General features: G+C 57.0%; 48 protein-coding genes, 2 tRNA genes and 1 other RNA gene (1 of these 51 running past the window's edge). 33 read left to right on the plus strand and 18 right to left on the minus strand.

Features of this window, described 5'->3' with window-relative positions; translation table 11 throughout:
- The 7 genes from GYA94_RS05350 to GYA94_RS05380 form a co-directional block, all read left to right on the plus strand.
- Nucleotides 1-903, plus strand: a 903-nt coding sequence (locus GYA94_RS05350; protein ID WP_304363532.1) for a type I restriction-modification enzyme R subunit C-terminal domain-containing protein, incomplete at its 5' end; no start/stop codon positions are given.
- Nucleotides 904-911: 8 nt separating this feature from the next.
- Nucleotides 912-2762, plus strand: a complete 1851-nt coding sequence (locus tag GYA94_RS05355) for a DNA recombination protein RmuC (protein ID WP_161891920.1) — start codon at nt 912-914, stop codon at nt 2760-2762.
- Nucleotides 2762-4345, plus strand: a complete 1584-nt coding sequence (locus GYA94_RS05360) for a type I restriction-modification system subunit M (RefSeq protein WP_161891921.1) — start codon at nt 2762-2764, stop codon at nt 4343-4345. The genes GYA94_RS05355 and GYA94_RS05360 overlap by 1 nt, the downstream gene beginning before the upstream one ends.
- Nucleotides 4342-5463: a restriction endonuclease subunit S gene (locus GYA94_RS05365; protein ID WP_161891922.1), complete on the plus strand. Its 1122-nt coding sequence runs from the start codon at nt 4342-4344 to the stop codon at nt 5461-5463. Before GYA94_RS05360 ends, GYA94_RS05365 begins: the two co-directional genes overlap by 4 nt.
- Before the next feature lie 14 nt (nt 5464-5477).
- Complete coding sequence (locus GYA94_RS05370; RefSeq protein ID WP_255326899.1) at nt 5478-5672, plus strand: AAA family ATPase; 195 nt, start codon at nt 5478-5480, stop codon at nt 5670-5672.
- Between the two features lie 5 nt (nt 5673-5677).
- Nucleotides 5678-7411, plus strand: coding sequence for a DUF3696 domain-containing protein (locus GYA94_RS05375; protein WP_161891923.1), 1734 nt, complete (start codon nt 5678-5680; stop codon nt 7409-7411).
- Nucleotides 7411-8307 (plus strand): hypothetical protein, encoded by an 897-nt coding sequence (locus GYA94_RS05380; protein ID WP_161891924.1) that lies wholly within the window; start codon nt 7411-7413, stop codon nt 8305-8307. Before GYA94_RS05375 ends, GYA94_RS05380 begins: the two co-directional genes overlap by 1 nt.
- 61 nt (nt 8308-8368) lie before the next feature.
- On the opposite strand, the gene GYA94_RS05385 is transcribed toward GYA94_RS05380, so the two are convergent.
- From GYA94_RS05385 to GYA94_RS05400, 3 genes are all read right to left on the minus strand, one after another.
- Nucleotides 8369-8644, minus strand: a complete 276-nt coding sequence (locus GYA94_RS05385; protein ID WP_161891925.1) for a hypothetical protein — start codon at nt 8642-8644, stop codon at nt 8369-8371.
- Complete coding sequence (locus tag GYA94_RS05390) at nt 8641-9621, minus strand: integrase domain-containing protein (RefSeq protein ID WP_161891947.1); 981 nt, start codon at nt 9619-9621, stop codon at nt 8641-8643. The genes GYA94_RS05385 and GYA94_RS05390 overlap by 4 nt, the downstream gene beginning before the upstream one ends.
- A gap of 953 nt (nt 9622-10574) precedes the next feature.
- Complete coding sequence (locus GYA94_RS05400) at nt 10575-11831, minus strand: integrase domain-containing protein (RefSeq protein WP_161891926.1); 1257 nt, start codon at nt 11829-11831, stop codon at nt 10575-10577.
- Between the two features lie 467 nt (nt 11832-12298).
- Between GYA94_RS05400 and GYA94_RS05405 the strand changes: the two genes are divergently transcribed.
- Entirely contained in the window at nt 12299-14242 is a 1944-nt protein-coding gene (locus GYA94_RS05405) for a site-specific DNA-methyltransferase (RefSeq protein WP_161891927.1), read from the plus strand.
- On the plus strand, nt 14235-16607 hold the full coding sequence (locus tag GYA94_RS05410) for a DEAD/DEAH box helicase family protein (RefSeq protein WP_161891928.1): 2373 nt from the start codon (nt 14235-14237) through the stop codon (nt 16605-16607). The genes GYA94_RS05405 and GYA94_RS05410 overlap by 8 nt, the downstream gene beginning before the upstream one ends.
- An 89-nt stretch (nt 16608-16696) precedes the next feature.
- Here GYA94_RS05410 and GYA94_RS05415 read toward each other — a convergent pair whose 3' ends face one another.
- Nucleotides 16697-16942 carry a helix-turn-helix domain-containing protein gene (locus tag GYA94_RS05415; RefSeq protein WP_161891929.1) on the minus strand — a complete coding sequence of 82 codons (246 nt, stop codon included), beginning with the start codon at nt 16940-16942 and terminating at the stop codon, nt 16697-16699.
- Nucleotides 16943-17146: 204 nt separating this feature from the next.
- On the opposite strand from GYA94_RS05415, the gene GYA94_RS05420 reads away from it, so the two are divergent.
- Nucleotides 17147-18052 (plus strand): hypothetical protein, encoded by a 906-nt coding sequence (locus GYA94_RS05420; protein ID WP_161891930.1) that lies wholly within the window; start codon nt 17147-17149, stop codon nt 18050-18052.
- Between the two features lie 487 nt (nt 18053-18539).
- Nucleotides 18540-19139, plus strand: a complete 600-nt coding sequence (locus GYA94_RS05425) for a hypothetical protein (RefSeq protein WP_161891931.1) — start codon at nt 18540-18542, stop codon at nt 19137-19139.
- A gap of 39 nt (nt 19140-19178) precedes the next feature.
- On the opposite strand, the gene GYA94_RS05430 is transcribed toward GYA94_RS05425, so the two are convergent.
- The 3 genes from GYA94_RS05430 to GYA94_RS05440 are packed head-to-tail and all read right to left on the minus strand — an operon-like array spanning nt 19179 to nt 21293.
- Complete coding sequence (locus tag GYA94_RS05430) at nt 19179-19427, minus strand: hypothetical protein (protein ID WP_161891932.1); 249 nt, start codon at nt 19425-19427, stop codon at nt 19179-19181.
- Nucleotides 19428-19461: 34 nt separating this feature from the next.
- The gene (locus tag GYA94_RS05435) at nt 19462-20919 is read right to left on the minus strand and encodes a relaxase family protein (protein ID WP_161891933.1); all 1458 of its coding nucleotides are present in this window, start codon (nt 20917-20919) and stop codon (nt 19462-19464) included.
- Nucleotides 20919-21293, minus strand: a complete 375-nt coding sequence (locus GYA94_RS05440; RefSeq protein ID WP_161891934.1) for a hypothetical protein — start codon at nt 21291-21293, stop codon at nt 20919-20921. The genes GYA94_RS05435 and GYA94_RS05440 overlap by 1 nt, the downstream gene beginning before the upstream one ends.
- A 472-nt stretch (nt 21294-21765) precedes the next feature.
- On the opposite strand from GYA94_RS05440, the gene GYA94_RS05445 reads away from it, so the two are divergent.
- On the plus strand, nt 21766-22401 hold the full coding sequence (locus tag GYA94_RS05445) for a hypothetical protein (RefSeq protein WP_161891935.1): 636 nt from the start codon (nt 21766-21768) through the stop codon (nt 22399-22401).
- Nucleotides 22402-22939: 538 nt separating this feature from the next.
- Here the strand turns inward: GYA94_RS05445 and GYA94_RS05450 are convergent.
- The 7 genes from GYA94_RS05450 to GYA94_RS05480 all read right to left on the minus strand — a co-directional run bounded on the left by GYA94_RS05450 (nt 22940) and on the right by GYA94_RS05480 (nt 33742).
- Complete coding sequence (locus GYA94_RS05450; protein ID WP_161891936.1) at nt 22940-24763, minus strand: replication endonuclease; 1824 nt, start codon at nt 24761-24763, stop codon at nt 22940-22942.
- Nucleotides 24764-24887: 124 nt separating this feature from the next.
- The gene (locus GYA94_RS05455) at nt 24888-26783 is read right to left on the minus strand and encodes a site-specific integrase (protein ID WP_161891937.1); all 1896 of its coding nucleotides are present in this window, start codon (nt 26781-26783) and stop codon (nt 24888-24890) included.
- Nucleotides 26784-26912: 129 nt separating this feature from the next.
- Nucleotides 26913-27311: a transfer-messenger RNA gene (gene ssrA, locus GYA94_RS05460) on the minus strand.
- A gap of 99 nt (nt 27312-27410) precedes the next feature.
- On the minus strand, nt 27411-27701 hold the full coding sequence (locus GYA94_RS05465; RefSeq protein ID WP_009685320.1) for a PA2433 domain-containing protein: 291 nt from the start codon (nt 27699-27701) through the stop codon (nt 27411-27413).
- Between the two features lie 275 nt (nt 27702-27976).
- Nucleotides 27977-30787, minus strand: coding sequence for an FAD-binding and (Fe-S)-binding domain-containing protein (locus GYA94_RS05470; protein WP_161891938.1), 2811 nt, complete (start codon nt 30785-30787; stop codon nt 27977-27979).
- 75 nt (nt 30788-30862) lie between these two features.
- On the minus strand, nt 30863-32008 hold the full coding sequence (gene lldD, locus GYA94_RS05475; RefSeq protein ID WP_009685323.1) for an FMN-dependent L-lactate dehydrogenase LldD: 1146 nt from the start codon (nt 32006-32008) through the stop codon (nt 30863-30865).
- A gap of 63 nt (nt 32009-32071) precedes the next feature.
- On the minus strand, nt 32072-33742 hold the full coding sequence (locus GYA94_RS05480; protein ID WP_009685324.1) for a lactate permease LctP family transporter: 1671 nt from the start codon (nt 33740-33742) through the stop codon (nt 32072-32074).
- 256 nt (nt 33743-33998) lie between these two features.
- Between GYA94_RS05480 and GYA94_RS05485 the strand changes: the two genes are divergently transcribed.
- Nucleotides 33999-34766 (plus strand): GntR family transcriptional regulator, encoded by a 768-nt coding sequence (locus GYA94_RS05485; protein WP_054881451.1) that lies wholly within the window; start codon nt 33999-34001, stop codon nt 34764-34766.
- A gap of 169 nt (nt 34767-34935) precedes the next feature.
- Here GYA94_RS05485 and smpB read toward each other — a convergent pair whose 3' ends face one another.
- Nucleotides 34936-35418 (minus strand): SsrA-binding protein SmpB, encoded by a 483-nt coding sequence (gene smpB, locus GYA94_RS05490; protein WP_029887491.1) that lies wholly within the window; start codon nt 35416-35418, stop codon nt 34936-34938.
- Between the two features lie 163 nt (nt 35419-35581).
- Here smpB and GYA94_RS05495 point away from each other — a divergent pair, with 163 nt between their 5' ends.
- Nucleotides 35582-36016: a type II toxin-antitoxin system RatA family toxin gene (locus tag GYA94_RS05495; protein ID WP_161891939.1), complete on the plus strand. Its 435-nt coding sequence runs from the start codon at nt 35582-35584 to the stop codon at nt 36014-36016.
- Between the two features lie 58 nt (nt 36017-36074).
- Here GYA94_RS05495 and GYA94_RS05500 read toward each other — a convergent pair whose 3' ends face one another.
- Entirely contained in the window at nt 36075-36611 is a 537-nt protein-coding gene (locus GYA94_RS05500; protein ID WP_009685330.1) for an outer membrane protein assembly factor BamE, read from the minus strand.
- Nucleotides 36612-36708: 97 nt separating this feature from the next.
- Here GYA94_RS05500 and fur point away from each other — a divergent pair, with 97 nt between their 5' ends.
- A complete protein-coding gene (gene fur / locus GYA94_RS05505) occupies nt 36709-37113 on the plus strand; it encodes a ferric iron uptake transcriptional regulator (protein WP_009685331.1) in 405 nt (134 codons plus the stop codon).
- A 158-nt stretch (nt 37114-37271) separates the two neighbouring features.
- Here fur and recN read toward each other — a convergent pair whose 3' ends face one another.
- Nucleotides 37272-38945 carry a DNA repair protein RecN gene (gene recN, locus GYA94_RS05510; protein WP_029887492.1) on the minus strand — a complete coding sequence of 558 codons (1674 nt, stop codon included), beginning with the start codon at nt 38943-38945 and terminating at the stop codon, nt 37272-37274.
- A 192-nt stretch (nt 38946-39137) separates the two neighbouring features.
- Between recN and grpE the strand changes: the two genes are divergently transcribed.
- From grpE to GYA94_RS05550, 8 genes are all read left to right on the plus strand, one after another.
- Nucleotides 39138-39695: a nucleotide exchange factor GrpE gene (grpE, locus tag GYA94_RS05515; protein ID WP_009685333.1), complete on the plus strand. Its 558-nt coding sequence runs from the start codon at nt 39138-39140 to the stop codon at nt 39693-39695.
- Nucleotides 39696-39796: 101 nt separating this feature from the next.
- The gene (dnaK, locus tag GYA94_RS05520; protein WP_054912825.1) at nt 39797-41722 is read left to right on the plus strand and encodes a molecular chaperone DnaK; all 1926 of its coding nucleotides are present in this window, start codon (nt 39797-39799) and stop codon (nt 41720-41722) included.
- Nucleotides 41723-41918: 196 nt separating this feature from the next.
- Nucleotides 41919-43043, plus strand: a complete 1125-nt coding sequence (gene dnaJ, locus GYA94_RS05525) for a molecular chaperone DnaJ (RefSeq protein WP_009685335.1) — start codon at nt 41919-41921, stop codon at nt 43041-43043.
- 13 nt (nt 43044-43056) lie between these two features.
- Nucleotides 43057-43860 carry a 4-hydroxy-tetrahydrodipicolinate reductase gene (gene dapB, locus GYA94_RS05530; RefSeq protein WP_009685336.1) on the plus strand — a complete coding sequence of 268 codons (804 nt, stop codon included), beginning with the start codon at nt 43057-43059 and terminating at the stop codon, nt 43858-43860.
- 316 nt (nt 43861-44176) lie between these two features.
- The gene (gene carA, locus GYA94_RS05535) at nt 44177-45313 is read left to right on the plus strand and encodes a glutamine-hydrolyzing carbamoyl-phosphate synthase small subunit (protein WP_003249935.1); all 1137 of its coding nucleotides are present in this window, start codon (nt 44177-44179) and stop codon (nt 45311-45313) included.
- A gap of 105 nt (nt 45314-45418) precedes the next feature.
- Nucleotides 45419-48640, plus strand: a complete 3222-nt coding sequence (gene carB, locus GYA94_RS05540) for a carbamoyl-phosphate synthase large subunit (protein ID WP_029885745.1) — start codon at nt 45419-45421, stop codon at nt 48638-48640.
- Complete coding sequence (gene greA / locus GYA94_RS05545) at nt 48637-49119, plus strand: transcription elongation factor GreA (protein ID WP_029885744.1); 483 nt, start codon at nt 48637-48639, stop codon at nt 49117-49119. Before carB ends, greA begins: the two co-directional genes overlap by 4 nt.
- A complete protein-coding gene (locus tag GYA94_RS05550; protein WP_080709202.1) occupies nt 49097-49537 on the plus strand; it encodes an MFS transporter in 441 nt (146 codons plus the stop codon). Before greA ends, GYA94_RS05550 begins: the two co-directional genes overlap by 23 nt.
- 159 nt (nt 49538-49696) lie before the next feature.
- Here GYA94_RS05550 and yhbY read toward each other — a convergent pair whose 3' ends face one another.
- Nucleotides 49697-50005 carry a ribosome assembly RNA-binding protein YhbY gene (gene yhbY / locus GYA94_RS05555; protein WP_009685341.1) on the minus strand — a complete coding sequence of 103 codons (309 nt, stop codon included), beginning with the start codon at nt 50003-50005 and terminating at the stop codon, nt 49697-49699.
- A gap of 102 nt (nt 50006-50107) precedes the next feature.
- On the opposite strand from yhbY, the gene rlmE reads away from it, so the two are divergent.
- The 10 genes from rlmE to nusA form a co-directional block, all read left to right on the plus strand.
- Nucleotides 50108-50734: a 23S rRNA (uridine(2552)-2'-O)-methyltransferase RlmE gene (rlmE, locus tag GYA94_RS05560; RefSeq protein WP_009685342.1), complete on the plus strand. Its 627-nt coding sequence runs from the start codon at nt 50108-50110 to the stop codon at nt 50732-50734.
- 203 nt (nt 50735-50937) lie between these two features.
- Entirely contained in the window at nt 50938-52842 is a 1905-nt protein-coding gene (gene ftsH / locus GYA94_RS05565; RefSeq protein ID WP_009685343.1) for an ATP-dependent zinc metalloprotease FtsH, read from the plus strand.
- Nucleotides 52843-52850: 8 nt separating this feature from the next.
- Nucleotides 52851-53702: a dihydropteroate synthase gene (folP, locus tag GYA94_RS05570; protein WP_029885742.1), complete on the plus strand. Its 852-nt coding sequence runs from the start codon at nt 52851-52853 to the stop codon at nt 53700-53702.
- 16 nt (nt 53703-53718) lie between these two features.
- Entirely contained in the window at nt 53719-55059 is a 1341-nt protein-coding gene (gene glmM / locus GYA94_RS05575) for a phosphoglucosamine mutase (RefSeq protein WP_009685345.1), read from the plus strand.
- A 65-nt stretch (nt 55060-55124) separates the two neighbouring features.
- On the plus strand, nt 55125-55880 hold the full coding sequence (tpiA, locus tag GYA94_RS05580; RefSeq protein WP_086977100.1) for a triose-phosphate isomerase: 756 nt from the start codon (nt 55125-55127) through the stop codon (nt 55878-55880).
- A 4-nt stretch (nt 55881-55884) separates the two neighbouring features.
- Nucleotides 55885-56286, plus strand: coding sequence for a preprotein translocase subunit SecG (secG, locus tag GYA94_RS05585; protein WP_009685347.1), 402 nt, complete (start codon nt 55885-55887; stop codon nt 56284-56286).
- A gap of 21 nt (nt 56287-56307) precedes the next feature.
- Nucleotides 56308-56393, plus strand: a tRNA-Leu gene (locus GYA94_RS05590).
- A gap of 100 nt (nt 56394-56493) precedes the next feature.
- A tRNA-Met gene (locus GYA94_RS05595) sits at nt 56494-56570 on the plus strand.
- A gap of 129 nt (nt 56571-56699) precedes the next feature.
- Nucleotides 56700-57158 (plus strand): ribosome maturation factor RimP, encoded by a 459-nt coding sequence (gene rimP / locus GYA94_RS05600; protein ID WP_009685348.1) that lies wholly within the window; start codon nt 56700-56702, stop codon nt 57156-57158.
- Nucleotides 57159-57217: 59 nt separating this feature from the next.
- A protein-coding gene (gene nusA / locus GYA94_RS05605) for a transcription termination factor NusA (RefSeq protein WP_009685349.1) crosses the window boundary here: on the plus strand, nt 57218-57671 show its 5' end (the start). 1028 nt of this gene lie beyond the right edge of the window; only the first 454 of its 1482 coding nucleotides appear in the window; its start codon is at nt 57218-57220; its stop codon lies off the right edge, out of view.

The following is a 57671-nucleotide window of genomic DNA, read 5'->3' on the forward strand; positions in this document are numbered from 1 at the left end:
ACTATCCTGACGCGGCGGGATACCATTGCCCCGCTGATGTCAGCTCGTGTGCTGCGCGACAAGCATGCCACAGCGCTCGACAAGCTGATCGCCGTTATCGAGCGCTGTCTGGTGGAAAACGCCAGTTGTTTCGAGGATGGCAAGATCACCTTGTTGGAAGAGATCGACAAGCTCGCCATCAATATTCAGGCCGTGCGCCAGAAGGATGCCTTGATTGCGGAGGTGCGTAGCGCGGACTTCTGGCTCAACGCCAATGTGGGCAAGCTGGAACGAGCTCGGCAGGAGCTGCGTGGCATCATGAAATATCGCAAGTCCGGTGAGGGAGTGCTCTACAGCACGCCGGGCACTCGCACCGCCGATGGCGGCGTGCAGGTGGCTGAACGTCAGATCAAGATTCCAGGGGCCAACGAGGCCATGATCTACCGGCACCGCCTCAAGGACATCCTCGATGGCATGCTGGCTGCCAACCCGACCCTGCAGAAAATCCACAAGGGCGAGCCTATTGCCGAGCAGGAGCTGAACACGCTCACCTCGACCATCCTCACCACTCACCCAGGCATCAGCCTGCAAGTGCTGAACGAGTTCTATGGCCGCACTGCCAGCGAGCTGCAATTGACTGTGCGCGAGCTGATAGGCCTGGATGTACAGGCCATTGAGCAGCATTTTGCCCAGTTCCTGCATACCCATCCCAGCCTCACGGCCCAGCAGGTGCGCTTCATGAACCTGCTGAAAAGCTACATTGCCCAGCACGGCAGCATCGTCATCGAAAAGCTCTACGACGCACCGTTTTCCAGCATTTCCCACGAAGGCATCGACGGTGTGTTTGCCCCCGCTGATGTGGGCGTGCTAGTGGCCGTGCTCAAGCCCTTCTTGCGCGGGGACAACTCGCCTACCAGTCACTAGGAGTGCACATGCAAGCCAGTCAATGGACCACCGATATCATCGTCATCACAGTTGTACTCGCACTGGCTTGCGCGTTGCTGGGTTACTTCGCGGCAGCATTGCGTCAGGGCCGGCAACTCAGTCAGTTGGCGGCCGAGCTTGAGCATGCCCAACTGGCTCGAACGACAGCATTGGCCGACAGCGTTGCGTTGAGTGAGCGGCTCAAGGCCGCAGAAGCACGAGGGCATGAGCTCCAGGTCGCCGAGAGCACACTGAATACCAAGCTGCAGGGCGCGTTGGACAGCGTGACGCGGCTGACTCAGGAACAGCAGGAAGCCAAGGGTCGTTATGCCAACCTGGAGGCCAAGCTGGAGCAGTCTGCCAAACAACATCATGAAGCGGTCATTCAGCACGAAACGGCGTTGACTGAAATCCGGAGCCTTAAAGCGAAAGTTGAGGACTACCAGGGTCGTCTGGAGCAGGCTAATACCTTACTTCTACAAGAGCGAGAATCGGTCAGTGGTCTCAAGTCAGCACTGGCCGAAGAGGGCAAAAAAGCCAAAGGCTTTGAGGCTGCCAACACGGATGCTCGGGCACAGCTGGCAGAGCTGAAGGAGCAGATGAAGACCGCAGGCGATAAGGTTGAAACACTGCAAGGCCACCTGTCAGAGATCAAGCGCCAAGAAACCAAGCTTAGGGCCGAACTGGATGAGCGCGAGGCCAGCCATGCCCGTGAGCTCGCCAACTTCGAACGGCAGAAAGCCAGCTTAAGCGAGCAATTCAAGCTGCTGTCTAACGAGATTCTCGAGGCGAAAACCCAGTCGCTGCAGGAAAGCAGCAAGCTCAGCCTGAGTGCCGTGATGACGCCGTTTCAGCAGTCCATCGACACCTTCAAGCGTGAAGTGCAGGAGATCCACCACCGCGAAACCACCCAGCAAGGTGAGCTGCGTAAAGAGCTAGAGCAGCTGAAAACGCTGAATCAGCAGATCACCACCGAAGCCCATGAGCTGTCCACCGCGCTGCGTGGCCAAAAGAAGCTGCAGGGTAACTGGGGCGAACTGGTGTTGGAGAACGTACTCGACCGCTCAGGCCTGCAGTTGGGCAAGGACTATCTGCGCGAAGTCAGCATCACTACGGAGGAGGGGCGCCAGCGCCCCGACGCCGTGGTGTACCTGCCTCAGAGCAGGCACCTGATCATCGACGCAAAGGTTTCGCTTAACGCCTATACCCGCTATGTGAACGCAGAAGACGATTTAGAGCGTAAGCAGGCCCTAAAAGAGCATGTGCAGGCCGTGGCCAGCCGCATCAAGGAACTGGCTGACCGCGACTATTACAAGCTGCCGGGGCTTAATTCTCCGGACATGGTATTCATGTTCATCCCCATTGAATCGGCCTTCGTCGAAGCGCTTAAGGCAGACGGAACCCTGTTCCAGCAGGCCATCGAGAACAACGTGCTGGTGGCCACACCTACCACGCTGCTCACCAGCCTTAACATCGTGCGCCAGCTCTGGCGCTATGAGGACCAGAACAAGCACACCGCTGCGCTGGCCAGTCGGGCAGAGGGCGTGTTCAAAAAGCTCAACACCTTCCTGGCCAGCTTTGAGAAAATCAAAAAGGGCTTGGAAAACGCCACCGAAGCTTATGTTAGGGCCGAAGGCCAACTGGTCAGCGGCAAGGGCAATCTGGTCAAACAGGTGGGCGAATTCAAGAACCTGGCGCCTGCCATTAAAGCCCAGTTACCTGCCTATTTCTCCGACAAAGCTGCGCTGGAAATCGACTTTATCCCTGTCGAGCAGAACATTGAGGCGCTCACTGACAGCACCGAAGATCAAGACCTGCTCGCTGAATCCGACACTGAAACCGACTACGAGAACGCCTGATGCTCACCGGCAAAATTCGCACCGATATCGACAAACTCTGGGAAAAATTCTGGACTGGCGGTATCACCAACCCGCTAACTGTAATCGAACAGATCAGCTACCTGATGTTCGCCCGCATGCTCGACATGCAGGAAGAAGTGGCCGAGCGCAAGGCTAACCGTACCGGCAAGGTCTTCGACCGTCTGTTTCCCAATACACCGGAAGGCCAACTGCTGCGCTGGAAGAACTTTCGCAACCTGAGCGGGAAGGAACTACACAGCCACCTCAAGAAAAAGGTCTATCCGTTCTTCGCCCAACTCGGCAGCGCCGAAGGCGAGGGCGGTGAGCGCGAAGGCTTGGGCCATATCAGCGAGTACATGCAGGACGCCGATCTGGAGATCAAGAACGAGTCTGTACTCACCTCTGCCGTGGAGATGGTAAACGACCTGCCGCTGACCCAGAGCGACGTGAAGGGCGATATCTACGAATACCTGCTGAGTAAGCTCACCACCGCCGGCATCAACGGCCAATTCCGTACGCCGCGCCATATCATCGACGCGATGATCGAGCTAATTGCCCCGCAGCCGACCGAGGTGATCTGCGACCCGGCCTGCGGCACCGCCGGCTTCCTGGCCCGCACCATGGAATACCTCAACCGCGTGTATTCCAGCTCGGAAGGCACCTTCACCGATGAAGACGGCAACATTCATTATTCCGGTGACTTGCTCGAACCCTACCGCCAGCACCTCAACAGTCAGATGTTCTGGGGATTCGATTTCGACACCACCATGCTGCGCGTCTCCAGCATGAACATGATGCTGCATGGCGTGAACGGCGCGAACATCCGCTACCAGGACTCCCTGAGCAAATCCATCAAGGAGCACTACCCGCGTCAAGAGCAGGACTTCTTCGACGTGGTGCTGGCCAACCCGCCGTTCAAAGGCAGCCTGGACGAAACCAACACCAACCCCGACGTACTCGGCCTGGTGAAAACCAAGAAGACCGAGCTGCTGTTCGTCGCACATATTCTGCGCTCGCTCAAGCTCGGTGGTCGTGCTGCGGTGATCGTGCCGGACGGCGTGCTATTCGGTGCATCCAAGGCCCACCAGCAACTGCGCCAGGAACTGCTCGACAAAAACCAACTGGAAGGCATCCTCAGTCTGCCCGGCGGGGTGTTCAAACCATACGCCGGCGTCAGCACCGCCATCCTTATTTTCACCAAAGGCGGCACCACCGAACGCGTTTGGTTCTATGACCTGCAGGCTGACGGCTACTCGCTGGACGACAAGCGCACTGAGCTGAAGGGCGAGGACAGCAACGACCTGCCCGATGCTATTGCCCAATGGCACAAATACCGGCAGATGATCGAAGGCAACGTCAGTGCCAATACCATCAATACTCTGTTTGGTGACAAGCGCAAAAAAGCTTTTGTTGTCCTCGCGGAAGAAGTCGCCGCCAACAAGTACGATCTTTCCATCAACCGCTACAAGGAAGTTGAGTACCAGCAAGAGCGGTACGAAGATCCTAAAGTGATATTGCAACGGCTGAAAGGGTTGGAACGGGAGATCCTTACGGATCTGGATGAGTTGGAGGAGATGCTGTGAGTTTTTTCCAAAATCACTCTGGTTGGCCTTTGGTGCCGCTGAAAAATGTGGCGACTTTAAAGCGTGGATATGACCTTCCAGTTGGTGCAAGAAACGAAGGTACAGTGCCTATTTATGCAGCCAATGGACGAAGTGGTGTCCATGACGAGCTGAAAATTAAGGGGCCAGGGGTAATCACGGGCAGGTCGGGGACAATTGGTAAGGTTCACTATTGCGAAGAAGGTTTTTGGCCGCTTAACACAGCCTTATATGTGATGGATTTCCATGGTAACCATCCGCGCTGGGTCTATTATATGCTCTCAAGCTTTAAGCTAGAGCGGTTTTCTGAGGGGGCTGGTGTACCGACTCTAAATAGGAATCTGGTTCATGACGAGATGATCCCGCTTCCGCCCTTACACGAACAAAAGCGCATCGCTGACATCCTCGACAAGGCGGACGCCATCCGCCGCAAACGCCGGCAAGCCACCCAGCTCGCCGACGACTTCCTTCGCGCCGTGTTTCTGGACATGTTCGGCGACCCGGCGACTAATCCGAAGGGGTGGGAGGCTTTCACCCTGGCAGATGTAGTCAGAAAAGGTTCAATCATTACTTACGGTATAGTCCAAGCTGGTGAGCATGTGGATGGAGGCGTGCCATATATTAGGACAGGTGATTTCAAGGGTGGAAAGCTGGCTCGGTCAGGCTATGCATGCACGTCTGCTGACATAGCAAATAAATTTAAACGCTCTGAAGTTGGTCTGGGTGATATTGTCTACTGTATTAGGGCGAGTGTTGGCTCTGCTGATGTTGTTCCGGATTTTCTTGTTGGCGCAAATTTAACACAGGGGACAGCAAAGATATCGCCGGCCCACGACATGAAGGCTGAATTTTTGGTGGAACTGCTCAGAAGCGCTGCGTTCCGCTCGTGGATTGACAAGAACTCCAAAGGTGCAACCTTTAAAGAAATCACTCTGGCAAGATTAAGAGAGGCTCCAGTTTTTAAACCACCCATGTTCGAGCAGGAGGCATTCATTAGCATTAAAAAAATCGTAATGGAGCGGTTGGCGGTGAAGTTTCAAGAGGCAGATGTTCCGCTTTTTGAGTCGCTTAGCCAAAAAGCTTTTTCCGGTCAGCTGTAGATAAGGAAATCTCCATGCGCCTCCAGTCCGTCAAACTCATGTATTTCCGTGGGTACCGAGCCACCACTCTTGTCACCATCGACGAAGCCGTGACCGGCATCGTTGGTCGCAATGACTACGGCAAATCGACCATCCTCGAAGCCCTGGCCATCTTCTTCGAGAACGGCGACCTCAATCCATCTGCCGGGACCTGCGGAGCTGGAGCATAAAAGCCATGCGCATTACGGAAATTGCCCTAACTAACTTTCGTGCATTTCAGGCTACCCAATCCATCGCGCTGGCGCCTGTGACCTTGATATTCGGCCCTAATAGCGTCGGCAAAAGCTCGGTTCTGCAGGCGCTGTTTTATCTCCAGCAGATCCTCGCAAAAGGCCACTGCGACCCACAGCGCATTGATATGTTGGGAGAAAAACACATCGGCGGCTTTGCCAGCTTGGTGAATGGCGGTGATCTGAATAAGCGCATTGTCATTAAGCTTCATGTCGCAAAAAACGACAGCATCGGGGCTAGTTACAACCAGCTGTATGAGCTGATCAATGAGGATTTTGGCCTAACTGTCGATAGCCCAACCGCAGATGCCGCACACTTTGCTGTGGAGTTGCATCTCGCCTGGTCTAAATCAGCCGAAACCGCCTATGTGGCGTGTTACAAGCTGTGGCTGGACGACACACTGATCGCTGAATTGAACAGTGATTCGGGGATGAAGCAGCCAGTGCTAGCCTGGCTCAATTACCAGCATCCCGCTTTGTTGGCTGAACTGGATTTGGACGAAGCTCCGGAGCGCGAAGCCGAAGGCTTTGTGAGCTACTTGCATGAGCTGTTAAACGCTCAGCGCCCCAGTCAGCGGGTCAGTCGCCGCGAATCCTTGCATATGCCTGAAATGATCTTTGCCCATGCCGAGCTGGGTTTTGAAGGCTTTGCTGGCGCCTTACCCCTGCTAGGCAAGCGATTGGAAACCACCGTCGAACACGACGACCCGCGCATCACCACACGACTGCATGAAATTCTCTCGGATGTATTGGTAGCTCCATTAGATAACTTGCTGACACTGCTAAATCAGAGTTTGTGCATCGGCCCGCTCCGCATGGTGCCTGATGCCATGCGCCAGCCCAATCCTTACCCCGAGCAGAAAGACTGGTACAGCGGCGCGGCTGCCTGGGATGTAGTTAGTGCGCTCAGTCGGCAGCACAAAGCACCCGCCTTGATGGCCGAGATTAACCAGTGGATGAGGCATCTCGGCCTGGGCTATTCACTGCGTGCAAAGTCGGTGGTGAGCAAGGTGGTGTATTCCGGCGGTGACGACAGTCTGGGTGATTTGCGCGCCATGCTCGATGCACATGGCGATAAGCTTGAAATCAGCTTCAGCGGTGCTGATGAAGAAGGCAATTCGTCAGAGCAGAAAGCACCTATAAACATAAAGAAGTTGAAAGCGCTTCTGCAGGAGCTAGCGCCTGATAGTGTTGCGCCTAAGGGTGCAGTTATTGAGCAGGTGCGCAATCAATGGGCACTCTGGGATGATACGCGGCAGTGCGACGTAGCTTTCTCTGAGGTTGGTGTGGGAATTTCACAGCTGTTTCCGCTGATTGTGGCTGCTGTTGTGGCACGTCAGGGGCTTGTGACCTGTGAGCAGCCAGAGCTGCATGTGCATCCACGAATTCAAGTTGGTATAGGTGATTTGCTCACCCAGGCCAATCGCCAATGCAGCCTCCTTATCGAGACCCATAGCGAACATCTGATTTTGCGGATCTTGCGCCGGATTCGCGAAAGCTGTGAGGGCGATTTGCCCAATGGCCTTAAGCAACTGAAACCTGAGGATGTGTCGATTATCTACCTCGACACGATAGCAGGTGGGGTAAAGGCCACGCGTATAGAAATTGATCGCTATGGAGAGTTCACTAGCCGTTGGCCCAATGGCTTCTTTGCTGAGCGTGGTGAGGAGTTGTTCTGATGCACGCTATATTTGCAATTGAGCCGGATGCTATCAATAACTGGCAAGACTTGAAGTACGCACTGGAGAAATTCAGCTATAGCAAGGGCTTGTTGATTGCACGTTTTCCTAAGCCCTGGCCCCGTTTGGTGATTGAGGCCTGTGAGCGTCGCGGCGTGGGGGATGTGGAGCGGGCGCGTATCGTCGAGAAGCTGCGCCAAGCCCAGAACGACCGACTGGTACGCTTGGGACTGCCGTTTGATGGGGACGATTGGATCGCCAATGCCAAACAAGGTAGTGTGCGCGAGCGCCTGTCGGCAATCTTGGTGCGGGATAACCACGATGCCGAGCGATTTCATTGTCTAGCCGAGGTTGAAGAGACGCTGTTTGAAAATCGTCGTGATGTGCAGGTTAAGCGCAATGCTCAAGCATTGGCCGAGGCTGCGCGGTATGTGTTGCTGAGTTCTGATCGATTTTTTCTAGTCGACCCGTATTTTCAGGCTATGCCCAAGTGCTGCAGGGTGTTGAAGGCGATGTTTGATCTTTGTCGCCAGCAGGAGCATCGACTGGCTGAGCTGATTATCTTTACCGCAAAAAGCACGGACGACCGTCGCCTTGACCTAATTGCTGCCGATTATGAAAGGATGCTTGAAGCTCTACTGGGGCAAGGGGTTTGTATACGTATTCATCTATTATCTGATGCTGCTTTGGATCAGGACTTTCATGCACGTTATATATTCAGCCCGCGTGCTGGTTTGCGCTTTGATCGAGGTTTTGTTGAGCCCCTGGATCATGCACAGCGCGAGCACTTGACCGATGTTGTCTGCTTGGATGAGCGCCGGGTGGCTGAGCTGAGAAGTCGCTATCTGGAGTCTGACGATGGCCTGGCTAACGCAGAGTCTATTGTTCTGTCGTGAAGTGATTCCGATGTCAAGAGGGAGCTGAATTGGGGCTCTGTCCTCAGCACGGCTAATCTTTTTAGCCGTTGAATATCCATGGCTTTTCTAGGCGACGAACGAGTAATCGTGCTGTCAGAACGTAGTAATAGCGCGTTGCCTGACTTTTCGACGTAAGGTGGTATCCGAGAAACCAAGCCAAATGCTTTCTTTGCCAAGTCCAGGGTGTGGTTCGCTTCCAGCGTTTTGCTATTTCGGCTTGGATGATCCTCGCCTGTCGCACATGTCGTTGCCGGGCTGGGTGCGAGCCAGTCAGCACGCCAGCCAGGAACACCTCCATATCGAATGGCTTGCTCATGTTCGTCCTCCAATGTAAGCCGCGACCACGTCGACTCGACCGTGCCCCAACTCATAGCTGATTTGCTTCCGAGCCTCACGATCAAGGTTCCTGTCTACCTGGCAACATTGGCCGCCGTTGATAGACGCGCGGTGTTGGGAAATTTGCTCATAGCGCTCACATCCGTATGCCGCTCGTAGCTCATGGAAGCCTTTGAGATTGTGTGCATGCAGGATGCCCTGCGCAGGACGGATAATTTTTTGCAGAAAAATCAGGTAGCTTTCGTGTGGCGCAATTAGGTTGCGACTACCCGCAGGTGACACCTTCTGTGCAAACCCAAGTGCATCACAAATATGGTCATCCACCGTAATCCAACGGGGAGCAAGGGCACCGGCGCGGCCGCCCTTGGTGCCATCCTGAATGTTAATCCTGCCTAGCTCTTTAGCCTCACGGTGTAGCCGTGGCAGATCAGCCAAGATGGCCTCACGCAAGCGCATGCCGGTAGCTCGCGCCAATAGAACAATCGCGGCGGCCCGTAGCTGATATTGGCTGCAAAGTGCATCGACGATCTGCTTAACCTGTTCGCGGTCTTGGCCTTGCGGCACCGACTGTCGAACCCCGGTGCGCTGCATTCCCAACGCCTTGCTCGGACTGGGCAATTTCACATACTGATCACCGCGAAGCGCCGCCATGGTCCTGTTAACGCTGGAAAGCCTGTTTTGTGCGGTGCTGACGGCGAGGTCACCGCGCCGAACCACATCGCGCAGATACGCTGCATAATCGCCCAACACTTTCCGATCAATCTGCCGCGCATCATTGATACCGGGCCCCTGTTCGGAGCGGCACCACTTGACGAATGCCTGCCATCGATCACTATGCGCCTTGACCGTACCGTAGTGGCCACCGCCGAACATGTCTTTCAGCGCCTGCGGCCCTGCATAGCTCAATTGCCTGCCATAGCCGAAATTGCGGCCATCGCGTCTACTCACCAATCCCATGTCGGTCACCTCATCTGCCTTTCTCCGATCCTTGCCCCACGTCATCCCGCCAAGAATGCTGAGTGTTATCAGGGATCAAGGTCCCTGCGACCTGTGGGGATGTCCTCTAACGCGGGACTGGCGGCTCCTTACGACCGGGAGCAAGGGCATCTCATGATCTGGCCTCCTGAGCACCGTTACCGGTGGGCGGGTGGAGGCTGCATTGGCTGACGAGACCAGTGCCTGAAGATCCTGAGCCGGGTGAACGCAGCGGTGCGATGACCGGGGCGTGCCTGACTGTCAGTCAGGTGCAGTCCATTCCCTGGTCTGCGGCACCATCATCTGCAGCACTGTTGCTGGTGGCTTCGGTGTTTGTCACGCCGATTGTCACGAGGGGAAATGCCGCAAAGCCTTGTACGAATTGGGCTGCAGCAGTGGTAGGAGCGCCCGTCTCTTTCCAGGAGAAAGAGACGGGCGCAGGTTGGCGCAAGATTCGGCCAAGCGGATAGGTTGCTGCAGGGCAGCGAAGTAGGAGGTGTTGTCTGGCGCACGAGGGCCATGATCTGAAGAAGGCATCCATCACCGGGGAGGTGACCGGGCGAGCTGCCGGATGCGAATCGCCATTTGGGGGGAGAACCACCGCGACAGCGGCGTGACCTTCAAGGCTCGGGCCACCTGGGGTGCTGTCATCGACAGCGCTTGCACGGCCAGTTCTACGCCTGTAGATAAACCCGGTCAAGGTTCAAAATTCAGCGCCACTTTGGACTTTAAGAGCGGTTATCCACCGGTGGAATTCCGTGGTAAATCCTGGACAACGTGGTCGCTTTTAGCTCTTCAAAGTGAGGTCCATCCAAACAGGGCGGCTTTGCAGCCCTGTTTGGATGGACCCGTGCTGAGAAGCGAATAAGCGAGGCTGCTAGCCCCGAATCTTGAACGTTCAGTTGTTTCTGCTGCCGTTCTTGCGCCGTATAGCGCTAGCGTATCGGCACCACGTTCTTGTCTCTGACTTGGCCATACGCTGAGGCGAGCAGGCTGCCGGTGGCGGCTTTCTGGATGTACTCACTCCACCACGCCATCATCGGGCGCCGGCGCTCGATGTAGTCAGCTCGGTTGTAGGCGCTCCGCACCTCATCCTTGTCGACATGCGCCAGGGCTACTTCGATGAGCTCAGGATCCCAGCCATGTTCATTCAAGATGGTGCTGGCTATCGAGCGCATACCGTGGCTGACCAATCGATCCTGAAAGCCCATGCGTTTCAATGCCATGTTGGCGGTCTGGCTATTGGCGTGGGTGCGTGGATTTCTATCGGCCGGGAAGACGTATTCGCGATGGCCGCTGTGAGTCTTCAGTGACTCCAACAGTGCGACAGCGTGATCACTCAACGGGATGCTGTGTGGGCGGCGCTTCTTCATCCGCTCCGGTGGAATAGTCCAGACACGCCGTTCAAAGTCGATGTCTGCCCAGCGAGTAGTCGCCGCCTCGGCGGGGCGAGTCATCGTGTGCAACTGCCATTCGATCAGGCAGCGGGTGGTGCGTTTGATGCTGGCGTTCGCGATCTCCAGCATGAGCTCGGGGAGTTCTTCGGGTGGTAGCGCAGCCATGTTCTCTTTCTTGGGCTTCTTGAATACAGCCCTGATACCGGTGAGCGGGTTGGCGAAGATCAGGCCGGAGTTTACGCCGTAGGTCATGATCTCGTTTAGCCGCTGGCTAAGACGTTTGACTGTTTCCAGGCTGCCTTTCGCTTCGATTGGACGAAGCAATGCGATCACCATCGGTGCGGTTATTTTCGTGAGTGGTGTCGTCTTCAAATCGGGGAACACATGCAGCGTGAGCGACCGCCAAATGTCCTCAGCGTAGGCCGGGGTGACCGAGTCTTTCTTGAGCTCGAACCAGGCGGTGGCCACGTTCTCGAAGGTATGTTCCGTTTCTGCGCGCTTGGCCTCATTCAACGTATTGCGCTGCACCTTCGGATCAATGCCCTGAGCGAGCAGCTCACGTGCATCGACTGCCATCTTTCGTGCATTCGCCAGTGACAGTTCGGGGTAGGTCCCGAAGCCGATATTGATGCGCTTCTTGGTCACCGGTTCGCGGTAGTTGAAATTCCACAGCAATGAGCCGTTGCTGCGTACGCGGAGCTGCAAACCGTCACCGTCGGTGAGGACGTAATCCTTGGACGCGGGTTTGACTCCCTTGAGCTGTCGATCGGAGAGGCGGAGGTTTTGAGCAGGCATGAGATTGTCCTCAAGCACTGATTCGGTATTCCAAAGATTAGCACCGGGTGAGGTGGAATACCGCCTGGAATACCCGAACGGCTGGAACTCAAAAACTCTCAAAAGACCGCAAAAGCGCTGGAGGCCGCGTATTTACTGGATTTCAGGCACAAAAAAAGACGTCCGTGGACGTCTTTTTTTGATCATTTGGTGGAGCCGGGGGGAGGTGAACCCAGCCAGTCATTTCAAAAAAACCTTATAAAACAAGGACATGAATTACTGGTGGTGGAGTGTTGCCTCCCACATGCTGCAAAAAATGCCGCCCTTGACGCGGGACGAGGCGAGTATGCCAGCCAACTGCCGTCAGGGCCAGAAACTGATGCAGAGCACCCACTGTCGGCCAAATTAGAGATGGCGTGACAGCTCCCCGAACCTCTAAAATAAGCGATTTTTGTCGCAGCCTTTGCGCAATTTTTCGAGGGGCGTTTATGGATTATGATCAACTGCCTAGAGCTGCGCTGGTGCGCTTGCTTCAAGAGCATGACGAAGCGCTCGCTGATGCCGGGAAAAATGGCATTGTCATGAACTACACGGGGCGAGCTGCTCCCTGGCAGATCATCCGGCAGGTCAAGCCCAAGCTCGCCGCCATCGTCAAAAAACACTCCTACGGGGAAGAGCTGGCTCAGGCTGAGAACGAGATCTGGGACGGCGAAAACCTCTCGGCGATGGTAACGCTCTATAAGTATCGGGGTCAGATCGACCTGGTTGTGACTGACCCTCCATATAACACGGGCGAGGATTTTCGTTACAACGATAAGTGGGACAAAGATCCAAATGACCCGGATTTGGGTGATGTCGTACCTAAGGATGATGGCTCAAAGCACAGCAAGTGGCTGAGGTTCATGACCCCTCGTATATGGATGATGAGGGAGATGCTGAAGCCTGGTGGTGTGATGGCCATATGCATTGACCACCGGGAACTGTTCCGGTTGGGGATGCTGATGGATGAGATCTTCGGTGAAGATAATCGCCTCGCTATTATCAACTGGCAGAAGTCAGCGGCTGCCCGTCCAGATAATCGGCATATATCCACTGCGACTGAATACGTTTTGGTCTATGGCAAAGATGTTGATAGAGTAAAAACTGCATCCATGACGCGAGGGGAGTCGGATAATAAGCGCTACTCCAATCCGGACAACGACCCTGGCAATCTCTGGCGGGAGGGTAACCTCACTGCGAAAAGCTACTCTGCGAAAGATGACTACGGTATTCAGTCACCTTTCACGGGCATCGTACATTATCCAGCGGGGAACGGCGCGTGGCGTCACCCCAAGAAAAATGTCAAGGTCTGGCTGAATGCTTGGGGGCCAGATTACGAAGAACGTGACATTGGTGATGGTCGCGGCAAAGCCTTAATGGTGAAAAAGCAGCAGCCAGGTGTTCTGGCTGAAAGTATCTCCAAGAAATCATATGAAAGACTATCAGAAGATAATTGGCCTTTCCTATGGTTTGGTCGCGATGGACTTGGCCGGCCAAGAGTAAAAACCTATCTTGAACAAATAAAAAAGGGCAAAGTGCCTGTTACTTACTGGTCAGACTCCGATCTTAGCTCTGATTTGGTTACTGATATTGATCTTGGGTCAACATCCTGGGACTACAAAGAATCAGGCAGATCGGCTGACGGAGTTGCGGAACTTACAGCCGTCGTTGGGCAAGGTCATGGTTTTTCAACAGTCAAGCCATTGAAGTTGATGACTAAGATAATTCAGCTTTGGTGCCCTCCTAACGGAATCGTTATGGATCCTTTTGCAGGCTCTGGGACGACGGCACATGCCGTTCTCGAACTTAATCAAGAGGCCGATAGTTCTAGAAGATTTATTCTAATTGAGCAAGGGAACACCGAAAAAGGTGACCATTATGCTCGGACACTTACAGCTGAGCGTGTTAAGCGTGTTATGTCTGGAGCATGGGCAGCGGAAAAGCGTAAGCCAATCCCTAGTGGGTTCCGCTTTATTGAATTGAAGCGTGAAAAGATAGACGCTTCAGCGGTCAACGCTTTAGCCCGTGAAGAGATGATTGACTTGCTTTTAACAAGCTACTGGAATAAGGCTGAAAAAGCAAAGTCGTATCTAAGAAGGCTTCCTGCTCAGGTGAATAGACATCTATTTGCAGTTAATGCAAAGAATGAGGGCTTTTTCCTGATATGGGATTCCCCAGAAAAGCCGTCAGCGTTAACCAAAGCCGCATTTCGAGAAATCGCTGAAGAGGCTAAGAGTGCGGGGCTTGCTGTGCGATATCATGTGTACGCAGCGTTAGCACCCTACACTGGCAGCAGTGTAGAATTTTATAAAATTCCAGATCAGGTCCTTGAGCATATTGGGTTTAATCAGCGTCAGGACTCTTATAATAATGAGGGAGACTTTGATGCCTGATTTCAATCTCAAGGCTTTTCAAGCTGAAGCAGCGAGCACCATAGTACAGCGTTATGCGTTTTTCGCTAATCACCCCTATCGTCCGAGTAAAGGGCCTAAGCCTAGACCTTTCTTTCAAGCACTGTCTGCGTTAACAGGGGCGGGCAAGACACCAATCCTGGCCCAGGCAGTAACCTTGATGCGCTCGCATTTTGCATCTGAGCCAATTGTCTTTTGGATGTCTAAAGCAAAGCCCGTAGTTGCTCAGACGTATGTAAATTTCAGTGCGGGCGGAAAATACTCGGAAATCGTAGAGGGTTTTCGAGTAATTAATATTTCGCAACTAACACCCCATCACATCGAAGACTCAGCCACACCTTTGATGATTATGGCAACCACAGGGCTTTTTAACAACAAAGATCAGTCTGAAGGTGCTCTGAACGTCTATAAAAAAGATGCTGATCTTTTTGGCAACTCATCGCCGTGGGAGCGATTAATTTCGCGAGTATCTAACGGAAAGCGTCGACCGCTGCTCATAGTATATGATGAAGGGCACAATCTTTCTGAGCAGCAGACAGACATTCTCTCCGAGCTGGAACCCGACGCCTACTTACTCGCTAGTGCTACTTTAAAACTGCCCAACAATTTTCACAAAGGAGTCATTCAGCCCATCAAGCTCTGGGTTGAAGAGTCAGGGGACGATCATGAACATTTTGAGAAGCTTAAGTCTATAGACTCCGATGGGCAGCCGAACGCCCAGCTGTTCGTGACGACCGCTGTTAGTAGCGAAAAAGTTGTGAGCGCTGAACTCGTCAAGAAAGCAATTCAGTTTGACGGAACCACTGGTGCGATGGAGAAGTCTTTAGACGACCTCCATAAGCGGCTATCATCAATTGAGGCTGAAATTAACGCCAGAGGGCTGGGTTTTTCTCCAAAAGCTATCTATGTTTGTAAAACAAACATTGCTGATGATGGAGAAAAAGATGACCACTCCAAACCGTTTTTGTTGAGGAAAGCACCGCCGATTAGAATATGGCGTTATCTCGTCGAGGAAAAAGGTATATCTCCTGAGGATATTGCAATTTATGCAAATCTTGCATTTATGGATGGGAATAAACCTGATGAAGTGAATCTCTTTTCAAAGGGCGAAAAAGACTTTGAAGATTTCCAGGCTGGTGATTTCAAGCACATAATATTTAACCTCTCTCTTCAGGAGGGATGGGATGACCCAGGTTGCTACCTTGCCTATATCGATAAAAGTATGGGGTCCTCAATCCAGGTTGAGCAAATCATAGGTCGAGTTTTAAGGCAGTATGGAGCAAAGCACTACGACAACGCACTTCTTAACTCAGCCCATTTCTTTTTGCGTGTTGACAATCAAAGTGTGTTTACCGCTTCGATTAATGCAGTAAAGGAGAAACTGAGGGCAGAAGGTGCTCCAATAGAAATTGTCGATAATTTTGGTGGCGCAGGTGGTGCAGTTGATGATTTGCATCTGAAGGATGGTTTGGAGGTTGCGCTGCATCAGGTGCACGTCGATGCTAGTGAAGCCTGTAGCAGGATCGCTGAAATCGTTGGTGATTTCCCCACCTTCACTGAAAACACTCCGGACACGCAAGGCCAGGCCCATACTGCGACCCAGACAGTTGATCTGGAGTCATTGAATAAGGATTCGAGCCTAGAGTGGATGCAAGGTGGGAATACTAATCCAGTGCGCTTGCGCTGGCTTGTTAATACAGCATTAAGAGCACGCTCTACCCGAGCGCTGGCTGTTACTGATCTGAAACACCCTAAGTTTGATTGCCGAGTACAAATACATAGTGCAGCTGAAAGATATGCTGAAAAACTGGCAGCCGAAATTGTAGATGCGTATTATTCAAACTCGGAATTGGCTTACGAGAGCGGCGCTCCGTTCCAGTTTGGCGCTATTAGGGTACCTCGAAATGGTACGACATACGTCAATTCGATCTATGAAAAATATTCAGGTTTAAATAAGTTTGAGGCGCCTTTTGCAGATTCTTTGGATAAAGCAGGTTTTCCATGGCACCGTAACTCCAGCAGCGGCGGGTTTCATATCCCGCTATTAACGGAGGGCGATGCGGGATCATTCTATCCTGATTTTTTGGTGTGGAAATCTGGGCTTGTCTACTGTCTCGATACTAAAGGCGGGCACCTTCTAAGCGACGCAGTTGCCAGAAAGCTATTCGACATTCAAGAGGATGGTCGCAGTAAGGTCTTGGTGCGCTTCATCACTGAGGGCAAGCAAACTGAGTTGCGCGGAAAGTGTTTGAAAGGCGGCTATACAGTATGGAAAATGAAGTCTGGTACTCCGACTCCAATTCATGTCGCCGACCTTGATAAGGCAGTTAAAGAGTGTCTTAAATAAAAACTATAAGAGAGGCCCTCTTGCCAGGGCCTCTCTTATAGTTTATTCGCAAAAAACATCTAATTTGCGCTAATGCGAAAAGCGCTTTCTCACAATCCCGCATGTTGCATCAGCTCTGATGGCTTACAGCTGAGCGCTGCCGCGATCCTTATGATATTTAAGAATGTAACATTCCGTTCGCCGCGTTCGATTTTGCCCATGTGTGACCTGTCAATTTCAGCGGCATCAGCCAGCGCCTCCTGAGACAAGCCCAACCCTTTTCTGAGGGTACGCACCGACGCTCCTAGCTTTAGGAGATCACCCTGTTTATCTGACTCCGCTGAGATTCTTGCCATGGGGTAAATCTGGCGGGTATGATGGCTTTATGGCCACGGTATTTACGACCCATTTTGATCGTCTCCCTGCTCTGGGGTGGGCTTTGAGCGTGCCGCAGGCCCAAATTTTGGTCAGTACGTGGTGATAGCGCGATCCTTGAAAGTGATCACTTTGTCGAACCACTGCAAAAGTCGCTTTAAATCTCAACTAAAAGGATGTTCTAGATGACTAGCCCTAAACCAAATTTCGCCCGCTCGATTGCACTCGCTTCTGCCATAACTAGCGCGGTTTTGTTAGCTGGCTGTAAAGATGAGAAAGATTTGTCAAGTGAGCCCGAAAAGACGGGTGAGGTAACCGCGACTAAAAGCGAAGAACCTACGTTCGAGAGCTTGAACAACACATTAGTAGCAAAATTTGCTAACCCAGGTGAAGGCCAGCCAGAGGCATATCTAGATATCCTGTACCCCGCCACTGCTTTCCGTCTTTACAATAGCTATCGCACGTGGGACGAGCCTGGCCAGGATATCGCAGAATTCCTCAGAACCTCTGTACCAGCTGACGCCACGACTGCTGAAGTGTTCCAATTGGGGCGGGAATACGGTGACACTACAGATGAATTTAAAAAGCGCGATCTGAGCGAGAAAATTTCAGCGCAGACCAAAGTCGAAGCAGAAAAAATCAATGGCAATCGGCTGGTTAAATTTCTTAGTGTGCCGACTAATCCAGTTTCCTTGGAACTGGGTAAATATAATTTCGATGAAAAAAGCTTCAAGATTGATCATTGCTTGTTCTCAGATAAACTGAAGTACACGAAAGAAGAGGCGCGATTCGCTCAAAGTATGAAAGGAGCGGATCAAGAACGGTGCTATTTCAGAACCACGAATACCGAACTACGAGTTGGATTTGTAGGCGGGTCTGATGTGCGTTTTAAAGTTGAAGATTCAGATCTGGCGAGAAGAATTGAAGGTGAACGCGGCAATCTGAAAATCGAAGTGTTCGGATATGTTAACTCCGTTGAACGTGAGCGCGTCGGTGGAAATCTCGTGAAGGAACGGACGGTACTCATTGCACCCCAGAAGCTTGTGCTAATCGACTCACGCAATCAAGTTTTGTTCGAGACTAAGATTTAACCGGTGAATAGAAATGGAAAAGCTTAAGAAGGGGCTAGTCAGGATTGCTGGTCAGGTGTCTAGCCTTCACGGTAGTGTGCACACCTCAGGCAATGTGAAAACTGGGGCATTTACCGGTAATGTCTCCGGTACGATTACGAGCAGCGACCAGTTTACGTTCAGAGTGGGCACTACCCCCGCGATGTTTAAATACGAAGGCGGCGTTAGTATTCGAGAAGGCGATGAAATCGTAGTCGTGGGGCGTATGAGGAAAGGACAGCTAGAGACATACGCTTTAAAAAATCTCTCTACCGGGGCGACTTACGATCACTTTAACTCTTTCATATATTACAGTCTGTGGGTGCTCCTACCGGTAAGTATCGGCCTCATCATTATGGTTTTCGGTATCTTATTAACGCCTGTTTGTATATTTCTTCTCAATCTTTACCATACGATGAAGTATTCAGCACTTATGGTCGAGTCTTATAGTAGTTGATGGTGGGGAGCTATGGGTAAGCAAAGTTTGAGTTGTCTCAAAATATCAGTCATTGCGTTGGGGATGATACCTGCAATGGCTAGTGCGGACTTTTGCGACGTACTTGCAAAAGGTGCTGCTGAAAGCTGTCGCGTTAATGTCCGAAGCATGGGGGCGACTATTCACGGGAACTGGTTGCGGTTGAAGCCTGAGATCGCCAGTCAGTCAAGTACAGGGACGAAGGGCCGCTTCGTCTCAGGCACAACACCTGCGATCGGTACGCTTGGTGTACCGCACCAAGGTAAGCTCAAGCTCACAATAGATTGCTTCGTCGGTAAGCGCTCTATGAGAATCGATGCTTTGCCTTACATGCTTGGCCTATCAAATGGTGCTAACAAAACATTTGATATAACGTTCAAAATTGATAACAGACCACCGTTCTCCGAGACCTGGCCTCTCGACTGGCAGCATGCGGAGCTAAAAGCCCCTGCCGGCAGTCGGTTGGCAAATGAACTTCAGCGATCCGAAAAACTTGTTGTTACTACCCAGGGAATTGTTGGTCGTAATTCGTCGGTAGGCTATGTTTATAGCACTTCGGGATTCGATGAAATGAATGCCGGGCTCTGTAAGTGAAATTCATGCCTCGTTAGTCGAGGCATTTTGTTCGTCTAGCTAAGGTGAGAACGAATCCGTAGTAGTTGTGTTTTTGTGAATCGTTCTTCCGCTTGTCACACACTTACTATTTACGCCTATTTCTGTAAGGGTCAATTCCGGAAGTTCGTGCTCGGTGAGTATGTTTTCTGTTAAGGCTTTAAACATTTCCATCAGCTTAGCTTGTAGTTCTAACTGTTTTTCTAGTATTTCATAAGACTCGCGAGCCAAATCTATTACATCTTGTTCAAGTGCTGTGCGTTGTTGCATTAGTTTCTCTCCAGTTTATAATTTTGGTCATGATTCATATGCTCAGATCGTCATTAGCTTTCCGTTGATTCCGTAAAGCGTCTTGCTTCGCTCTCGTGGCAGATCGTTGTGCTGATTCGACAGCTTCGTGACGTTTAGCCGTCAAGATTCGATCGCTCTCAGCGTCCCCTGTATCCGCACCTGCAATACCCCCTGCGACATCACTGATGGCGAGCCCAGCCGTGCCGACGCTCGCTAGGGGAGCACTACGTGGAGTTCCATAAGGAGACTTCACAGTTGGGCTTGTAACTCTTGTATGTGCTGATTGAGCAATTTTAGTTCCAGCTTCAAGGACTCGACTTGCTGTAGTAGCTGATTGTTGAGTGTTGTAGATAACTCGCTCTGCTCGTGCAATAACTGAATTAGCTTCTTTTCCAAAACCGTCACTTTTAATTACCTCATTGTTATTAGTAGTAGGTGGGTTGCTAAGCTTATTAGCGAAATTGCTAGAGCGATTTTCATGGATTGTGATGATATCGCCGCGTTTTGTGCTGTTGAATTTTTGTGTTTCCGAATAGCTTTTTCCAGATCTAACAACGCCAAGTGTTTTTTTGAAACGCTTTTCGATAAAGTTTTGACGCTCTCGTACTGCTTGCTTATATCGTTCAGCAACTGCTGGTTTTGCGAGATAAGCTGCTCGTTCTGCACTCTTTGTTTTTGTGTCTGTAAGCTCAGCTGAATTAGTGAATTGTCTGTCATAAATTTCTCCCTTCAGTCTTATAGATTTATCCTCCCCCGGCGGCTTCATCGATACGTAGTTATCGCCAATTCGAGTTATTTCAAATCCCGCTCTTCTTGCTAAATGAATCAATTGGTCCCGGTTGTCAATTGCACCCTCTATAACGGCTTCTTTAAAGAAGTTATTAAGCGTGTCACGTGTCGCTTTTTTATCAGATGTTTCCCAATGAAGTTCTTTCGTCGCTCTAGCACGCAAGGGGTCTCGCGGATCGTCCAGGCCGTACTTCACATTGATGAGGTCGACCAGGGCGTCCATTTGGCGAAATTTTCCTTCGCCGGGAGGCGCAGGATTCCATGCCCTATCCACTTCATAGTTGTGCCTCGGCAGCACGTAATGCAGCTCAAGCCGATCCAAATGACTCTGCTTCACGATTAAGATATGCTGGTGTTCTGGTGCAATCCCGGCAAACAACATTTCTTTAAGCCGACCATTAATGTCCGCAATCGCTTCACTTAGTCCAGATAGCTTGAGCTTTTCAGTGTCAGCATGGGTGAACGACAGCACGCCAGATGTGTATTTATGCTTGTGGTCGAGCGCATCGATCATCTGTACCATCAACGCTGGATCACCCTCGATGACTTCCGGCAGCGGATCGCGAGGCAGCCATATGCCTTCTTCTTTGTCACGATACTGGTCGTCAATGAAGTAATCGACAGGCCCGCTACCGCCGCCTCCACCGCTGCCTGAGTGCCTACTAAAGCCGTGCATGGCCATCAGTCTTCTCCCAGCGTTTCGGCTTTCAGCTCGGCAACAGAGCGCTCGATGTCGATCAAGGCGGTGAGAATTTTGACGCTGTCGCTGTTGGCTTTGAATGTGTTGCAGTGCTTCGCAATCATGTTCAGCTGTGCGCCGAATTTGTTGTAAGCAGCCGTCAATGCCAGCAGCTCTTTCGAGTTTTTCGGCGCATCTATACGCCGAACGGTTATCGTTGAATTCCTCGCAGATTGCAGTAGCAATTGTGACAACGACATAAAATTGTCAGCCGCTTTTTTCTCAAGTTCGGACTTAAGTGCTTTCCTCAACTTTACGTGTATGCGTGTAGTTGACAGTGGTTTGTTAGCACTCGGTGCGTTTTCTTGTTCGCTCATATAATACCCATTCTTATTGTTTTTATGGTCTGGGGTGTGGGGGAACCCCACGGTGTGCAGGGTTCTAGGGTGAAACCCTAGCAAGGATCAGGGTGTACGAAGTACACACCCTGAGTAGCCTTGTTCTTAGTTGGTTTCGTTACGCAGTTTTTTATTGGCACGATACCGTCGCGCCCTTTGAGCGGCAGACATGGGCTGCTCGAATAGAGGTTTACGTCCACGTTTCTGTATTGGATATACAGCGTCAAACATGTCGGGAGTCGTATGGTCTTTTAGATCTTTAGCCATTGCAGTGTCCTTTATTATTGTTATTTTGTTTATTATATCACGTATTTTGTTATTTTAATTTCGCGTAAAAGTTTGTGTTATTGACATAGAAGTTGTCGATTGGTTGTTCTTGAGTCTATAGTTATTATTTATTTTTAGATTTGCAATCTCTCAGTTATGGTAGGCGCAGTCAAGTGGAGGGCGTATGCGTTATAAGGTGCCGGGAATAGCCATAAAACTAACTGGTGACCACCGTGTCTGTATATATTCAGTTGCGGAAGAGTTGTTCTTGCTGGCAGGGAATTTGCTCTGCCTAAAAAAATATTGCGCTACCTTAATGCAGGATTCGGTAAAGTTTGAGCAATGGCCTGGCGGGCTTAAAACAGAAGTCGCGATCTTTTCATGTCAGATTCGAGCGTTAGAAGAGATTTACGCCAGAAGACTGCGTGAATTGCGTCTTGTAGACCAACCGGGCTCGAATGTTGTTTCGCTCAAACCACGCAGCGCAGTCAGCGTCGTTCCGTGCCCACTATCATTAGCACAGCGACGGCAGAAGGCCTTCAAGACCAGGGAGGAGATTTATGTGTTCGTGCTCGGTATGTGCGGCGTAGGCCTCCATCGCTACTGTGAGGCACGTACGGTTGATTTGGACGCTGTCTTCAAGCCCATTGAGGATTGGTGGCGGCAAGTGGTGGTTGCTCAGGAACTCTGTACCCGTCTCCTAGCGCACGTCTCGGCAGGTCCTGGACGGCTGTGGCCAGGTGATTGGGTGTCAGGTCTGGAGGGGCTTAATCGTGAGCTTACACGGGCTGTGTGGCGATACCGGAGCAAGCGGGCTTGAATGAAGCGGAGCAGGTCAAGGCAGGGCAGCCGCTGTTGGCTGCCTTGTCTTGCCCTGCTGATCGGGGGAAAGGGGGGAACCCCCGGCAAGGGGTCAATAGGGCTGGTCAATTGTTTGTGTGATTGACATAGGTATTGACTATCAAATTCAGGTTTTTCGATCCAGATATACAATTGGTGGTTATGAAAATGGTTCGCTAATATGAAGTCATCTAAAGTAGCGAGGCATATTAAGAAAGTGATTGGCCACTAGATCAATTGATCTAAACCTACTGCTGAGTAAGCAGCTTAGAAAACCAATAGTGAATCTATTAATGAGATGTAAATCTGATCATTAAGCGATCGCTTGAGTGAGCCAATCACTTTCTTAATTTTCCTTGCCTGTTAAGCGCAAATCTTCAAAGATTGCGCTTTTTGTGCATGTTTCTCTGATGAACTTAGACACGTCTATCTTGAGCCGCTGTCTAAACCGCCCGCTCCGCTGGGCGAATTCGCCAGCGTAGCAGGCGGTCGAAAGTCAATGGAGCTGACAGTGTTTGTCAGGTTGTCAATAATTCGATGATCTCATTCGCACTTAGGGATGGCCCCGCTTCGGTTTTTGTCTGAATGTCAGTGTATTTGACAAAGAATCGCTTTGGCTGCTGATGTTTGATGAGGTCTATCAGTTCCGACGCGGTCGGTCTTGGATCACTATAAATAACTGTAACTGGCTCTTTAAAAATTTCATCCCATGAGGTATCGAAGTCTGACACCTTATTTGTGATAAACGTATCGCGTTCAACCTTGTCAAGCTCTTCATCAGTTGCCCAGTACTGAACCTCTTCCAGCAAATCCTCAAGGTTTCGGCTGATTTCGTATTCCGGAAGATAGTAAGCGAATCCACAATTGAATAGGATGCCGGTTATTCGTGACGACGGTTCGCCAAAACGGTTTAAGTATGGCTCTTTGATCAGCTCAAATGAATCAGAAAATTTGGTGATGAGGTTTTTGAACCCTATCAGATTTCTGTCGTTCTTATCCTTTTTGCCGTTATTGTACATTCTGCATGCTAAAAGCGACTGGCGTACTGAATCACTAGCGAACTCGTCAACATTTTCTTCGATTTTGTTAATGATGCGATATTTGGTTAGGGTATTGCTGATGCCGAAACATTGAAATTGCCTAATTCGCTGCGCCCGTAGAGCTGCGGTGACTCGATCAATATGTTTTAAAGTTGACTGATCATTATCTAGTCGTTTTTCGTCTTCTTCATTAGGTGCTAATCGGGCATCCTCAAATTTTGAGCTGTTAACTGTTTTGGCGACGTATTTGAAAAGATAGCTACTTGCTTCGCCGCGTGCCCGATCCACTTTCTCGTAGTCCCACTGTCTTCGCGCAGGAAAGTATTCATTTGCCAAACTCTGAAATTGAGCAAAGCGTTCAGGCGTGGTGAAGAATAATAAATGCCAATGGGCGCAGCCGTCTTTATGCGCTTCTACAAAGCGCATGCCGAAAAAAGTGTCAACAGATAACGGGCATTTTAGTTTGGCAAGACGCGCTCTGATTCTTTTCCAGCGGTCTTGAATGTACTCGTGCCCACTCCGCAACCGCTCTTGATCGTAGCTGCGCTTGCCTAGAGCCGGGTTCGGGTGATAATTTCCGGGCGCTGTAAACGTCACAAAATACCCTTCAAAACCTGCATCATCAGCAACCGATTGCAGGTTCTTTGAGATATGGAACAATTGATTGAACCGTCGTTGCTCTTGATCTTTAGCGATATCCGCGAGGGTGATGATTTGGCCTGAACCGACCCTGGAAACATAGACGCCTTCTAGCGTTTTCAGGCTGATTGCTTCCTGAGTTTTTCTAAACGTAAGCGTTTGATCTGAGCAGTAGGGCTGATCAGTCTTTCCGCCTACCTTACGCCTATTGGCTTCAGTATTGATTCGCTCCTCATTAGCAATCTTAACCAGTTGCTTTTTAATCGAGCGGTAATCGCATGCCCTTGCCAAAGATTGCTCTATAGGTAGCTCGAAACTGATGGGTATCCACTTCTCGCTCTCTTCAAGAATGGCCATACTCTCGATGACCTCACGTTGATATGCACCGAGTTCTTCAGTGTTGATATACTCCATCATTTCGAGTACGTTAAGCCGCCTCAATGATAACGAGTGGATGTGGGTCAGATCCTTTGCTATCCCAGAAATTTGTTCTGGTGTTGCGTGTTTCAAGTACACAGCGCGATTGAGAACCACGGGTGGTGGGATTTTTCCCGCAGAAAGCAGTTCAAGCTCGTTATCATCAAAGTATGAAAGAGCTTTCAGGAAGTGTTTGAACTCTGGACTGAGAGTTTTGTGGTAAGTAGTTAGAGTGTTTTTATTCATGGCGTTTATTTTTGTTATTATTATTGTAACGCAATTTGTGGCGATTTTTACTTGACCTGACAAAATAAAAATAGGTGCTATATAAGCACCTATTTAGGTTCGTCATTCGCCAAAAGCGTTCTAGCTATGCAGTCTGAGTCTGCTGCTTGCTGTGTTCTTTAGCGAATGCTCGTTCTGAGCGAGCTAATGCGGCATGGTTAGACGCTTTAAATACCTTGTAGTCGATGTGCGCCAGGTCCAGCTCATAGAAAACGCGGTTGACCTTTTCCGCTTTCTCCTTGAGTTCAGGACCATCGCCGTAGCGGTCAGCTTCGCTGACATTTTCCTTTTCGTGCCCGGTGATGGCTTCGATGTCATAGCCACTGTCCACCCCGCAAGCTCTCATTCGGTCGATGAACGTATGCCGGAAGGCGTGATAGTCCCGTCCATCATGCTTTTCTCGGTGGATACCCACGTCGTACAGGTAGCCCGTGCCAGGAGACGTAGGAGACGGCAACCGAGTAAAGAAGCGCGTGGCGGTGTTGCCCCAGCCATTCTTGTTGTAGTGCAGGCCATCGAACAGCATCTTGGCTTTTTTCTTCCTACGCTCTTCTACATAGTCGATGAAGCCAAGTTCGATCAGGTGCCGGTGTACGGGCACCCGCCGTTTCGACGCTTTGTTTTTTAGCTTCCGATTGAGCGCTGCTTCCTCCTCGATCTTGAAGTGCCAGATTCCCGAGGTGCTGCGCTCCACGGCTCGCGTGGACAGGCCGCAAACTTCATCAATCCGCATGCCGCTGTAGATCCCGATCAGTGGTAGCCAAAACTGGTAGGGATGGATCTCCTTGCGCGGGCTCAGTTTGCTTGGGTGATACAGATAGCCATCGAAAATGGCCTGAAGTTCATCGAGGCGATAGGACTTGGCCTTGGTCTGGTCCAGTGGGGTAGCTTTCTTTTGCTTGTTGGAAATCTTGCTGAAACGAGGCTTTTTGATTTTGTCTGGGTGTACCGCCGTGTACCCTTGTCTGTACGCGAACAGATGCAAGGAATGGAGACGGATTGAGTAGGCACTGGCCGTCTCGACACTGATGGCAGTGTAGTCCGCATCCGTAGGTATCAGATCCCCACGTTTCGCCTTATCGCAGTTCAAACCCCGTACTGCGCCCAGCTTGATTTTTAACACGGTTCTGTGGAGCTGCTCGAAATCGTCCTTGGTGAATTCTTGGATGGGTTTGCGTTCGCTCAGTACGGTCAGCACACGGGAGTGGCGCTTATATTCTGAATGCGTGCTTTTGGTCAGAGGCCCCTCCAGCTCCTCGGCATCCACTTGCTGGAGGTCATGCAGCGCCAGCAGGGTCAATGTCGGAGTGGGGGGAGTAGGGTCGGAAGCTGATGGTGACGGCGCTCGCTCGTCCTGCTCAGGTGCCTTGGTGGTGCCTCGTAGGCTTTCGGACATTTCTTCATGTTTGCTGTAGATCGCGTCTCGGAAGACTCCCTCGGCAATCTCCAATGACGATCGGCTAATGGTGCCGTCCGCTTGCCGGGCGCCATTGATCTCCAGTGCCGTGTTTTCCGCAAAGGTCAGCAAGTCGTTCAGGATTGAGTACTGATCCTGGGCGCTGCCACTTAGGGGGAGCGCAGTGCCTTCGAGTTGCAGCGTGATGTAGCGCATGGCTTCTTCGACCAGGACATTGCGCAGGCGCCGTTCAAGGGCAAGCTTAACCGCATTCGAGCTGTCCGGAAGCCGCGCAGCTTTCTGCAACACCTGGTCAAGCTCGCGGTTTTCAGCTTGAAAGTCCCGCACCATTTCTTCCTTGAGTGCTTGGTACTCGGCGAGAGAGGTGGGGAGGGAGTCAGTCATGGTCGGGCTCAGGCTCAGGTACAGATTGAGACTGCTTATATGCCGACTGGCGCGCTGGATAGCAAGCCGTTTGCTGTGGGTGTGCAGGGATACACGCTTGCCCTGGTTGAAGTGGGCAAGGTGTTTGGGCAATCGAAGGTAATAGAGGCCGTGACGGCTTCGTTCGATGTAGCGAGGCATGGCGCACTCCTGGTGAGTGCGTCAAGGGTGGCATGCCGCCCATTCCTACCGCCTTTTGCCGCCCCAAGATGAAATCTTGGAATACCGCCTTGGAAAAAAGCCTTAAAAATGAACGACTTACAAGAAAATTGGTGGAGCCGGGGGGATTTGAACCCCCGTCCGCCAGTACTCCGCTGTCGGTACTACATGCTTAGCCGTGTCTACTGATTTAATCCGCAGCCGCCCGACGGGCAGGGTGCTTTGGATGAGTTGTGTAAGTTTTAGTCACTTCGCCCACAACGTGCTACGCGACGATCCTGTTCTGTATGACAATCAGTTCGGGTTTACAGGCATCCCCTAGTGATTGCTGGAGCCGAAGCTACCAGAAGCAACGGATCAAGAGGACTGCTTACGCAGCCAGCTTGTACTCCGCGCCGAAGGTTTCGTCATTGGCAACTATAGAAGTTGCAACAGTGGATTTACGAGTTCTGTTACCAACTCGGCATGCACCTAGAGTTTCGCTACCGGCGTCGAATCCTAATCGGCCCCTACACTAGCTCTTGGCTAACGCACCTTACGGCACGTGAGCAGGAGTATACGCCATTGTGCGGGCGACGTCGACAGCTGGTCCTGTCGCCCGCCCAGGGCTTAGGCGCCGCCGCTGCCCGAACCGCTGCCTTTCTCGGTTTTTTCCAGGCGCTCCAGCACTTTGCTGGTGATGGCGATGCATTCCTTGGTGTCACCCGAGGCCTGGGCAGCCTTGGCTTTGTCGACGTGCTCGGTCACGGCTTTGTCCAGGCCTTCGGAGGTGGCGCCGGCGGTGGCCATGCTGTCGTCGATTTTTTGCAGGTTGATGGCGCACAGGTCGTCAGCAGCGAACACCGGCGAAGCCAGCAGGGTAGCGGCCGCGAACAGGGCCGAAAGCGCGGTACCTTTCATGGGAGTCTCCTCTGGGGCCTCGGGAAGGTGGGCCTAAAGGATGGACCTTGGCAGTTTTGCAAGGGTTCAATCTTGTTCGTGCTCCGGGGGCGGGGTTGTTTGCGAGAGGGGGGCTTGCCCGCGAACACCGGCGTAGCAGGTGCCAGCTACCGCGCTGGGGTTTTCGCGGGCACGCCCGCTCCCACACAGGGCGCGTCGCGCTTACGGATTGAGTTCTCTTCGCGACAGCGCAGCCCGTTGGGCTGCGTTATCTCCCACAATGGATCGCGCAGGCTTCAGAGGCTGCGGGGGCGGGTGACGCGGTCCACCAGGTAGACCAGGCCGTGGTAGTCGATGCCGCTGTGGCTGCTCAAGCCGATCTCGCAGGTGCGGCTGGTGGAAATGCCTTCGCTGCAGTACTGCACCGCATCCTTCAGGCTGCGCAGCGAGTGGGCGTTGAGCTCGGGGGTGGTGAAGCCCTTGTCGCCAGCGAACCCGCAACAATGAATGCCTTCCGGGATGACTACCTGCTTGCTGCAGCGCCGGGCCAGGTCGATCAGGGCCTGGCTTTCGCCCAGGTGCTGGGTGCTGCAGGTCACGTGCACGGCCACCGGCTCATCCTGGGGGGTGAACTCCAGGCGTTCGAGCAGGTGCGTGCGTATGAAGCGCACGGGGTCGTACAGGTCCAGCCGGGTGTCGCCCAGGTCTTGTACCAGGCGCAGGGTGCAGGGGCTGGTGTCGCAGTAGATCGGGTCAAGGCCGCCGCGGCTGGCGTGCAGCAGGGCGTTGATCAGCTCTTGGCGCTTGTGTTCGGCCTGCTCGGGGTAACCCTTGGACGCGAACGGCTGGCCGCAGCACAGGCTGTCGGCGTTGTCGGGGAACACGACCTGGTAGCCGGCCTTTTCCAGCAGGGCGCGGGTCTTGTCCAGCAGCGAGCTTTGCTCGCGGTCGGCATAGGCCGGGCCCATTACCCTGGACACGCAAGCCGCCAGGTACACCACCCGTGGGCGGGCGTCGTTGCTGGCCTGGCCGAAGGCGACCGGGCGCAGCGGTTGGGGCATAGCGGGCGTCCACTGCGGCAGGCGGCCGTTGCTGGCTTTGCGCAGGGTGGCGCTCAGGCGGCCCAGGCGTGGGGCGCCGAGCAGCTTGCGCGCGCTGTTGGCTGCGGTCAGGGTCAGGCGGGCGCCGCCCAGTGCGGTGGGGAAGTGCTCGGCCAGCCAGTTGGCGGTGTTGCCGTGGTCGGCAGCCTGGCTGCGCAGTTTTTTCACCAGCTCGCCGGTATTGATGCCCACCGGGCAGCGCTGGGCGCACAGGCCGGTGGCAGCGCAGGTGTCGATGCCTTGGTACTGGTAGGTGCGCATCAGCTCGCGGGTGTCGACGCCGGCGCGCTGCTTGGCCTGGATGTCCCGCCACATCACGATGCGCTGGCGTGGGCTGAGGGTCAGGCCCTTGGACGGGCACACGGGTTCGCAGAAGCCGCACTCGATGCACTTGTCGACGATTTCGTCGGCGGCGGGCAGTGGCTTGAGGTTTTTCAGGTGGATGGCCGGGTCGTCACTCAGCACCACATCGGGGTTGAGGATGCCGTTGGGGTCGAGCAGGCGCTTGAGCTGCCACATCAGTTGGTAGGCGTCGTGGCCCCACTCCAGCGCCACGAACGGTGCCATGTTGCGCCCGGTGCCGTGCTCGGCCTTCAGCGAACCGCCAAACTCCACGGCCACCAGCTGCGCCACGTCGTCCATGAATGCCTGGTAACGGGCAACCTCTTCGGCGCTGTTGAACCCTTGGGTGAAAACGAAGTGCAGGTTGCCTTCCAGGGCGTGGCCGAAAATGATCGCTTCGTCATAACGGTGCTTGTCGAACAGCTGGATCAGGCGGTTCACGCCCTCGGCCAGTTGCTCGACCGGGAAGGTCACGTCTTCGATGATGACGGTGGTGCCGGTCTGGCGCACGGCGCCGACGGCGGGGAAGGTGTCTTTGCGGATTTTCCACAGCTGGTTGTACACCGCCGGGTCTTCGCTGAAGTCCACGCGCTGCTCCAGCGGGAAGTCGGCGATCGAGGCCATTACCTGCTGCAGTTGCTCGTGCAGCAGGCTCTGGCTGGCCGCGCGTGACTCGATCAGCAGGGCGCAGGCGTTGGCCGACAGGCCTTTTACCCACAGCGGCATGCCGGCCATGTCCTGCACCGAGCGCAGGCTGCGGCGGTCGAGCAGTTCCACGGCCGACACCGGCTGGCGCTTGAGTACCGGCACCGCGCGGCAGCAGCTTTCCACGCTGGGGAACACCAGCAGGGCGCTGGCCTTGTGCGGGTGGTCGGGCACGGTGTTGTAGGTAACAGCGCTGATGAAGCCCAGGGTGCCCTCGGAGCCGACCAGCAAGTGCTGCAGAATATCCAACGGCTGGTCGTAGTCCACCAGCGCGTTCAGCGACAGGCCGGTGGTGTTCTTCAGCCGGTACTTGTGTCGGATACGCTCGGCCAATGCCGTGTTGGCGCGGGTTTCGCGGCCCAGGCGGGCCAGCGCTTGCAGCAGCTCGGCATGGCTGGCTTCAAAGGCCGCCACGCTGGCCGGGTCTTCGCTGTCCAGGCGGGTGCCGTCTGCCAGTACCAGGCGCATGCCGGCCAGGGTGTGGTAGGTGTTCTGGGCGGTGCCGCAGCACATGCCGCTGGCGTTGTTGGCGACGATACCGCCGATCTTGCAGGCGTTGATCGAGGCCGGGTCGGGGCCGATCTTGCGCCCGAACGGGGCCAGCCAAGCGTTGGCCTGGGCGCCGATCACCCCGGGCTGCAGGCGGATCTGTTCGCCTTGGCCACGGATCTCGCGGTCGTTCCAGTTATCGCCCAGCACGATCAGCACCGAGTCACTGATGGCCTGGCCAGACAGGCTGGTGCCGGCGGCGCGGAAGGTGACCGGCACCCGGTCGCGTTGGGCCAGCTTGATCAGGCCGACCACTTCGTCTTCGGACTCGACACGCACCACCAGCTTGGGGATCAGCCGGTAGAAGCTGGCGTCGGTGCCGAAGGCCAGGGTCGAGGTGGGGTCGTCGAAGCGGCGTGCGGCGGGGATCAGGCGCTCGGCATCACGCAGAAACGCGGCGGGCAGGCTCATGCAGTCTCCTCGTGGGGCTGTGGCCTCTGCGTGCCACATGCCCCGGGTCTATCAGGCGGTCGTTGGTGCAGGCGCTCAGGCGCCCAGTTCGCGTACCAGGGAGTCGCGGGTGATTTCGCTGATGGTCTTGGCGCCGGTCAGCACCATGGCTACGCGCATTTCCTTCTCGAACAGCTCCAGCAGGTTTTTCACCCCGGCCTGGCCATGCACGGCCAGCGCATAGAGGAAGGCGCGGCCAATCAGCACGGTGTCGGCACCCAGGGCGATCATGCGTACCACATCCAGGCCGCTGCGAATGCCGGAGTCGGCGAGAATCTTCAAGTCACCTTTCACCGCATCGGCAATGGCCGGCAGGGCGCGGGCGCTGGACAGCACGCCATCGAGCTGGCGGCCACCGTGGTTGGACACGACGATGCCGTCGGCACCGAATTTGACCGCATCGCGGGCGTCATCGGCATCCAGGATGCCTTTGATGATCATCGGGCCATCCCAGAACTCGCGGATCCACTCCAGGTCCTTCCAGGAAATGGACGGGTCGAAGTTGTTGCCCAGCCAGCCGATATAGTCGGCCAGGCCGGTCGGGTTGCCCCGGTACTTGGAGATGTTGCCCAAATCGTGCGGGCGGCCCATCACGCCCACGTCCCAGGCCCACTCGGGGTGGGTCATGGCTTGCAGCACGCGGCGCAGCGGCCCGTGCTTGCCGCTCATGCCAGAGTGGGCGTCGCGGTAGCGGGCGCCGGGCACGGGCATGTCCACGGTGAATACCAGGGTCTTGACCCCGGCCGCCTTGGCCCGCTCCAGGGCGTTGCGCATGAAGCCGCGGTCCTTGAGCACGTACAGCTGGAACCACATGGGGCGGTCGATGGCTGGCGCCACTTCTTCGATCGGGCACACCGACACCGTAGACATGGTGAACGGTATGCCATGGGCCGCCGCCGCCCGCGCCGCCTGTACTTCGCCACGGCGGGCGTACATGCCGGTGAGGCCGACCGGGGCCAGGGCCACGGGCATGCTCAGGGTTTCGCCGAACAGTGTGGTCTGCAGGCTGAGCTCGGACATGTTCTTCAGCACGCGCTGGCGCAAGGCAATGCTTGCCAGGTCGGCGACGTTGTGGCGCAGCGTGTGCTCGGCGTAGGCACCGCCGTCGGCATAGTGGAACAGGAAAGGAGGCAGCTTGCGTTGGGCCGCGGCGCGATAGTCGGTAGAGGCAGAAATGATCATGGATTCTCGCAGCGTTGCTTGGGGGGTATGCCAGGCGCCCGATGGCGCCCGGCCCCTTTCACTTTAGTGATGAACCAGCATGCCGGTCAGCCAGTAAGCCTGGATCAGGGTGATCAGGCCGACGATGGTGGCAAAGAACAGGCTGTGCTTGACGGTGAAGCGGAACAGGTCGGATTCCTTGCCGACCAGGCCGGTGGCGGCGCAGGCCACGGCGATCGATTGCGGCGAGATCATCTTGCCGGTCACGCCGCCGCTGGTGTTGGCCGCTACCAGCAGGGTGTCGTTGACCCCGATCTGGTGGGCAGTGGTGGCCTGCAGCGAGCTGAACAGGGCGTTGGACGAGGTGTCCGACCCGGTCAGGAACACACCCAGCCAGCCAAGGAACGGCGAGAAGAACGGGAACGCCGCGCCAGTGCCGGCCAGCACCAGGGCCATGGTCGACGACATGCCCGAGTAGTTGGTGACGAAGGCGAAGGCCAGCACCATGCCGATCGACAGGATGGGCCAGCGCAGCTCCCAAAAGGTCTCTTTGAAAGTGGTAAGACCAGTTTTGAAATTGATTTTCAGCACCGCCATGGAGATCAGTGCCGAGAGGAAGATCGCGGTGCCGGTGGCGGAGATCGGGTCCAGCTTGAACACTGCGGGCATGGCGGTTGGCGCGGCCACGATCGGTGCGGTCTTGATCACCAGTTGGTCAAGGTGCGGGATGGCGAAGTTGAACACGAAGTTGTACATCGCGCCGCCCGGAGCGAAGGCTGCCTTGAACGGTTTCAGGGTCCAGATGGTGACCAGCACGGTCAGGATCAGGAACGGCGACCAGGCCTTGAAAATTTCGCCAAAGCTGTAAGGGCTTGGCTGGCTGCCGCTTGGCTGCACCACGGCGGCACCCACGCTGGCCTTGGCTTCGCCGAACGCGCGCTTGGGTTGCCACACTTTCAGGAACAGGGTGAGGCAGATCAGGCTGGCCAGGGCCGAGGTGATGTCTGGCAGCTCGGGGCCAATGAAGTTCGAGGTGAAGTACTGGGTCACGGCAAAGCTCAGGCCGGCGACCAGGGCCGCAGGCCAGGTTTCTTTCACACCGCGCAGGCCGTCCATCATGAACACCAGCCAGAACGGCACGAACAGCGACAGCAGCGGCAGCTGGCGGCCGGTCATGGCGCCGATGTGGAAGGCGTCGATACCGGTCACCTGGCCGGCCACGATGATCGGGATGCCCAGGGCGCCGAAGGCGACCGGTGCGGTGTTGGCGATCAGGCACAGGCCGGCGGCGTACAGTGGGTTGAAGCCCAGGCCGACCAGCAGTGCGGCGGTGATGGCCACCGGCGCGCCGAAGCCTGCTGCACCTTCCAGAAACGCGCCGAAGCAGAAGCCGATCAGCAGTACCTGCAGGCGCTGGTCGTCGGTGATCGACAGCACCGAGCTGCGGATCACTTCGAACTGGCCGCTCTTGACCGTGAGTTTGTACAGGAACACCGCGGCAACGATGATCCAGGCAATTGGCCAAAGGCCGTAAAGGAAGCCGTAACCTGCGGCAGCCAGCGCCATGTCGACCGGCATCTGGAAGGCGAATATGGCCACCAGTACCGACAAGGCCAGGGTAATGCTACCCGCCACGTGGCCCTTCAGGCGGAACACGGCGAGGGCAAGGAAGAAGAACACGATGGGAATGACCGCCGCCAGTGCGGACAGGCCAAGACTACCAAGCGGGCTATAGAGTTGTTGCCAGGTTTGCATATGGGGTGGCCCCTAATTGTTGTTGGTCAGGCGCTGGCATTGGATAATTGGTAAGACCAATTTACAATGGCTGGTCGCTAGGTTAAAAGCGCTGTCGTGGGTGTGTCAATTTGTCCCGTGCAAAACTTTGGTCGCGTGCCGATGAGTGGGCAGCTGATGTGCCGGGAAAATCGTGGCCTGGTGGGTGTTCGCGCGCTCTGGATCGGCGAGAATAGGCACCCCCCTGGTGTGTGCCGGGGTTTGTGGAGAGCATGTGATGGTTTTTGATCAGGTTCGCCAACGGCGCCTGTCCGACGACATCGTCGATCGGTTGGAAGCGATGATTCTGGAGGGCACCCTCACGTCGGGGCAGCGGCTGCCCGCCGAGCGTGCGCTTGCCGAACAGTTCGGCGTGTCGCGCCCGTCACTGCGTGAGGCGATCCAGAAGCTGGTGGCCAAGGGCTTGTTGGTCAGCCGGCAGGGGGGCGGCAACTTTGTCGCCGAGTCGCTGGGGTCCACCTTTAGTGACCCGCTGTTGCAGTTGCTGGAGCACAGCCCCGAGGCCCAGCGCGACCTGCTCGAGTTTCGCCATACACTGGAGGCGTCTTGTGCGTATTACGCGGCGCAGCGCGCTACCGAGCCAGACCGGGCGCGGCTGAAGGCGGCGTTCGACACGCTGCAGGACTGCTACGCCAGGGTCGATGAGGTGACCCGGGCCGAGGAGGGCGCGGCCGATGCGCGCTTCCACCTGGCAATTGCCGAGGCCAGCCATAACGCGGTGCTGTTGCACACCATTCGTGGCCTGTTCGACCTGCTCAAGCGCAACGTGGTGACCAACATCGGTGGCATGTACCAGCAGCGGACCGAGACCCGCGACATGCTGATCAGCCAGCACCGCGAGCTGTACCTGGCGATTGTCGAAGGCAGGGCGGAGGAGGCGCGAGAGGTGTCCAGCCGGCACATTCTGTATGTGCAGGAAGTGCTGGAAGAAGCGCATGAGGAGGCGCAGCGGGTGGCGCGGGCGGAGCGGCGTAGCGGGCGCTGACTCGGTCTCTTCATGCATGTGCGGTTAATGTGGGAGCGGCCTTGTGTCGCGATGGGCTGCGAAGCGGCCCCTGGGCTTCGGCAATGAGCCGAGATTGCTGGGGCTGCTTCGCAGCCCATCGCGACACAAGGCCGCTCCTACACTGACCGCGCTGATGACAAAGAAGATTTTAGTCTTCCTTGCCCTTGTTGCGCACCGCCCGCTGCAGCTCGCGGTTGGAATCGCGTTCGCGCACGGTGTCGCGCTTGTCGAATTCCTTCTTGCCCTTGCCCAGTGCAATTTCGCACTTGATCAGGTGCTTGCTCCAGTACAGCGACAACGCCACGCAGGTGTAACCCTTTTGCGCCACCGCCGCTTCCAGGCGCTCAAGCTCGCGCTTGTTCAGCAGCAGCTTGCGCGTGCGCATCGGGTCGGCGATCACGTGGGTGCTGGCCGTGGTCAGCGGGGTGATGTGGCTGCCGAACAGCCAGGCCTCACCGTCCTTGAGCAGCACGTAGCTGTCCACGAGGTGCGCCTTGCCGGCTCGCAGGCTTTTTACTTCCCAACCGGACAGGACCAGCCCGGCCTCGAACTTGTGTTCGATGAAGTAATCGTGTCGCGCTTTTTTGTTCTGCGCGATGGTCCCGGTCGGATGTTTCTTTTGTTTAGCCATAGGGCCGGCATTATAGGCAAGACCGTGCGTCGTTCGCTATGGGATTTCGGTGTGCTTGAGCCACCGCAATGAATACCGGACAATACAAGCCCTGTCCTGCCGACAGAATCTGTTTTTGGCACGCTGCGAAGCGCCGCCACCCAGCCTTGGAAGTGACGCCTGGATGACTACCCATATTCAACGCTCCGCCCTGCTGCCATACCCCGCCCAGGCGCTCTACGATCTGGTCAACGACGTGGCCAGCTACCCGCAGTTCCTGCCGTGGTGCTCGGCCGCGACGGTGATCGACAGCAGCGAAACGCACATGCGTGCCAAGCTCGAAGTGGCCAAGGGCGGCATGAGCCAGCACTTTGTGACGCGCAACGTGCTGGTGCCCGGGCAGTCCATCGAAATGAACCTGGAGGAAGGCCCCTTTACCCAATTGCATGGGGTGTGGGTGTTCAAGCCTTTGGGCGACAAGGCCTGCAAAATCAGCCTGGACCTGTCGTTCGACTATGCCGGGCCCATTGTGCGTGCCACGTTGGGGCCGCTGTTCAACCAGGCGGCGAACACCCTGGTCGATGCGTTCTGCCAGCGTGCCAAGCAGCTGAACGGCTGATCAGGCAGGCAGCAACAAAAAAGCCCGGAACAAGTCCGGGCTTTTTTGTTGCTTTCGATTACCGGGTTTCCAGCGGTGCTGGCGTAGGCACCGGGGTGGTCTCGATGGTATCGATTTCGCGCTGGATGGCCTCTTCGGTCGAACCAGGCTTGGCAGGTTGCTCCGCAGGTTGCGTGGCGGGCTGCTCGGTTTGGCCTGGCTCGGTGCCGGGGCTGACCGTGGTATCGCTGCTGCCACCCAGAATTTCCTGGTCGCGGCTAACGCCTGGCATAAAGTCGCCAGACAGGCTGACCAGTTGGTCGCTGTCGTTGAAGAAAATGCTCATGCGCTCCTGCTGGCGTTGGCCGCCACCAGGCTGCAGGCTGTACAGGTAATCCCAACGGTTGGTGTTGAAAGTGTCCTGAATCAGCGGGTTGCCCATGATAAACCGCACTTGCCGTCGGGTCATTCCCGGGCGCAATTGGTCTATCATGTCCTGCGTGACGACATTGCCCTGCTGGATGTCGATTTTGTAAACCCCGGGAAACGAGCAACCGGCGAGTGCGAGCAGTCCCGCGAGGGCGAGGCTGTTTAGCAAGAGCTTGGTGTTTTGCATCGGTGGGCGACTTCCACTATCTTGGCTGGACAACGTAAACCCCGATCATACCCGTATTAAGAGAAGCTGCGAAGCAGCATCGGCGAGAAAGCTGACCATGGTTGAAAATAGCGAATTACGCAAAGCCGGTCTCAAGGTAACCCTGCCTCGAGTCAAGATCCTTCAGATGCTCGACTCTGCCGAGCAGCGTCACATGAGCGCCGAGGATGTCTACAAGGCGCTGATGGAGGCTGGCGAGGACGTTGGCCTGGCTACCGTGTACCGCGTACTGACCCAGTTCGAAGCGGCGGGTCTGGTGGTTCGCCACAACTTCGACGGCGGTCATGCGGTATTCGAACTGGCCGATGGCGGTCACCACGACCATATGGTCGACGTGGATACCAGTGAAGTCATCGAGTTCATGGACGCCGCCATCGAGAAGCGTCAGCGTGAAATCGTGGAGGAACACGGTTTCGAGCTGGTGGACCACAATCTGGTCCTGTACGTGCGTAAGAAGAAGTAACGATTCAATCGTTATGGACAGCAAAGGCGACCTTCGGGTCGCCTTTGTGCTTTTTGGGGTCTTGAGGTTTTGAGGGCGACGCTGGCCCTTGTGGGAGCGGCCTTATGTCGCGAAAAGGCCGCTCCTAACAAGGCGCGCGCCGGGCTTGTATGGCGGCATTAAGCCTTGCTGGTGACCACCATCTTGCGCGCATGCGCCAGGGATTCCTTCGTGAGGTCGATGCCGCCCAGCATGCGTGCGACTTCTTCCACGCGCTCGCGCTTGCCCAGGCTAGCCACGGCGGTATGGGTGGTGTCGCTGTTGCGCACCTTGTGCACGAACAGGTGGTGGTGCCCCTGCGCTGCCACCTGCGGCAGGTGGGTCACGGTCAGCACCTGGCCGCGCTCACCCAGCCGGCGCAGCAACTGGCCGACGATTTCTGCGGTGGGCCCGCCGATACCCACATCCACTTCGTCGAATACCAGCGTGGGAATGCGCGAGGTCTGTGCCGTGATCACCTGGATCGCCAGGCTGATGCGCGACAGTTCGCCACCCGACGCAACCTTGGCCAGGCCCTTGAGTGGCTGCCCCGGGTTGGCGCTGACCAGCAGCTCGATCTGCTCCAGGCCATGCGGCGAGAGTTCCGTACCCTCGTGCGGGGTCAGCTCGATACGGAAGCGCCCGCCAGGCATGCCCAGGCGCTGGATTTCCTGTTCCACCGCCACCGCCAACTGCTGGGCGGCCTGCCGGCGCAGGGCGCTGAGTTCGCTGGCCCGCTCTTTATAGTGCTGGGCGTACGCAGCCAGCTCTTCGCCCAGCTGTTCAATCGATTCATCGCTGGCGTTCAGGCCTTCCAGCTCTTCCATCAGTTGCTGCTGCAGGTGGGGCAGCTCGGTCGGGTGCACACGGTGTTTGCGCGCCAGGGTATAGATGGTGTCGAGGCGCTCCTCCAGTGCTTGCAGGCGCATCGGGTCGGCATCGAAGTTGTCCAGGAAGCGGTTGAGCTCACCCACCGCTTCTTCAACCTGGATCTGCGCGCTGGCGATCAGGTTGGCCGCCTCGGTCAGCGCCTTGGGCGACTGGGTGGCGGCGCCCAGGCGGTTGAGGCTGGCGGTGAGGGCGCTGAGCACGTTGCCCGAATCGCTTTCGCTGCACTGGTCGATGACCTGGCGGCAGATACCGAACAGGGCTTCGGCGCTGGTCAGGTTCTTGTGTTCCTGCTCCAGCTGTTCCAGCTCGTGCTCGCCGAGGGCGAGGTTGTCCAGCTCTTCCAGCTGGTAGCTGAGCAGTTGATGGCGGGCGCGCTGCTCGTCACCGGAGTTGGACAGGCGCTCCAGTTCCAGGCGGGTTTGCTGCCAGCGTTTGGCGGCCAGTTGCACCTGGCGGGCCAGGTCGACAGCACCGGCGTACTCGTCTAGCAGGCGGCGGTGGGTGTCGGTTTTCAGCAGCGACTGGTGCTCATGCTGGCTGTGGATGTCGATCAGCAGTTCGCCCAGGGCCTTGAGGTCGCCGAGCGGGCACGGGGTGCCGTTGATGTAGCCCCGGCTGCGCCCTTCGGCGGTGATGACCCGGCGCAAAATGCACAGGCCGTCGCTGTCCATGTCGCGCTCGGCCAGCCAGGTGTGCGCCTCGGGGATGTCCACCAGGTCGAAGGTGGCCAGGATATCGGCCTTGTCGGTGCCAGGGCGCACCACGCCGCTGTCGGCCCGGTCGCCCAGGGCCAGGCCGAGGGCGTCGAGCATGATCGATTTGCCAGCGCCGGTTTCGCCCGTGATGACGGACATGCCGCGGGCGATTTCGAGGTCGAGGTGTTCGACGATGGCGTAGTTGTGAATGGACAGGTGCACCAGCATGGGGGCGGCTCCCGAAAAGTCAGGTCTGGTTATTTATACAGTACTTTTTTCGGGCCTGCCAATGCCTCTTGGCGGATTCTGTTTGTGCCTGAAAACCCGCTTGCCCCTTGAAGCTGGTTTTTCCGGCCCCATATAGCCGACAACCAAGGCGAGCCTGGCTCGCAGTCCACAAAATTGCGCAGGAGAGACCCCATGGCTGACGAACAGCTGAACGAAAAAGACCTTAATGTTGAAGAAACCGGTGCCCAAGCCACTGCGGATGCCCGTGTTCTGGAACTCGAGGAACAGCTGGCCGCCGCCAAGGACCAATCGCTGCGCGCCGTGGCCGACTTGCAGAACGTGCGCCGCCGCGCCGAGCAGGATGTCGAGAAAGCCCACAAGTTCGCCCTGGAGAAGTTCTCCAGCGACCTGCTGCCGGTGATCGACAGCCTGGAACTGGCCCTGGCCCACTCCAGCGCCGAGGATGAAAACGTCAAGCAGATCCGCGAAGGCGTGGAACTGACCCTGAAAATGTTCCAGGACACCCTCAAGCGCTACAACCTCGAAGCGGTCGACCCGCATGGCCAGCCGTTCAACCCTGAGCACCACCAGGCCATGGCCATGCAGGAAAGCGCTGACGTAGAGCCTAACAGCGTGTTGAACGTGTTCCAGAAGGGCTACCTGCTCAACGGCCGCCTGCTGCGCCCCGCCATGGTGGTGGTCAGCAAGGCGCCGAGCGCGGCGCAACCCTCGATCAATGAAAAGGCTTGAAATCCGTCGGGGCATCCCCATCTAGGTGTCAAGCCTTCAAGTATTACCGCAGTTGGCCAAATTAGTCGCTGCTACCAAATTCAAGTTTCGGGAGAGTTAACATGGGCAAGATCATCGGTATCGACCTGGGGACCACCAACTCGTGCGTCTCTATTCTGGAAAACGGTAACGTCAAAGTCATCGAAAACGCCGAGGGTGCGCGTACTACCCCTTCGATCGTGGCCTACGCCAACGATGGCGAAATCCTGGTTGGCCAGTCGGCCAAGCGCCAGGCCGTCACCAACCCGCACAACACCCTGTTCGCCGTGAAGCGCCTGATCGGCCGCCGCTTCGAAGAAGACGTCGTGCAGAAAGACATCAAGCTGGTGCCCTACAAAATCGTCAAGGCCAACAATGGCGACGCTTGGGTACAAGCGGGCGGCAAAGACATGGCACCGCCGCAAATCAGCGCTGAAGTGCTGAAGAAAATGAAGAAAACCGCCGAAGACTACCTCGGCGAGGCCGTGACCGAAGCGGTAATCACCGTGCCGGCCTACTTCAACGACAGCCAGCGCCAGGCTACCAAAGACGCCGGCCGCATCGCGGGCCTGGACGTAAAACGTATCATCAACGAGCCGACCGCCGCTGCACTGGCCTACGGCATGGACAAGGCCAAGGGCGACCACACCGTCATCGTCTATGACCTGGGTGGTGGTACCTTCGACGTGTCGGTCATTGAAATTGCCGAAGTCGACGGCGAGCACCAGTTCGAAGTACTGGCTACCAACGGCGACACCTTCCTGGGTGGCGAAGACTTCGACATGCGCCTGATCGACTACCTCGTCGACGAGTTCAAGAAAGAGTCGGGCATGGACCTGAAGAACGATCCACTGGCCCTGCAGCGTCTGAAAGAAGCTGCTGAAAAAGCCAAGATCGAGCTGTCGTCCGCTCAGTCGACCGACGTCAACCTGCCGTACATCACTGCAGATGCCACCGGTCCGAAGCACCTGAACGTGAAAATCTCCCGCGCCAAGCTGGAGTCGCTGGTCGAAGACCTGGTTACCCGTACCATCGAGCCATGCCGCGTAGCGCTGAAAGACGCCGGCATCGACGCCAGCAAGATCGACGACGTGATCCTGGTCGGTGGCCAGACCCGTATGCCGCTGGTGCAGAAGGCCGTTGCTGACTTCTTCGGTAAAGAAGCCCGCAAGGACGTCAACCCGGACGAAGCCGTGGCCATGGGTGCTGCCATTCAGGGCGCGGTACTGGCAGGTGACGTGAAAGACGTGCTGCTGCTGGACGTCAGCCCGCTGACCCTGGGTATCGAAACCATGGGCGGCGTGATGACTTCGCTGATCGAGAAGAACACCACCATCCCGACCAAGAAGTCGCAGGTGTTCTCGACTGCCGACGACAACCAGGGCGCTGTGACCATTCACGTGCTGCAGGGTGAGCGTAAGCAGGCTGCGCAGAACAAGTCGCTGGGCAAGTTCGACCTGGCCGACATTCCGCCAGCGCCACGCGGTGTGCCGCAAATCGAAGTGACCTTCGACATCGACGCCAACGGCATCCTGCACGTCAGCGCCAAAGACAAGGCCACCGGCAAGTCGCAGTCGATCGTGATCAAGGCCAACTCCGGCCTGTCGGACGAAGAAATCGAGCGCATGGTGCGTGACGCCGAGGCCAACGCTGAGGAAGACCGCAAGTTCGAAGAGCTGGCTGCTGCCCGTAACCAGGGTGATGCGCTGGTTCACTCGACCCGCAAGATGGTCGCTGACGCCGGTGACAAGGTTACCGCTGAAGAGAAAACCGCCATCGAGGCTGCCGTGGTTGCCCTGGAAGCCGCTGTCAAAGGCGACGACAAGGCCGCCATCGACGCCAAGGTCGAAGAGCTGTCCAAGGTCTCTGCCCCGGTTGCCCAGAAGATGTACGCCGAGCAGTCGGCCGAACAGCCTCAGGGTGGCGCGCAGCAGGCCGAGCCGGAAGCCAAGCACGATGACGTGGTTGACGCCGAGTTCGAAGAAGTCAAAGGCGACGACAAGAAGTAATCGTTGCATGTTGTCGGCCAGTTCACCGTGGTTTGTCGGTGAACTGGTAGGATGTCGCCGCGCGGGGGCTTGCTCCCGCGTTGGCGTATCTGGAATTCGAGAATTTTTACAGCATCTGTCAGCGGCCCCGGTGGGCGAGCGCAGGTGCTGATGGCGTGGCGCAGATGCCACACGCCCAACAAGGTGCAAATGACCTATGTCCAAGCGTGATTATTATGAGGTTCTGGGTGTCGAGCGCGGCGCCACCGAGGCAGACCTCAAAAAGGCTTATCGCCGTCTGGCGATGAAATACCACCCGGACCGCAACCCGGGCGATAAAGAGTCCGAAGACAAGTTCAAAGAGGCTAACGAGGCCTACGAAGTGCTGTCTGATGCCAGCAAGCGCGCGGCGTTCGACCAGTATGGCCATGCCGGTGTCGACCCGAGCATGGGTGGCGGCGGCCCTGGTTTCGGTGGCGCCAACTTCTCCGACATCTTCGGCGATGTGTTCAGCGACTTCTTCGGCGGTGGCCGCGGTGGCGGACGCGGTGGCGCCCAGCGTGGCAGCGACCTGCGTTACACCCTGGAGCTGAACCTGGAAGAAGCGGTGCGCGGTACTACGGTCAGCATCCGCGTGCCGACCCTGGTCAACTGCCAGCCATGCGATGGCTCCGGCGCCAAGAAGGGCTCCACCCCGTCGACCTGCCCCACCTGTGGTGGCATCGGCCAGGTCCGCATGCAGCAGGGCTTCTTCTCGGTGCAGCAAACCTGCCCGCGTTGCCATGGCCAGGGCAAGATCATCACCGACCCTTGCACCTCGTGCCACGGCGAAGGCCGCGTCGAGGAATACAAGACCCTGTCGGTCAAGGTGCCGGCCGGTGTCGATACCGGTGACCGCATCCGCCTGTCGGGTGAAGGCGAGGCCGGCACCCATGGTGGCCCGACCGGCGACCTGTATGTGGTGATCAGTGTGCGTGAGCACGAGATCTTCCAGCGTGACGGCAAGCACCTGTACTGCGAAGTGCCGATCAGCTACACCGATGCTGCCCTGGGCGGCGAGTTGGAAGTGCCGACCCTCGATGGCCGCGTGAAGCTGCGTATTCCGGAAGGCACCCAGACCGGCAAGCAGTTCCGCTTGCGCGGCAAGGGTGTGGCGCCGGTGCGCGGTGGTGGTGCCGGTGACCTGCTGTGCCGTGTGGCGGTGGAAACCCCGGTCAACCTCAGCCGCCGCCAGCGCGAACTGCTCGAAGAGCTGCGTGATTCGCTGGAAGGCGACAGCTCGCACTCGCCCAAGGCCAGTGGCTGGTTCGATGGCGTGAAGCGCTTCTTCGGCGATCTCTGACAAGGAAAAGGCTATGCGACGTATTGCAGTGATGGGCGCGGCAGGGCGTATGGGCAAGACCCTCATCGAGGCCGTGCAGCAGCAACCCGGCGCCGGGCTGACGGCGGCGGTCGACCGCCCGGACAGCTCGCTGGTCGGCGCCGATGCCGGTGAACTGGCGGCCCTGGGGCGCATTGGTGTGCTGCTGTCCGACGACCTGGCCAAGGTGGTGGACGAGTTCGACGTGCTGATCGATTTCACCCACCCGTCGGTCACCCTGAAGAACCTGGCGTTCTGCCGCAAGCACGGCAAGGCCATGGTCATCGGTACCACCGGTTTCACCGTCGAAGAAAAGCAGTTGCTGGCCGAGGCGGGCAAGGACATTCCAATCGTGTTCGCTGCCAACTTCAGCGTTGGCGTCAACCTGAGCCTGAAGTTGCTCGACATGGCGGCGCGCGTGCTGGGCGATGATGTGGATATCGAAATCATCGAGGCGCACCACCGCCACAAGGTTGATGCCCCTTCGGGTACGGCGTTGCGCATGGGTGAAGTGGTTGCCAATGCGCTGGGCCGCGACCTGCAGGAAGTGGCCGTGTATGGCCGTGAAGGGCAGACCGGCGCGCGCGACCGCAAGACGATCGGCTTTGCCACCGTACGTGCCGGCGACGTGGTCGGTGATCACACCGTGCTGTTCGCTGCAGAAGGCGAGCGCCTGGAGATCACCCACAAGGCCTCCAGCCGCATGACCTTCGCCAAGGGCGCGGTGCGTGCGGCGCTGTGGCTCGACGGGCGTGAGCCTGGCCTGTACGACATGCAGGATGTGCTTGATCTGCGTTAAGCAGTGAGGGCTGTGTTGGGTTATTCGCGGGCTTGCCCGCTCCTACAGATTTTGTGCAAGGCCCAAGCCCTGTGGGTGCGGGCAAGCCCGCGAAGAAGCCAACACAATAGTCAGCCTGTCGCATCGATGTGTTTTAGAGGCACATATGCGGTAGACCGAAAACGCACTTTTCTGTAAGCTACAGCTTTAGTGTGTCCACTAAAAGCGCGCAGCGAATTGAATTCAGCACATGAAAGCGGGGTGACGTGTCCATACGTCACTCCGCTTTTTTGCAACCTGCGATCGCCCTTTCATGCTTGATTTACGGGAGGTCTTCTTGACAAAGCCAGCCATACTCGCCCTTGCCGACGGCAGTATTTTTCGCGGTGAAGCCATTGGTGCCGACGGTCAGACCGTTGGTGAGGTGGTATTCAACACCGCTATGACCGGCTACCAGGAAATCCTTACAGACCCTTCCTACGCGCAGCAAATCGTCACCCTGACCTACCCGCACATCGGCAACACCGGTACCACCCCGGAAGACGCCGAGTCCAACCGCGTGTGGTCCGCCGGCCTGGTCATCCGTGACCTGCCGCTGCTGGCCAGCAACTGGCGCAACACCCAGTCGCTGCCGGAGTACCTCAAGGCCAACAATGTGGTTGCCATCGCCGGCATCGACACCCGTCGCCTCACCCGCATCCTGCGTGAGAAGGGCGCCCAGAACGGCTGCATCCTGGCGGGTGACAACATCAGCGAAGAGGCGGCCATCGCCGCTGCCCGCGGTTTCCCGGGCCTCAAGGGCATGGACCTGGCCAAGGTGGTTTCCACCAAGGAACGCTACGAGTGGCGCTCCAGCGTGTGGGAGCTGAAAACCGACAGCCACCCGACCATCGACGCGGCCGACCTGCCCTACCACGTGGTGGCCTTCGACTACGGCGTCAAGCTGAACATCCTGCGCATGCTGGTTGCCCGTGGCTGCCGCGTGACCGTGGTGCCGGCCCAGACCCCGGCCAGCGAAGTGCTGGCGCTCAACCCGGACGGCGTGTTCCTGTCCAACGGCCCTGGCGACCCCGAGCCGTGCGACTACGCCATCCAGGCCATCAAGGAAATCCTCGAAACCGAGATTCCGGTATTCGGCATCTGCCTGGGCCACCAGTTGCTGGCGCTGGCCTCCGGTGCCAAGACAGTGAAAATGGGCCATGGCCACCACGGTGCCAACCACCCGGTGCAAGACCTGGACACCGGCGTGGTCATGATCACCAGCCAGAACCACGGCTTTGCCGTTGACGAAGCCACCCTGCCGGGCAATGTCCGCGCCATCCACAAGTCGCTGTTCGACGGCACCCTGCAGGGTATCGAGCGTACCGACAAGAGCGCGTTCAGCTTCCAGGGCCACCCTGAAGCGAGCCCAGGCCCGACCGACGTCGCGCCACTGTTCGATCGTTTCACCGATGCCATGGCCAAGCGCCGCTGAGCATCCTGCTTCAAGGCCCCGGGCCGGCACACGCCGCGCCCGGCAGCGCCTGACCCAGATTGTTCAAAGCGGCTTGCCGACTGACCCCGGATTTGAGTGACCACCATGCCAAAACGTACAGACATCAAAAGCATCCTGATTCTCGGCGCTGGCCCGATCGTGATCGGCCAGGCCTGTGAATTCGACTACTCCGGCGCCCAGGCTTGCAAAGCCCTGCGCGAGGAAGGTTTCCGCGTCATCCTGGTGAACTCCAACCCAGCCACCATCATGACCGACCCGGCCATGGCCGACGCCACCTACATCGAGCCGATCAAGTGGCAGTCGGTGGCCAAGATCATCGAGAAAGAGCGCCCAGACGCCGTGCTGCCGACCATGGGTGGCCAGACTGCACTGAACTGCGCCCTGGACCTGGAGCGCCACGGCGTTCTGGAAAAGTTCGGCGTAGAGATGATCGGTGCCAACGCCGACACCATCGACAAGGCCGAAGACCGCTCGCGCTTCGACAAGGCCATGAAGGACATCGGCCTGGAGTGCCCGCGTTCGGGTATCGCCCACAGCATGGAAGAGGCCAATGCGGTGCTGGAGAAGCTGGGCTTCCCTTGCATCATCCGCCCGTCGTTCACCATGGGCGGCACTGGCGGCGGTATTGCCTACAACCGTGAAGAATTCGAAGAAATCTGCACCCGTGGCCTGGACCTGTCGCCAACCAAGGAACTGCTGATCGACGAATCGCTGATCGGTTGGAAAGAGTACGAGATGGAAGTGGTCCGCGACAAAAAGGACAACTGCATCATCGTCTGCTCCATCGAGAACTTCGACCCGATGGGCGTGCACACCGGTGACTCGATCACGGTTGCCCCGGCGCAGACCCTGACCGACAAGGAATACCAGATCATGCGCAACGCCTCGCTGGCGGTGCTGCGTGAAATTGGTGTGGAAACCGGTGGTTCCAACGTGCAGTTCGGTATCTGCCCGAACACCGGCCGCATGGTCGTGATCGAGATGAACCCGCGCGTATCGCGTTCCTCGGCACTGGCGTCCAAGGCTACGGGCTTCCCGATCGCCAAGATCGCCGCCAAGCTGGCCATCGGCTACACCCTCGACGAGCTGCAGAACGACATCACCGGCGGCCGTACCCCGGCCTCCTTCGAGCCGTCGATCGACTACGTGGTCACCAAGCTGCCGCGCTTCGCCTTCGAGAAATTCCCCAAGGCCGACGCCCGCCTGACCACCCAGATGAAGTCCGTGGGTGAAGTCATGGCCATCGGCCGTACCTTCCAGGAGTCCCTGCAGAAAGCCCTGCGTGGCCTGGAAGTCGGCGCTTGCGGCCTCGACCCGAAAGTCGACCTGGCCAGCCCGGAAGCTGCCAGCATCCTCAAGCGCGAGCTGACCGTGCCGGGTGCCGAGCGTATCTGGTATGTCGCCGACGCCATGCGTTCGGGCATGACCTGCGAAGAAATCTTCAATCTGACCGGCATCGACATGTGGTTCCTGGTGCAGATGGAAGACCTGATCAAAGAAGAAGAGAAGGTCAAGACCCTGGCCCTGTCTGCCATCGACAAGGACTACATGCTGCGCCTCAAGCGCAAGGGCTTCTCTGACCAGCGCCTGGCCAAGCTGTTGGGTATTACCGACAAGAACCTGCGCCGCCACCGCCACAAGCTCGAAGTGTTCCCGGTGTACAAGCGCGTCGACACCTGCGCCGCCGAGTTCGCCACCGACACCGCCTACCTGTACTCCACCTACGAGGAAGAGTGCGAGGCCAACCCGTCGACCCGTGACAAGATCATGATCCTGGGCGGTGGCCCGAACCGTATCGGCCAAGGTATCGAGTTCGACTACTGCTGCGTACACGCGGCCCTGGCGCTGCGTGACGACGGTTACGAGACCATCATGGTCAACTGCAACCCGGAAACCGTTTCCACCGACTACGACACCTCCGACCGCCTGTACTTCGAGCCGCTGACCCTGGAAGACGTGCTGGAAGTGTGCCGCGTCGAGAAGCCCAAAGGCGTGATCGTGCACTACGGCGGCCAGACCCCGCTGAAACTGGCGCGCGCCCTGGAAGAGGCCGGTGTGCCGATCATCGGTACCAGCCCGGACGCCATCGACCGCGCCGAAGACCGCGAGCGCTTCCAGCAGATGGTCCAGCGCCTGAACCTGCTGCAGCCGCCAAACGCGACCGTGCGCAGCGAAGAAGAGGCCATTCGTGCCGCCGGCAGCATCGGCTACCCGCTGGTCGTGCGCCCATCCTATGTACTGGGTGGCCGTGCCATGGAGATCGTCTACGAACTGGACGAGCTCAAGCGCTACCTGCGTGAGGCTGTTCAGGTTTCCAACGACAGCCCGGTACTGCTCGACCACTTCCTCAACTGCGCCATCGAAATGGACGTGGATGCGGTGTGCGACGGTACCGACGTGGTCATCGGCGCGATCATGCAGCACATCGAACAGGCCGGCGTTCACTCCGGTGACTCGGCATGCTCGCTGCCACCTTACTCGCTGAGCAAGGGCGTGCAGGACGAAGTGCGCGAACAGGTCAAGAAAATGGCCCTGGAGCTGGGCGTGGTCGGCCTGATGAACGTGCAGCTGGCCCTGCAGGGCGACAAGATCTACGTGATCGAAGTCAACCCGCGTGCATCGCGTACCGTGCCGTTCGTGTCCAAGTGCATCGGCACTTCCCTGGCCATGATCGCGGCCCGCGTCATGGCTGGCAAAACCCTCAAAGAGCTGGGCTTCACCCAGGAAATCATCCCGAACTTCTACAGCGTCAAGGAAGCCGTCTTCCCGTTCGCCAAGTTCCCAGGGGTTGACCCGATCCTCGGCCCTGAGATGAAATCGACCGGTGAGGTCATGGGTGTTGGTGACAGCTTCGGTGAAGCCTTCGCCAAGGCCCAGATGGGTGCCAGCGAAGTGCTGCCTACTGGCGGCACCGCGTTCATCAGCGTGCGTGACGACGACAAGCCACAAGTGGCTGGCGTTGCCCGTGACCTGATCGCCCTGGGCTTCGAAGTGGTTGCTACTGCCGGCACCGCCAAGGTTATCGAGGCGGCTGGCCTGAAAGTGCGCCGCGTGAACAAGGTGACCGAAGGCCGCCCGCACGTGGTCGACATGATCAAGAACGACGAAGTGTCGCTGATCATCAACACCACCGAAGGCCGCCAGTCGATCGCCGACTCCTACTCGATTCGCCGCAATGCGCTGCAGCACAAGATTTACTGCACCACTACCATTGCGGCTGGTGAAGCCATCTGCGAGGCGTTGAAATTCGGTCCAGAGAAGACTGTTCGTCGCCTGCAGGATCTGCATGCAGGACTCAAAGCATGAGCATTACCAAATACCCGATGACCGTCCAGGGAGCTCGCGCCCTGGAAGAGGAGCTGACCTTCCTGAGCAAGACCGAGCGCCCGCGCCTGAGCCAAGCCATTGGTGAAGCGCGTGAGCTGGGCGACCTCAAGGAAAACGCCGAATACCATGCCGCGCGTGAAGAGCAGGGCATGGTCGAGGCGCGTATCCGCGATATCGAAGGCCGCCTGCAGAACTCGGTGGTGATCGACGTCACCACCATCGCTCACACCGGCAAGGTGATTTTTGGCACCACCGTGGTGCTGGCCAACACCGAAACCGATGAAGAAGTGACCTATCAGATCGTTGGCGAAGATGAAGCCGATGTGAAGAAAGGCAAGCTGTCGAACAGCGCCCCGATTGCCCGTGCCATCATTGGCAAGGAAGAAGGGGATACCGTTGTCGTCAAGACGCCTAACGGTACGGTCGAGTACGAGATTGTCGAAGTCAAACACATCTGACCGGCGCCTGCGGGCGCCATCCCTCGAGGGGATCCTCTGGCAACTGGCCCAGGTGTTCTGGGTCGGTGGCCTGTGGGTGTTCCATGTGGGGCTGGTGCCTGCGCTCAAGGTCAGCGGCCTGGCGCCGCTGCTGGTGCAGGATATCGCCGGGCAGATCGACCGCTGGTTGATCGGCGTGGCGTTGCTTGGTTTGTTGACCCAGCTGGCTGTGCTGGCAAGGGTGGAAGGCCTGGCGGCCTGGTGGCGGCAGTTTCGCGGCCAGATGCTGTTGCTCGGCTTCGGTGCGTGTGTGGGGTACTACACCCTGCGTTACGGCATTTCCGTTGGCGAGCGCTGGCAGATGTTCTGCTTCCTGGTGCTGGGCTTCTCCGGCATCGTGCTGGTGGCCCAGCCGGTGCCGGTCAAAGCCCGGCGCTAGCCCAGACTGCCGCAGTCCCTTGTAGGAGCGGCCTTGTGTCGCGATGGGCTGCGAAGCAGCCCCCAGATATCAGCTTAACCAAAGATATTGCAGGGGGCCGCTTCGCAGCCCATCGCGACACAAGGCCGCTCCTACACAGGAGTCGCGCTATCCTTTCCGTTACTTGTAACGGTGAATGTTGGACAGCTGCTTGTTCGGTTGTGGGTTCTTGCGGTAGATCAGGGCTTTCTTGCCGATGGTCTGCACCAGTTCAGCGCGGCCGGCCTTGCACAGCTCGGCGATGGTCTCGGCGCGTTCTTCGCGGTCTTCCGAGCGAATCTCGACCTTGATCAGTTCATGATCGACCAGTGCGCGTTCCAGCTCGGCGACCACGCCTTCATTCAAACCATTGCCAGCAACGATCAGGACCGGCTTCAGGTCATGACCAATGGACTTGTATTGCTTCTTCTGCTCGTTATTGAGCGGCATAATCTGACCCTTTCCGTCTGATTCTGTAAAATTGACCGGCATTTTACCCGAGGGCCACCGGCTCCGCCCAGTCAATCACGACGCATATCATCGAGGTGCCCCGTGGTACAACGTTCCAAAAGCAGCGCAAACTGGCTGCGAGAGCATTTCAACGATCCTTTTGTGAAACAGGCACAGAAGGACGGCTACCGCTCGCGTGCGAGCTACAAACTGCTGGAGATCCAGGAGAAGGACCGCCTGATCCGCCCCGGCATGAGCGTAATCGACCTGGGTGCGGCCCCGGGCGGGTGGTCGCAGGTGACCAGTCGTCTGATTGGCGGCCAGGGCCGGCTGATCGCTTCGGATATCCTGGAAATGGACTCGATCCCCGACGTTACCTTCATCCAGGGCGATTTCACCGAAGACGCCGTGCTCCAGCAAATCCTCGACGCGGTCGGTGATTCGCACGTGGACCTTGTGATTTCCGACATGGCCCCCAATATGAGTGGTACGCCCGAAGTGGACATGCCACGTGCCATGTTCCTCTGCGAGCTGGCCCTGGACCTGGCAACCCGCGTGCTCAAGCCTGGCGGGGATTTCCTGATCAAGATTTTCCAGGGCGAAGGTTTCGACATGTACCTGAAGGACGTGCGCACCAAGTTCGACAAGGTGCAGATGCGCAAGCCTTCTTCATCGCGGGACCGCTCGCGTGAACAGTACCTGTTGGGCAAAGGTTTCAAAGGCGCTTGAAAGGCGTGAAGCGCGGCGGCCGATAGTTATTTCCAATCGGCCGCGGCGTCAGGATCGTCCGAACTTCGTGTAGTCTAGCTTTCACAAAGGGTTACAGACGGTGCCTGCGGCTGCGTAGGTAATGTAGTAAGTTAGGGCGATGAATATCATGCGAGGCACGGCTGCGTCGTGCGCCGGCCTCAGAGGGTAGCGAATTGAACGACATGGCAAAGAATCTGATCCTGTGGTTGATCATCGCAGCTGTCCTGGTGACAGTGATGAACAACTTCTCCAGCCCTAACGAGCCGCAGACCCTCAACTACTCCGACTTCATCCAGCAGGTCAAGGATGGCAAGGTCGAGCGTGTGACCGTCGACGGCTACATCATTACCGGCAAGCGCTCCGATGGCGACAGCTTCAAGACCGTGCGCCCGGCCATCACCGATAACGGCCTGATCGGCGACCTCGTCGACAACCACGTAGTGGTCGAAGGCAAGCAGCCTGAGCAGCAGAGCATCTGGACGCAGCTATTGGTAGCAAGCTTCCCGATCCTGGTGATCATCGCCGTGTTCATGTTCTTCATGCGCCAGATGCAGGGCGGTGCCGGTGGTAAAGGGGGGCCCATGAGCTTTGGCAAGAGCAAGGCGCGCCTGCTGTCCGAAGACCAGGTCAAGACGACCCTGGCCGACGTCGCCGGTTGCGACGAGGCCAAGGAAGAAGTTGGCGAGCTGGTCGAGTTCTTGCGTGACCCGGGCAAGTTCCAGCGCCTGGGCGGCCGTATTCCGCGTGGCGTGCTGATGGTAGGCCCACCCGGTACCGGTAAAACCCTGCTGGCCAAGGCCATTGCCGGTGAGGCAAAAGTCCCGTTCTTCACCATTTCCGGTTCGGACTTCGTGGAAATGTTCGTCGGTGTCGGTGCCAGCCGTGTGCGCGACATGTTCGAACAGGCCAAGAAGCATGCACCGTGCATCATCTTCATCGACGAGATCGACGCCGTGGGTCGCCACCGTGGTGCCGGCATGGGCGGTGGTCACGACGAGCGTGAGCAAACCCTGAACCAGTTGCTGGTGGAAATGGACGGCTTCGAGATGAACGATGGCATCATCGTCATCGCCGCCACCAACCGCCCGGACGTACTCGACCCGGCGCTGCTGCGCCCCGGCCGTTTCGACCGCCAGGTGGTGGTCGGCCTGCCGGACATCCGCGGCCGCGAGCAGATCCTGAAGGTGCACATGCGCAAGGTGCCGGTCAGCGAGAACGTCAACCCGGCCGTTATCGCGCGGGGTACGCCGGGCTTCTCCGGTGCCGACCTGGCCAACCTGGTCAACGAAGCTTCCCTGTTTGCCGCCCGCTCCAACAAGCGCCTGGTGGAGATGAAGGAGTTCGAGCTGGCCAAGGACAAGATCATGATGGGCGCCGAGCGCAAGACCATGGTCATGTCCGAGAAAGAAAAACGTAACACTGCCTACCACGAGGCAGGCCACGCCATCGTCGGCCGCCTGGTGCCTGAGCACGACCCGGTCTACAAGGTTTCGATCATCCCGCGTGGTCGTGCCCTGGGTGTGACCATGTTCCTGCCGGAAGAGGACCGTTACAGCCTGTCCAAGCGTGCCTTGATCAGCCAGATCTGCTCGCTGTACGGCGGTCGTATTGCCGAAGAGATGACCCTGGGCTTCGACGGGGTTACCACCGGCGCTTCCAACGACATCATGCGTGCCAGCCAGATCGCACGAAACATGGTGACCAAGTGGGGCCTGTCCGAAAAACTCGGTCCGTTGATGTATGCCGAAGAAGATGGCGAGGTGTTCCTGGGCCGCAGCGCTGCCAGCCAGCACGCCAGCGTTTCCGGCGAAACCGCCAAGCTGATCGACTCCGAGGTGCGCAGCATCATTGACCAGTGCTACGCCACGGCCAAGCAGTTGCTGGTCGAAAACCGCGACAAGCTCGAAGCAATGACCGAAGCGCTGATGAAGTATGAGACCATTGATGCCGATCAGATCGACGACATCATGGCTGGGCGTACGCCGCGCGAGCCGCGTGACTGGGACGATGATACGGATTCGGGCACGCCTGCTGCCCAGAACGATCGTCCGGAATCGCCGATTGGCGGCCCGGCAGCTCAACACTAAGGGCATCTATGAGCTCAGTGCAGTACCCGACCCGGTTGCCTTGCGGCAACCGGGTTCTTGATTTGTCACGTACCCATGTCATGGGTATTCTCAATATCACCCCCGATTCCTTCTCCGATGGCGGGCGCTTCAACCAGCGCGACGAGGCCTTGCGCCATGCCGAAGCCATGGTTGCCGCCGGTGCCACGCTGATCGACATCGGTGGTGAGTCTACCCGGCCTGGGGCGCGCGCCGTTTCGGTCACCGAGGAGCTCGAGCGTGTGGCGCCGATGGTCGAGGCCATCAACAGTCGCCTGGACGTGGTCATTTCCGTCGATACCTCGACCCCGGCCGTCATGCGTGAGTCTGCGCGCCTTGGCGCCGGGTTGATCAACGACGTGCGTGGCCTGGAGCGCGACGGCGCCCTGGATGCCGCTGCCGCCACCGGCCTGCCGGTGTGCCTGATGCACATGCGTGGCGAGCCGGGCAACATGCAGGACGACCCGCACTACGAGAACGTGACTGCCGATGTTGCCCGGTATCTGCAGCAGCGCATGGCGGCCTGCGCATCGGCCGGTATTGATGAACAACGCATCATCCTTGACCCGGGCTTCGGTTTCGCCAAAACGCTGGCGCACAACCTGAGCTTGTTCAAGCACATGGAAACGCTCCATCGTCTTGGGCGCCCACTGCTGGTGGGGGTCTCGCGAAAGAGCATGATCGGCCTGACGCTGGAACGTCCGGTCGACGAGCGCCTGTACGGCAGCCTGGCACTGGCGGCCCTGGCCATGACCAAGGGCGCGAGCATCCTGCGTGTCCACGACGTGGCCGAAACGGTCGATGTGGTGCGCATGATCGCTGCGGTACAAGGCGCCGAATAAGAACATTGGAGTCCCTATGAGCAGAAAATACTTTGGTACCGACGGCATTCGTGGCCGCGTCGGCGAATACCCGATCACCCCGGACTTCATGCTGAAGCTGGGTTGGGCGGCCGGCATGGCCTTCCGCAAGCTCGGCCACTGCCGGGTGCTGGTGGGCAAGGACACGCGTATCTCCGGCTACATGTTCGAGTCTGCCCTCGAAGCCGGCCTGTCGGCGGCAGGCGCCGACGTGATGCTGCTGGGGCCGATGCCGACACCGGCCATCGCCTACCTCACGCGTACCTTCCACGCCGAAGCCGGTATCGTCATCAGTGCCTCGCACAACCCGCATGACGACAACGGCATCAAGTTCTTCTCGGGCCAGGGCACCAAGCTGCCGGACGACGTCGAACTGATGATCGAGGAACTGCTCGATCAGCCGATGACCGTGGTCGAGTCGAGCAAGCTGGGCAAGGTGTCGCGTATCAACGATGCTGCTGGCCGCTACATCGAGTTCTGCAAGAGCAGCGTACCGAGCAGCACCAGTTTCGCAGGCCTCAAGCTGGTGGTCGATTGCGCCCATGGTGCCACTTACAAGGTTGCGCCAAGCGTGTTCCGCGAGCTGGGTGCCGATGTCACTGTGCTGCATGCCCAGCCCGACGGGTTGAACATCAACGAAAACTGCGGCTCGACCCATATCGAATCGCTGCAGGCTGCGGTGCTGGTCGGGCATGCCGATCTCGGCATTGCCTTCGACGGTGACGGTGACCGCGTACTGATGGTTGACCACACCGGGGCGATCGTCGATGGCGACGAGTTGCTGTTCATCATTGCCCGCGACCTGCAGGAGCGTGGCAAGCTCCAGGGCGGGGTAGTGGGTACGCTGATGAGCAACCTGGGCCTGGAGCTGGCGCTCAAGGACCTGGATATCCCCTTCGTGCGGGCCAAGGTCGGTGACCGTTATGTGATGGCCGAGCTGCTGGAGCGTGAGTGGCTGGTGGGCGGCGAGAACTCGGGCCACGTGGTGTGCTGCAACTACACCACTACCGGTGACGCGATCATTGCCGCGTTGCAGGTGCTGATGGCGCTCAAGCGCCGCGGCGAGGGCCTGGCCCAGGCCCGCCAGGCCCTGCGCAAATGCCCGCAGGTGCTGATCAATGTGCGCTTTGGCGGCAGCAAGGTCGACCCGCTGCAGCACCCGGCCGTGCAGGAAGCCAGCGCCAAGGTCACCGAGGCGCTGGCGGGGCGCGGGCGTGTGTTGTTGCGCAAGTCCGGTACCGAGCCGCTGGTGCGGGTAATGGTCGAAGGCGAGGACGAAGCGCAGGTGCGTGGCCATGCCGAAGCCCTGGCCAAACTGGTTGGCGAAGTTTGTGTCTGAAGGCGCTTGCCAGCGCAGATCTGGTTGGGTAAGATCTGCGCCCACTTTGACCGACGAGGTAAAGCATGCGTCGCCCTATGGTAGCTGGTAACTGGAAGATGCACGGTACCCGCGCTAGCGTCGCTGAGCTGACCGAAGGCTTGAGCAATCTCGCCTTGCCGAGCGGAGTGGAAGTCGCAGTATTTCCACCGGCCTTGTTCATCAATCAAGTGATCGATGGCCTGGCGGGTAAAGAAATTACTGTCGGTGCACAGAATTCTGCTGTACAACCCGAACAGGGTGCGCTGACCGGGGAAGTTGCTCCCGAGCAGCTGGTTGAAGCAGGTTGCAAGTTGGTGTTGATTGGCCATTCCGAGCGTCGCCAGATCATTGGCGAAACCGACGAAGTGCTGAATCGCAAGTTTGCAGCGGCCCAGGCCAAAGGTTTGAAGCCAGTGCTTTGCATAGGGGAAACCCTGGAAGAGCGCGAGGCAGGCAAAACGCTCGAAGTTGTCGGGCGTCAACTAAGCAGTATCATCGAAGCATTCGGTGTTAAGGCTTTTGCCAATGCAGTAATTGCCTATGAGCCTGTATGGGCCATCGGCACTGGCCTTACGGCCACGCCACAGCAGGCTCAGGATGTGCACGCCGCCATCCGCGGCCAGCTGGCGGCAGAAGATGCTGAAGTGGCTGCGAAGGTGCAGTTGCTCTACGGCGGCAGCGTGAAGGCGGCCAATGCGGCCGAACTGTTCGGCATGCCGGATATCGATGGGGGGCTCATTGGTGGAGCGTCCCTGAACGCAGACGAATTCGGTGCAATTTGTCGCGCCGCAGGAAACTGAACAAATGCTGGAAACAGTCATCGTTGTTTTTCATCTGTTGGCAGCGCTTTCGCTAGTAGTGCTGGTACTGTTGCAACAGGGTAAAGGTGCTGAAGCAGGTGCATCTTTCGGCGCGGGTGCTTCTAATACCGTGTTCGGGAGCCAAGGCTCTGCAACGTTCCTAAGTAAATTAACTGCTATACTCGCTGCCACTTTCTTTTTGACAGCACTTGGGTTAGGATACTTCGCGAAGCAACAAGCTCACCAGCTTAGCCAAGCAGGTCTTCCAGATCCAGCAGTGCTAGAAGTGAAAGAGCCGCAAAAACCGGCAGTCAATGATGATGTACCGGTGCTCCAACAGCAGCAGAAGAGCGAAGCCACTCCTAATACGGGTGATGTACCTCCTCCGGCAGAAGAGCAGAAGTAACGGGTTTCAAGTAGTAGTATTGCCGAGGTGGTGGAATTGGTAGACACGCAACCTTGAGGTGGTTGTGCCCATAGGGTGTAGGGGTTCGAGTCCCCTTCTCGGTACCAATTGAAGCTTGAGAGCCCGCTTTAGCGGGCTTTCTTGCAGGTGAAGGTTTGGATTTGACCCTCAGCAGGGTTCGGTCTTATACTTTCGCCCCAGCTTTGTCGCGGGGTGGAGCAGCTTGGTAGCTCGTCGGGCTCATAACCCGAAGGTCGTTGGTTCAAATCCAGCCCCCGCAACCAGCTTCAGCGGAGCCCCTTTTCAGGGGCTTTTTGCTAACCGAACAGTTTCGGCGTCGTTGTCCAACGGCGCTTTCAGGGATGGGCGCTTTGCCCATTTTTTATTTGCACAGCATGCACGAGGGGGTTCAGGTGTCGAGCAAGCTAGAACAGTTGCAGGCCTTGTTGGCCCCGGTTGTCGAGGGTCTGGGCTATCAATGCTGGGGGATCGAGTTCGTTTCCCAGGGTAAGCATTCGGTATTGCGCATCTACATCGACAAGGAAGGCGGTATTCTGGTGGACGATTGCGAAGCAGTCAGCCGTCAGGCCAGCGCAATCCTCGATGTGGAAGATCCAATCAGCAGTGAATACACCCTCGAGGTGTCTTCCCCAGGCATGGATCGCCCACTGTTCACTCTGGAACAGTTTGCCTCGCATGCCGGCGAACAAGTGAAGATCAAGCTGCGCTCACCCTTCGAGGGTCGTCGTAACTTCCAGGGCCTTCTCCGCGGTGTGGAGGAGCAGGACGTGGTGGTCCAGGTGGACAACCAGGAATTCCTTCTGCCGATCGATTCGATCGACAAGGCCAATATTATTCCCAGTTTTGACTGAGACGTGCCGGGCCCGGCGGACTATCCGGGCCCAATGGCTTGCGCAAGGCGAGGCGTACGATGAGCAAAGAAGTACTGCTGGTTGTTGAATCGGTATCCAACGAAAAAGGTGTACCGCCCGGCGTCATTTTCGAAGCGCTGGAGGTGGCCCTGGCCACTGCAACCAAAAAACGTTTTGAAGACGAAGTCGATCTGCGTGTGGAAATCAACCGCCACACCGGTAGCTACGAGACCTTCCGTCGCTGGACCGTGGTCGATGAAGCCGATCTGGACGATCCGGCGATCGAGACCTGGCTGGACAAGATCAAGGACACCCACCCTGAAGCCAAGGTAGGTGACGTGATCGAAGAGAAGATCGAGTCCATCGAATTTGGTCGCATCGCCGCCCAGACCGCCAAGCAGGTCATCGTGCAGAAGGTCCGCGAGGCCGAGCGTGCCCAGGTGGTCGATGCCTACCGCGAACGCGTTGGCGAAATCATCTCCGGTACCGTTAAAAAGGTTACCCGCGACAACG

This window comes from Pseudomonas juntendi (assembly GCF_009932375.1).
Classification (GTDB): Bacteria; Pseudomonadota; Gammaproteobacteria; order Pseudomonadales; family Pseudomonadaceae; genus Aquipseudomonas; species Aquipseudomonas juntendi.

What these genes read in the sequence shown, in the direction of transcription:
- grpE (WP_009685333.1), top strand. Translation starts at nt 39,138, where the DNA reads ATGGCTGACGAACAGCTGAACGAAAAAGACCTTAATGTTGAAGAAACC.
- GYA94_RS05430 (WP_161891932.1), bottom strand. Translation starts at nt 19,427, where the DNA reads ATGCAACAACGCACAGCACTTGAACAAGATGTAATAGATTTGGCTCGC.
- GYA94_RS05500 (WP_009685330.1), bottom strand. Translation starts at nt 36,611, where the DNA reads ATGCAAAACACCAAGCTCTTGCTAAACAGCCTCGCCCTCGCGGGACTG.
- GYA94_RS05380 (WP_161891924.1), top strand. Translation starts at nt 7,411, where the DNA reads ATGCACGCTATATTTGCAATTGAGCCGGATGCTATCAATAACTGGCAA.
- yhbY (WP_009685341.1), bottom strand. Translation starts at nt 50,005, where the DNA reads ATGCCGCTCAATAACGAGCAGAAGAAGCAATACAAGTCCATTGGTCAT.
- GYA94_RS05445 (WP_161891935.1), top strand. Translation starts at nt 21,766, where the DNA reads ATGCGTTATAAGGTGCCGGGAATAGCCATAAAACTAACTGGTGACCAC.
- GYA94_RS05485 (WP_054881451.1), top strand. Translation starts at nt 33,999, where the DNA reads ATGGTTTTTGATCAGGTTCGCCAACGGCGCCTGTCCGACGACATCGTC.
- carB (WP_029885745.1), top strand. Translation starts at nt 45,419, where the DNA reads ATGCCAAAACGTACAGACATCAAAAGCATCCTGATTCTCGGCGCTGGC.
- GYA94_RS05465 (WP_009685320.1), bottom strand. Translation starts at nt 27,701, where the DNA reads ATGAAAGGTACCGCGCTTTCGGCCCTGTTCGCGGCCGCTACCCTGCTG.
- GYA94_RS05420 (WP_161891930.1), top strand. Translation starts at nt 17,147, where the DNA reads ATGACTAGCCCTAAACCAAATTTCGCCCGCTCGATTGCACTCGCTTCT.
- folP (WP_029885742.1), top strand. Translation starts at nt 52,851, where the DNA reads ATGAGCTCAGTGCAGTACCCGACCCGGTTGCCTTGCGGCAACCGGGTT.
- GYA94_RS05440 (WP_161891934.1), bottom strand. Translation starts at nt 21,293, where the DNA reads ATGAGCGAACAAGAAAACGCACCGAGTGCTAACAAACCACTGTCAACT.
- lldD (WP_009685323.1), bottom strand. Translation starts at nt 32,008, where the DNA reads ATGATCATTTCTGCCTCTACCGACTATCGCGCCGCGGCCCAACGCAAG.
- GYA94_RS05455 (WP_161891937.1), bottom strand. Translation starts at nt 26,783, where the DNA reads ATGCCTCGCTACATCGAACGAAGCCGTCACGGCCTCTATTACCTTCGA.
- GYA94_RS05410 (WP_161891928.1), top strand. Translation starts at nt 14,235, where the DNA reads ATGCCTGATTTCAATCTCAAGGCTTTTCAAGCTGAAGCAGCGAGCACC.
- dnaJ (WP_009685335.1), top strand. Translation starts at nt 41,919, where the DNA reads ATGTCCAAGCGTGATTATTATGAGGTTCTGGGTGTCGAGCGCGGCGCC.
- dapB (WP_009685336.1), top strand. Translation starts at nt 43,057, where the DNA reads ATGCGACGTATTGCAGTGATGGGCGCGGCAGGGCGTATGGGCAAGACC.
- GYA94_RS05375 (WP_161891923.1), top strand. Translation starts at nt 5,678, where the DNA reads ATGCGCATTACGGAAATTGCCCTAACTAACTTTCGTGCATTTCAGGCT.
- smpB (WP_029887491.1), bottom strand. Translation starts at nt 35,418, where the DNA reads ATGGCTAAACAAAAGAAACATCCGACCGGGACCATCGCGCAGAACAAA.
- ftsH (WP_009685343.1), top strand. Translation starts at nt 50,938, where the DNA reads ATGGCAAAGAATCTGATCCTGTGGTTGATCATCGCAGCTGTCCTGGTG.
- dnaK (WP_054912825.1), top strand. Translation starts at nt 39,797, where the DNA reads ATGGGCAAGATCATCGGTATCGACCTGGGGACCACCAACTCGTGCGTC.
- GYA94_RS05355 (WP_161891920.1), top strand. Translation starts at nt 912, where the DNA reads ATGCAAGCCAGTCAATGGACCACCGATATCATCGTCATCACAGTTGTA.
- GYA94_RS05470 (WP_161891938.1), bottom strand. Translation starts at nt 30,787, where the DNA reads ATGAGCCTGCCCGCCGCGTTTCTGCGTGATGCCGAGCGCCTGATCCCC.
- GYA94_RS05415 (WP_161891929.1), bottom strand. Translation starts at nt 16,942, where the DNA reads ATGGCAAGAATCTCAGCGGAGTCAGATAAACAGGGTGATCTCCTAAAG.
- GYA94_RS05385 (WP_161891925.1), bottom strand. Translation starts at nt 8,644, where the DNA reads ATGAGCAAGCCATTCGATATGGAGGTGTTCCTGGCTGGCGTGCTGACT.
- GYA94_RS05435 (WP_161891933.1), bottom strand. Translation starts at nt 20,919, where the DNA reads ATGGCCATGCACGGCTTTAGTAGGCACTCAGGCAGCGGTGGAGGCGGC.
- GYA94_RS05425 (WP_161891931.1), top strand. Translation starts at nt 18,540, where the DNA reads ATGGGTAAGCAAAGTTTGAGTTGTCTCAAAATATCAGTCATTGCGTTG.
- GYA94_RS05400 (WP_161891926.1), bottom strand. Translation starts at nt 11,831, where the DNA reads ATGCCTGCTCAAAACCTCCGCCTCTCCGATCGACAGCTCAAGGGAGTC.
- tpiA (WP_086977100.1), top strand. Translation starts at nt 55,125, where the DNA reads ATGCGTCGCCCTATGGTAGCTGGTAACTGGAAGATGCACGGTACCCGC.
- secG (WP_009685347.1), top strand. Translation starts at nt 55,885, where the DNA reads ATGCTGGAAACAGTCATCGTTGTTTTTCATCTGTTGGCAGCGCTTTCG.
- GYA94_RS05450 (WP_161891936.1), bottom strand. Translation starts at nt 24,763, where the DNA reads ATGAATAAAAACACTCTAACTACTTACCACAAAACTCTCAGTCCAGAG.
- greA (WP_029885744.1), top strand. Translation starts at nt 48,637, where the DNA reads ATGAGCATTACCAAATACCCGATGACCGTCCAGGGAGCTCGCGCCCTG.
- recN (WP_029887492.1), bottom strand. Translation starts at nt 38,945, where the DNA reads ATGCTGGTGCACCTGTCCATTCACAACTACGCCATCGTCGAACACCTC.
- GYA94_RS05480 (WP_009685324.1), bottom strand. Translation starts at nt 33,742, where the DNA reads ATGCAAACCTGGCAACAACTCTATAGCCCGCTTGGTAGTCTTGGCCTG.
- GYA94_RS05390 (WP_161891947.1), bottom strand. Translation starts at nt 9,621, where the DNA reads ATGGGATTGGTGAGTAGACGCGATGGCCGCAATTTCGGCTATGGCAGG.
- GYA94_RS05495 (WP_161891939.1), top strand. Translation starts at nt 35,582, where the DNA reads ATGACTACCCATATTCAACGCTCCGCCCTGCTGCCATACCCCGCCCAG.
- glmM (WP_009685345.1), top strand. Translation starts at nt 53,719, where the DNA reads ATGAGCAGAAAATACTTTGGTACCGACGGCATTCGTGGCCGCGTCGGC.
- GYA94_RS05405 (WP_161891927.1), top strand. Translation starts at nt 12,299, where the DNA reads ATGGATTATGATCAACTGCCTAGAGCTGCGCTGGTGCGCTTGCTTCAA.
- GYA94_RS05370 (WP_255326899.1), top strand. Translation starts at nt 5,478, where the DNA reads ATGCGCCTCCAGTCCGTCAAACTCATGTATTTCCGTGGGTACCGAGCC.
- GYA94_RS05360 (WP_161891921.1), top strand. Translation starts at nt 2,762, where the DNA reads ATGCTCACCGGCAAAATTCGCACCGATATCGACAAACTCTGGGAAAAA.
- fur (WP_009685331.1), top strand. Translation starts at nt 36,709, where the DNA reads ATGGTTGAAAATAGCGAATTACGCAAAGCCGGTCTCAAGGTAACCCTG.